Consider the following 57,671-nt stretch of genomic DNA (forward strand, 5'->3'; position numbering starts at 1 on the left):
AATATGAAGCCGAAACTAACATCACTTATACTGCTGAAGAAAGCGCAGGAATTGAATAATGTATCAGGCGCAGCAAGGAGACCTTATTTGGCTAGATTTTGACCCCTCTAAGGGGAAAGAAATTCAAAAAAGGCGACCAGGCTTAGTGATTAGCGGCAATAGTTACAATCGAGTGACCGGTTTTGCCATCATTGTACCAATTACTAGTCAAACTAGAAGTTGGAGCTCTAGATATGATTTAATTGATTATGATATTAAGGGACAGATTAATACTAATCAGTTGTATTCTTTTGACCTAAGCCAGCGAAATCCAGAATTTATTCAAAAATTAGATGATAGTGATTTTTTTCAAATTGCTCAGATGATAAATCAAAATTTTGATTTTGGTTTATAACTAGTACGTTACCAATTTATTCAATTACAAAAAGGCAGAGAAGACTCCTCAAAGTCCCCTCTGCCTTTTTATTTAACTCAAATATTCTTTTTATTTTTCTTCAAAATAATGATTGCACCAACTAGGAGGCTTGAAAATGCTAAGGTACACATGAGTGAACCCTCCATTCCAAACATACCACCGTTTAACAAAGTTTTACCAGCAACTGGATTGGAGGTGAAGACACTAAATGACGGCGTCAATCCTGATACCATTACCCCAGTGATGGTCCCTTGAGTGAAATTCCAAGCACTGTGAATACCACTAGACAACCAAATATTATTGGTTGCAAATCGCAGAATTGACATTCCTGTAGCAAAGATCAATAAATTAATAAAAGCCAATGGTGTCAATCCAGGATTGAAACTGTGAAATACGGCAAAGAACAAGACTGAAACAATGATACCGACTTTGTTACCACTAATTTTTGATATGGTACCTTGTAAGAATCCACAACAAATGATTTCCTCACTCATACCTTGCAACACGTAGCCACCCATGAAGAGTAGTAGAATACCGATTTTTGAAGCATGCCAGTTATTCGTAACATTAAAGGCATTCATCGAATTAGCAATTAACCAAATAGCCACAAAGGCCACAATTCCAACACACCAGCTAATTAAATATTTTGGCATAAAGTGATCTGCTGAAAATGGCATTACCATCTTAAAATTTTCTTTATTCCGACGAATAGCATAGTAAATCAAAAAGATACTAGGTGTGAGTACCATAGCAAACGAGCCTGCTAAATCTGCTGCAATATTCTTCTGTAGTCCAAAAGAAATCAACATATCGGTAATCGGGTCAAGAAAAATTGACCCTGAAACAGCTAATGCAAAGGACAAAATACCCATTAATATAATTAATAATACTCGTTTTAAGCGATTATTTGTGCTCATGTGCATCTCCATAACTGAGTATTCATTTATATTTTCGTAACTGTTAAGCACCAATTGATTAGAGTTTGCCTAATAAATATAGTGTGCAACAATTGACTTTATTGTCTTAATGATTAGCAATAATAAAAAACCTCAAAACTTGGTTGTATAAGCTTTAAGATTTTTATTCATATAAAGACACTTTATACTGTCGCTATTTAGAAAAATCACTTTACAAAGTGGTAAACTTTTGCTTCATAAGGCCGTAGTGTCGACTTTGCATCATCTTCATAATTACCAATCAAAATTGTTGCATTTGCTGGCACCTGATAATCTCGGGTTATTGTTTCGTTAGTAAAATTGTTAATAATCAATAACTCTTCGTCTGCACTCACACGGCGATAAGCATAAACTTGTTCATCGTTTGGATCTAATAATTGATAAGTGCCAGTTGTGATGATTGGTAGCTCATGGCGTAAGCGGATTAACTTTTGATAGTAATAAAAGACTGAGTTTGGATCAGCTAATGTATTTTTGACGTTAATGGTCAAATAATTATCGTTCATCTTCAGCCAAGGTAAACCAGTTGTAAATCCAGCATTCTTACTATCATTCCATTGCATTGGCGTTCGCGCATTATCACGGCCTTTAGCATGGACATATTTTAGCATGGTCGCTTCATCAACTAAATGATCCTTGTCAACCAGATATTTGAAGGCATTTTTGATTTCAACATCATCAAAATCATCACGCTGAAGGTTATAGGCATTTGTCATGCCAATTTCTTCACCTTGATAAATATAAGGCGTACCCTGCATAAAATGAAGTAAAGTAGCCACCATTTTAGCGGATACAACACGATATTCAGGTCGATCACTACCATAACGACTTACCGCCCGCGGCTGATCATGGTTATCCCAGTATAGTGAATTCCAAGCTTTTTCAGCCAAATGATTTTGCCATTTTGAGAGATTAGCCTTTAAGTCAACTAGGGAAACTTTTTTATCATACCATTTACCAAGGGCTGGATTAGGGTTGTTGTCAAGACCCATATGTTCAAATTGAAAAACCATATTTAACTCAGAATTATCTTGATTGGCATACTTAACAGCATTCTCGATATTCACCCCAGAAGCTTCACCAACGGTCATCATATCAGCCCGATTTAGAACCTTTTGACGCATTTCTTTCAGATATTCATGCACGTGTGGACCATTAGCGACGGCCTTATCCGAGTTGCCATATTGTGCCCCTTCTGGTACCTCCCCATCCGGCAAACCATCGGGCTTAGAGATTAATGAAATAACATCCATTCGAAAGCCATCAATTCCCTTATCGACCCAGAAGTTCATCATATTAAAGACTGACTCACGCACAGTAGGGTTTGCCCAGTTCAAATCCGGCTGGCCCTCGACAAATAAGTGTAAATAATACTGTCCAGTTTTATCGTCAAATTTCCAAGCTGGACCGGAGAAAAATGAACCCCAATTATTGGGTTCATGTCCATCCACCGGATCTCGCCAAATATAGAAATCACGTTTATCGTTATCCTTTGAACTTCGGCTTTCAACAAACCAACGATGTTGGTCCGATGTATGATTGACAACCAAATCCATCAAGACTTTGATACCCTTTTCATGTGCTTTGGCCAGCAAACTATCAAAATCAGCCATGGTACCAAATTTTGAGTTTATATCTTCATAGTCTGAAATATCGTAGCCATTATCTTTATCAGGTGAAGCATAAACTGGATTCAGCCAAATAACATCTGCACCTAATTTTTTAATGTAATCCAAGCGCTGTTCAATGCCTTTTAAATCCCCAACACCATCTCCGTTAGTGTCCTGAAAAGACCGAGGATAGACCTGATATACAACCGCTTTTTGCCACCATTTAATTGATTTTGTCATGTTGATGCTCCTTTTTTCTAATTATGATTTTCTTCTTTAACAATCCAGATTAAGCATGCCCCTACCATTAAAAAGACACCAGCAATGGCTAACATATGAGCCATAGACTTGCCAACCATTGGGAAAATTGCAAAACTTGCAACTGAAGCTACAATTTGAGGGATACAGATGAAACAATTAAACAAACCTAAGTAAACACCATCGTGTTTACCATCTAAAGCATTGGTTAAGATGGTAAATGGAATAGAAATTAAGGCAATCCAACCAATTCCAATCAAAACAAAACCAATTAGTGATGAAAGATGGGTGTGACCGTAGGCTACTACCATGAAACCAATCCCTCCAGCTAACAAACTAAGAAAAAAGGCCCCTTTCCGTGTTTTATTATTCAAACGTTGAAATAAAATACCCACTACAATAGCCACAATGGAATAAACAGCCTGTAAAATACCAAACCAATTACCAGCAGCCTGATAGCCAGCCGATGCAGGATCGGAAACATGCCAAATATTTTCTGATAAAGCCCCAGTGGAGTATGTCCACATATATGGAATGCCAAACCAAACAAAAAATTCAACTACCCCTAGGAAAATACTTTAGGTGCACTTTTTAAAATTTTTATAAATGATTCGTGCTGTTTACCCTCAGCATTATAGCCATGATAGTATGCTAGCGTTTCAGGATCATATTCCTTGACATTCATAATAGTAAAAATGGTTGATATTAATAAAATAGCAGCTGCCACGTAAAATGAAATTTTAACAGAATCGGGTACAACACCGCGAGCAGCAGTGTTAGCCATCCCAAAGGAGGTTAAGATAAATGGGAACACAAACGCAATCACACCGCCTAAGCTTCCCCAAATATTTTGTAAACTCCAAGCTTTATCAGTTTGTTGTTCATTAACCATGTCCGGGATAATCATCTTAAATGGCTGCATAGATACATTAGCAGACAAGTCCATAAACAGAACCGTTACTGCACCAAACCACAAAGCTGTCATTGAACTGTATCCGAAACCAAATGATCCAGTATTGGGCAAAAGTAATAAAACAATCAAAGAAACCAGACAGCCCCCTATCAAATAGGGTAATCTTCTGCCCAACTTGGGCAACCAAGTTTTATCAGAAAAATAACCTATCAATGGTTGGGTGACCATACCGGCCAAGGGCGGTAAAATGAAAAAAAAGCCCAATTTTGTTGGATCCGAACCCAATGTCTGAAATATTCGGCCCATATTACCAGTTTGTACTGAGAAAGCTACCTGAACGCCAGCATAGCCAAAGGTCATTAAGAATAACTGTAAACTACTTAGTATCGGTAGCTGACCCCTTTTTTGCGTCTTACTATTTAACATGTTCACTCTCCTTCTAAGTGATTTTTGTTAAAACTTTAGATTAAAATATTCGCTTACTTTTACGGACAGCATATTACGTTACCTTTAAGTTTTGCGAATACTTCTATGTGCAGTTTTTTAGTATTCGATGTTTGTATTTATTCTCATAATTTTAAGACTTTCTTGTTTTTTGAGTAAACGTTTACGCAATAGTTATTGTAACCGCTTTCATTTACTGAGTCAAATCATTTTAGGTTATAATATAAATTATGACTATCACAATCAAAGATATTGCAAATAGAGCGGGTCTTTCTGCCGCTTCTGTTTCCAGAATTTTAACCAATCGTGGGCGCTTTAGCGAGAAAACAGCACAACACGTTCGACAATTAGCAGATGAGATGGGCTATTATAAAAATCAATCAGCTGCCGATCTATCGCAAAAAGAAAGTCGTGTTATCGGTGTACTAGTACCAATTACTCACACTAACTTTGCTGACGAAATCATTAAAGGGATGCAAGGCAAAGCCACAGAGCTAGGTTATGAATTATTAATTGCTTTTATTGCCTCAGACAACCAACAACAACTCAAAACTATTAAATCACTACTCTCACGACAATTATTAGCAGTAGTCATGTTGGCTATTGAAATTAAAGATAATACTTTTAAGGTTTTAGAAAATGCTGATATTCTACTCCTCAGTGTATCGAATCAACTTAATAATGTAATGCCATCAATTTCGTCCGATAACTATTCAATGATGTTCACTATTGTTGATTATTTATACCAAAAAGGACATCGACAAATAGCCCTAATCGGAGCTTCTGATCAACATTCTACGGTAGCAAATTTAAGACGCCAAGGTTTTATTGATGCATTATTAAAGCATAAAATTAACTATAATCCAGACTTTATTTACGGAGATGAGAATGCATATCAAACTGGATTAAATGCTATTCAAAAATTTGGTAAGCCTTTACCTTTCACTGCTGTCATTGGCTCAGCGGATATTATTAGTATTGGCTTACTGAATGGCGCTAAAGATGCTGGAATAAAAGTTCCCGATGACTTATCAATTATTACGATTGATGGCACCGAGTTAACTGAATTAACACGGCCAATCTTAACGGCTGCACAACAAAACTTTGCAAAAATGGGTGAATTGGCTATTACAACTCTCGCAGGTCAAAAATTGTCACCAGATACTGTTGTTTTTACCAATATCACACTTAAACAGGGTGGAACAGTTGCACAACTTGATTAACACAATAAAAAAGGCACTCAATATGAGTGCCTTTTAAAAATAAATAACCAATATCAAAAAAATTCTTACTAAGAACCATTAATGGCGGTAGTATTGTTCGCCTATCTCATATTTCGGCTATTTCCCTGCAGTTTCCAACTTAAATATTTATTAAATGACCTTTTTTATCTTTAGCAATTAAATAGTACACTGTAGCTGCAATCGACCAGGCCCACACAATGTGGCCGAAGAACTCTGAGAAGTGTTCGTCAAATGGTTGATTCCATGGTGCCGGCACTGTTCCAAAAGCTGGCATTAAGACAACATGCCACACAATCCATAAAACAATACCATAAGCAGCACCCTGCCATAAGCCAACACTAGGCCAATACTGAGATACAAAGACATATAAAATTGAAAAAGCAATGGCGAAAGAAAAATGCAAAATCAATGTGAACCAAAATACCTTTTGATCTTGTGAGAAGTAAACATATGATTCAACTAATTTCTTGGGAATGCCCATTTGCATAGCCATATGTTGTGGTGGATTAATTAAATTACGGGCAATGGTACGTGGTGGAAATATAGCTTCCCATCCAATTTTTACCATTCCTGAAATCATTCCAGCAATCAGGCCGTACCAAACACTTTTAACAATAATTTCTTTTAAGCCAGCTTCTGGCTTAGTTAAAGAAAACATAACAATCTCCTATAATGTGATTTTTTGTACAATGAAAAGTATAGTCTTTTATTCCTGAATAATCAATAGATATTAAACTATTTAAAACCAACAAAGGAACGCTTTCGATAAGTCTGTTTAGCTAATTTACCTGATACATGATAGTTACTTCCTCGCTTACTACGGGCATCAAAGCTAATCGTCTCCCCCTGTAACAGTTGTGCAACCTCTGTTGGTGTGAACTTATGACCTGAAAATTCAGCAGTAAAGGAAATTTCCTCGCCCCGCCATTGACCGGTTACTTTGTCTTTCGTCTTTGCTGGTACCTTTTTAGTTTGCTTTGGTTTACCTAACTGCCCCACCAAAAGTTGGGCATTGGCCTCCATGACCGGAATATCATGGGCAACCGTTTTAACAATTGAGTCGAGCGCCTGGTCAGCGGTCATTTCAAACTTACCAACCTGATCAAAAATATCAAAAACTCGTTTCGTTGTTTTGGGATGAGCTAACCAGGTCCCCTGGGCCATAATGGCGACCGCTTTCCCGTCCGTGGTTAAATCAATCTTTCCTTTTTTATCGATGATATAGGCATTTTTACCACTAGATAGCTCCCCATAAGTACTAGTTCGGGTAGCTCCGGTTCCAATATTATTCTTTTCAAGAAATGTTTTGAGCCATTTCCAGGTCGGTGCTGTTGGTTTAGGATTTTGCCCCTCATGAACCTGTGGCTTAGCCTGCTTACCTAATTGTTTAATCGTTTGACTGTCGTCCGATTCATTATCCTGATCTTGATAAACAGCCTTCCACCCCATTGAAATTGGTACATTCAACGTAGTTTTAAATGTTGGATATTCAGCGATTGATCCTTTAATTTGCCGGTAACGATAGTCTGGAGCAAACATAGCTAAGAAATTCTTAGCCAATACTCCATAAATTCGTTTAGCAGAAGGACCGTATTTACTTAAGGTATCCAAACTAGTTGGCACCTTAGTACCGGGCCGATTGGCTCCGTGGGCGCCCTCTTCTTTGACATGAGAAGAACGAGGCTGTCGATGGGTTAACAAACTTGTATCGGTACCTACTAGTTGCGCAATATCGTCGACTAGTGGTGCCATATCATGAAACTGTTCGGGGGTAATTGTTTTATCTTCAGTACGGGGATAAGAAACAAGCTGTGCTTCGTAGAGTTTTTGATAAGTTGATAGCACTTCTTTCGCCTTATAATCCTCTTTCGCTAAGATGGCTGATAAGGAAGACAAATCTAATAATTTCGGTGGCTTCGTTGTTTTTTCACTAATTGAGTCTTCTTGTACATTTACATGGTCGGGATATGATTCAGCCTGTTCCAAGGCCTCTTTTGTGGGATAACGAAAGGGCACTGACTCTTGCTTGGCCTCAACCGGTCGAGCATAGATGTTGCCTTGATCATCTTTAAAACGATATTCAAAAAATGGGATTTTTTTGTAATTTTTAATCGCTTCGAGTTGCTGATAAATTTTTAATAACATGGCCGATTTTAATCGACCTTGCCGCGAAACTAGGGCATAGCCCTCTTTTTTCGTCAAAGTCGTGGCCGCTCGCGTAAGCTGCATGGAGGCAAAATCCCATTTGTTACGGGTTAGTCCCTTTTGATAAGCCCCGTGCTTGTCCTTACTTTCAATCGCCACTAAGTGATTTAAGGCTTTAACAATACTTTTTTGACTTTCATCAGCAAAATTAGCTCTAAAAACCGGCCCTTGCCATTTGATAGCATCAATGGCTTCCCAAGCTAATAGATCTCCTTCCCCTGACGGGTCGGTATCAGTAGCAATCACCAACGCATCAGCCCGTTTAGCCTGAGTCTTTAATTCATCAACTAGGCTTTTAGTACTTTCTGACTTTTTACTGCGAGGATTCCAAGCTCTAATATATGTCCGTTTCCAAGCTAAATCATGTAAATCCCAGGGTAAATCTTGCAGTTTCCAGGATTTATATTTAGCTTTTAAGTCGGCTGGTACCTGATCAGCTGGCTCTTTTAGGGTCATTACATGCCCACGTAAATTAGCCAGTTCATAATCATAGTTACTAATATGTCCATTCGCACCACCCAATGCTTTTTCAAAATTACGCTTAGCACTCGGTTTTTCAGTAATAATTAGATACTTTGGCACAGCAACCTCTTTCATCGTTTAATCCGAATTTTTTACCTATTTACTATAGCATAAAAAGCTGTTGAAACCCTTGTCTATGGGCGTCCCAACGGCTTTTTGTCATTCCAAATCATTCCAGAGGCAGCCCACGCCGATGAACTATTAAAATCATTATCTAATTCAGTTCATAACCAAAACTTTTTATTTTTTCTAAATTAGATTTTTCTAAACGTAGATACACCAGATCACCTGGACGTAACACCAAATCGCCACTAGGAATCAGAACTTCATCGGCCCGTTTTACTAAAGTAATTAATGCTTTAGGTGGTAATGGCAAATTTTGAATCAGACAGTCTTCCATCAATCCGCCAGCTAATACTGGTATTTCAATCGTGACGAGGTCATTAACCGATAATTGTTGGTTATTATTTTTTAATAATCGTTGCAAAAGCGAAGTATAGATTGGCGCTCCATTTAACACGTCAACAACTAAATAAGCAATTAAACTAACCAGCGCTAGCGGTAAAATATGGGTTATACTACCGACCATTTCAACAATTAATATAATCGCTGTGAAAGGTGCCTTTCCAATACAAGCAAAGTAAGCTGCCATACCAATTACAATAAAATTCACCATGTATGTAGCTGGCATCCAACTTAATATGATAAAAATGTGACCCATTAATGCGCCGTTCAAAGCGCCTAAGGTTAAAATCGGTAAGAAAATACCACCTGGCAAACCAGATCCATAACTAATCATCGAGAAGATAAAGCGCAAAGTGACTAAACTAAATAGTAAAGGTAAACTAAATGATACTTTTTGGAGGGATAAGATAATACTATTCCCTCCACCGAGAGTAGTTGGCCAAAATATCCCAACTGGAATGATTAATATTAGAGGAATTAGGCCATACCAATATTTAGGTAATTTCAACTTACTATAGGCAGTCAGACTGAATAACAGTGTTTTTTGATAGAGAAATCCTAAACATCCTAGTATAATTCCAAACACGACTAGTAGGCCATATAACTTAACCGGTAAAATTGGCAAATACCCTAAGGCTAAAACTGGCTTTTGACCAAAGACAACCGCAGATACAAAATCAGCCACACTGGCTGCAACTAAAGCCCCTACCCAAACAAAAGGTGAAATACTGTGATAAATTTCTTCCAAGACAAACATGACACCAGCCAAAGGTGCATTGAAAGCAGCAGCTAAGCCAGCTGCTGCACCACTAGCAATAAAAACTTTAGATCGATTATGACTTAAATTCAAGGACTGAGCTAGTCCTTGTCCAATCGAAGATCCTAATTGAATGGAGGGTCCCTCCCGCCCGAGCATTAGACCACTACCAATAGCTAAAATACCAGCAATGAATTTACGCCATAAAGTTGACCACCAGTTAGCCTTGATATCCCCCATTAATTGTCCTTCAACTTGAGGAATACCGGATCCTGAAATATTCGGTTCCTTTTTTAGTAAATAAGCCACAATCAGGCCAATCAGTGGATTCAAACCTAAAACTAATAGTAGCGCTGTTAGATGACCATGGCGAATAGAAATATAAAGGATCTGAAAAAAATATAATCCTTTTTCGATGGAGAAGCGAAATAAACTGACCACTAAGCCAGTTAATAAGCCTATTATGATAGTGTAGACAACGATTGATAATTTATCGGTTTTTAATTGAAAATGTTTTTTTATCATAATTTTAGTATACAACTCCTATGAGTCAACCAAAATAAAAAGACCTCCTAAATGGAAGTCTTATAAATTATTATCTAAATTTAATTACTGACGATAAACGTATGAGTAAGGGTTCCCGTTAGCTGAAGCATAAGCATTGTAGTTATGTTCGCTAACAGCAGAGTTGGCAGCTCCACCAGTAGAATAATCAGTTGAGATTTCCTTAGCACCATTACCATTAGCATCATCGCCTTGGCTGATAACCATTACGTGACCAGCAGCTCCGGCTGATTGACCTTTTTGACCCCAGACAACCACGTCACCACGTTGAGCATTCCAACCTTGGTTTTCAGCAATCAACTTGTAGCCGTTTGAAGTAAGATAACCATGCAAACTATCCGTATTATACAGATAAGCAGGCTTAGAACCACCAGCCTCGTAGATAGCTTCAGTCATTGAACCAGAACAATCAGCAGTACCATCTGATCCGTTACGTGAACCATTCATTGAATAAGTCAACTTACCTTGGTTATTAGTAAACCAATTAACAACCTTTTCGCTGTTCACACCGCTTTGTTGTGAGCTAGGAGTTTGAACAGTAGGCTGTGGTTGAGCAGTAGCTTGACTCGTGGTCTGTGATGACTGTTGAGTTTGTCCTGGGACAGCTTGACTTTGAGTTGTTTGTGGGCGAGAAACCACTTGTTCAGAAATAGCATTAGTTTGGCTCTGGCTAGTTGAACTAGTTAGGCTAATACCATGATTTTGGCTTTCAACTTGACTAGTTGAAGCTGGTTGCACTTGCGTAGCAGCACTTTGACTCTGAACTGTTGAAGTAGCGGCTTGACTAGTAACTTGTGATACCAAGCCTTGAGTTGGTTGGTTAGTCGTGCTGACTGGGTTCATATCATGTGCAGCTACATCAACAGTTGGATAAGGAGTCTGTTCATTAGTAGGTCCTTGTTCAGGTGTTGGTACAGCTTGCATAGTTGGATCAGTACTAATAATTGGCGCACCAGCACTATAAGTTTGTGTTGCTTGAGGAGTAGGGAAAGTAGTTGCAGCAACACCCTCAATCTTCAATTCTTGACCAGCATAAATCAAGTTGGCATCTTGAATGTGGTTAGCAGCAACCAAGTCAGTTGTCTTTACATCAAAAGCCTCAGCGATTGCGTTTAAGGTGTCACCACTTTGAATTTTGTAAGTTTTTGTCGCTGCATTGAAAGTCTGACCCTTCTTAGAAGAAATCGTATCGGCACTGTTACTCTGCCAGTCAGCAGCCTGAGCACTTTGTTGTGCCGACAAACCCATCATTCCTAGCAAAAGCATCGACGACATAATCTTAGAAGTACGGTGTTTAGGTTGATTATTTACATTGTTACTTTTTGACATTGAAAACGTCTCCCAAATATTTAGTTCTGACTCAATCTTAATATACTATTTGATAATATGGACTCTAATATCTGAATCCAATTCTAACATAGGTTTATTCTAACATAATATTAAGAAATTCTTAAGCTATGCAGGTAAATTTAATCAAGTGATAAAAATTATTCCGTAAAAAAATCCTGAAATGAACAGGATTTTTAGTGAATTAAATTACAAAGCGGTGATGAAAGTCAATAATCCAAACAAAATCCCTGGCATGTTCGCAAAGGCAACTGGTAAATCTCGGGGATTTTTAAACAAACCATAAACGGTCCACAAAGTACAGTTAAGAGCCGCAACTAGCGGCTGCAGTGGTTCTGCCTTATGCCCAGCTAAGTTAGCTTGTATCTGTGGTATGTATGAAACGTACATCATGACTGCCAAAACAGTCGCCACCCAACTTAAATATTTAATAAATGTTTGTAATTTCATAATTGTTCACTCCTTTACAAAGTAAATGATACTCACTTGAGAAGTTGATAACAATACAAAATGATTACAATTATTTTAAAGTATTACATTTTATGAAATTTTAAATAGTTTGCTAAATGGATTTCAGCCTGTTGGATGCTATATTTATTCGAACTTAGTGTTACAAGCTGTCCCCGATCGTTAAAAAATTGTCCCGTTACATGCGCTAACGACTGGTCTAATGCTAAAAACCTCCCCACTGGTACCGTATTTTGCATGAGCCTTTGAGTATAAGGCATTAAATTACTCTGAATATCACCTGGGAAAAAACTATTAACTGTCGTATCATTCTTAGCCAGCATCTCACTCAATAAAATTGTCAATAAGGTTTTGTGACTTAATAACCAACTTGCCCGTTGCATTGTTGTGATTTGCTGCTCACAAATTGGTAAATTATGGATTGCCATTGGATTACCAGATACGATTAAGACTCGTCCATGCTTTAATAGTTGGCTTAACGCCATGGTAAAAGCATAATGAGACCGTAAATTAATCGAAATATTATCTGTCGCATTCTTAGGCCAAACACCAGCGCTATTAATTAGTACATCAACTTTGTTCCATAATTTTTCAATGGATTTTTTAATTTTTTGACGATCATTTTCGATACTCAAATCTCCCGCGAAAAAATGAGCATGGTGTCCCAGTCGGCTTTGAGCTTCTTGTCCCCGACGATGGTTTCGGCCAATAATAATAACGTTATTATCTTGAACTAAGTCTTTAGCAATCGCGTAACCTACGCCAGATGTGCCACCAGTAATAACAATATTTTTCATTCTCTCCCCTTATATATCTATATATAGCGATATGTGTTATAAAAAATAAAAATAAACAGCGCTATAAATCACGCTGGATATTCTTACCTAAATTTTGAATCATTGACTCATTTCGACGATAATAGGTCCACTTGCCATGTCGTTCTGTCTGTACTAAATCAACTTGCACTAATATTTTTAAATAATTTGAAATAGTTGATTGGGACAAGCCGGAACGAATAACAATCGAAGAACCACAAACACCGCCAAAATGTTGCAGCATATATCGGATATTTTCAACCGGCACATCGGTAAATTCAACTTCTGGTTTTTTTAGCCAAGCAAGTATATCAATTCGAGTTTGATTAGCTAAGGCTTTAAATATATTTTCATCTAACTTCATATTCCTATTATATCGTTATTTAGCGATATGTAAATATTTAGTATTTATCCCAGCCAGTTAAGGTTACCTTGCCCATCATTTTACCTGACTCAACATCGGCGTGAGCCTTTCGTAAATTAACGGCATTGATGGGCTGGTAGTATTTAGTCTGAATTGAAACCAGTTTTTCTTGATCATAGAGTTGGGTTAAGTGATTTAAAATCTCGTGTTGGGAAATCATGCTATCGAGTTGATAGTAAGACTTGCTGTACATCCACTCCCAAGCAAAGGTTACCCTTTTTTTAGTCAATTTCTGTAAATCAATCAACCGATGATTTTCGGTAGTGGCGGCAACATGACCATCGGGTTTAATTAACTTAGCAATCTCATTCCAATGGGCATCCAAATTATTCAAGTTCAAAATATAATCTACATATGGCATCTCTTTAGTTCGAATTTGATTAACTAAATTCTGATGGTGATCAACGACTTGGTCAGCTCCAAGCATTTGAACCCAGGCAATTGAATCTGGACGTGAGGCAGTGGCAATCACTTTAAGACCGGCTAGCTTGGCTAATTGGATTGCCATAGAACCCACACCACCAGCCCCATTAATGATTAAAATAGTCTGATTATGGTTATCCCAACCAACCTTTAGCTGTTCAAATAGTGATTCGTAAGCGGTTAGACCTACTAGCGGGATGGCCGCTGCTTGCTGGTCATTTAAAGACTGAGGTGCTGAACCAACAATCCGTTCATCAACAACTTGCTGCTGGGCATTACTACCACTTCGTTTAAAATCTCCGGCATACCATACGCGGTCACCAACTTTAAAGAGGGTCGCCTGCTCTCCGACTGCTAGCACGCGACCAACTGCATCCCATCCAATTACCTTTGGATGGACAAAACGCGTAGATCGACCACTTTTTCGGACATAGGTATCAACCGGATTGACAGACACACCATCCACTGCAACTAATAGATCATGGGGCTGTAATTTTGGTTCATTAATTAAAACATTCTGAAAACTATTTTCATTAGAAATTGGTAAATGTTGGTAAAAACCAACCGCTTTTATCTTTGTCATTTTATGGCACCCCTTTACAATTAGGTTAGACCAATCGTAGGCCAAAAAGAAGACGTAAATTTAAAAACACCAGGTGCACTTAAATTCACCCTAAAGTTTCTTCTTATGAATGATAAAATTAGGCTTAATACAAGTTGGTTGAGGTTTATATGCGTAAAATTTATGACTGTGATCGTGGTTGTCCAGTACAAAATACCCTACAATTTATTGCGGGCAAATGGAAAAGTGTTATCTTATATCATCTATTTAAGGCGGAAGTGCTACGTTTTTCCGAACTGCAACGGAGACTCCCCTATGTTTCTAAGCGCATGCTAGCTAAACAGCTAGCTGAATTGGAAGCTGACGGTCTTATTATTAAGAGGATTTATCCAGTGATTCCAGTAAAAACCGAGTACCGTTTAAGTGACTTCGGTCAAAGTTTTCAGCCCGTGATTTTTGCCATGGAAGCTTGGGGAGAAAATTACATAAAAAAGTCATATCAAGGCTCATCTCGATGAGCCTTGATATGACTTTTGCTGTTAGTATTTTAATCAGACAATTTCGAGTGTTTAATTCCATAAGCAAAGTAAACTATCAAACCAATGACTAACCAGATGGCCACTGAAATCTTAGTTGCATCCGGCAACATGATAATAAAGTAAATACTGGCTAAACCAGCACAGACTGGCAGAACAGGATACCAAGGCATTTTGAAACCTGTATTGGTAATGTCATTGCGTTTTCTTAGGGGGATAATACCAAATGACATCCCGGCAAAGGCCAATAAGGTCCCTGCATTAATCAATGAGGCTAATTGCTCCAGTGGAACCACCCCTGCAAAGAAGGCTTGAACAATCAGGGCGATTATAATAGCGTTTTTAGGTACCTTGTATTTGGGATCAATTTTCCCCATTTTACCTGATAATAATCCGTCCCGACCTAGTGCGTAGACCAAGCGTGAACCACCAAAGAACATTGTTAGCATGGCAGTAAAAATACCAAAAAGAGCACCAACAGTAATGACTTTATTCCAACCATCCAAGTGGGCCAAATGTAGCGCATACGCCGCTGGGTCATCAACATTTAAATGTGTATATGGCACCATACCAACCAATACCAGTGAAAAGACAACATATAAAATCACGGCAATAATAACGGTTCCTAAAATACCACGGATGATATTTTTCTGCGGATTGACTGTTTCAGCTGAGTTAGAAGCTAAGGCATCAAAACCAATAAAGGCAAAGAAAACCGTTGCTGCAGCCGTTGAAATACCGCCTAATCCTAGCCATGAACTATGGAACTCTGCTGGATAAAATGGCACATAGTTACTTGATTTGATATAGAAAGCACCCAAACCAATAAACAATAAAATAATAGCAACTTTAACAATGACTGCTATATTTTCAACTTTTTTAGATAACTCCGATCCACGCGCGACAATAAAGGCAATGACTAAGATAATTAACACCGCAGTAATATTAATCACACCGCCATCCATTGGACCGCTTTGTAACGCCTTTGGTAAGTGAACGCCGACAGCATCTAAAATGTTATTGTTAAAGTATGCTGCAAAGCCAGTTGCTTCGGCCGATACAGCTAAGAAATACTCTAAAATTAAAGCCCAGCCTAACATCCAGCCGATAATTTCTCCGTAAACAACGGTAGCAAAAGAATAGGCTGAACCAGCAATGGGCATGGCCGAAGAAAATTCAGCATAAGCCATCCCCACAATCCCAGACAATAACGCCGCAATAAAAAAGGCAATGGCTACGGCAGGACCTGCGTGTTGAGCAGCTTCATGTCCTGGTAAAATAAAAATTCCCGTTCCAATGACTGCGCCAATTCCAAGCCCAATTAAGTCCCATGGACCCAATGTTCTTTTTAATTGTGAATCAGCTTTCAAGTAATTATCGACTGATTCTTTACGAAATATCCTACTTATCATTTTCTTTCCCCCGTAGTCATTATTAATGCTCCTGTTCATTAGGAACTTAATAATGGTATCAATGCTAATTAGATTAGTAAAATTAATCTTTTTAATGAAAACATTAGGAATAATAATCAAATGAATCGTTTTTTCGTTTTTCAAAAAATAATTGAAACTGGCAGTTTTACCAAAACAGCCAAAGAACTAGGCTATACTCAATCGGCCATTAGCCAAACCGTCGCAAATTTAGAGAAAGAATTTGATCTGGTACTTTTAAAACGTTCTCGTAAAGGTATCCATCTAACTCCTGCTGGACACAAATTATATCCAGAATTTCAAAAAATAACACGACAATATTTGGACATGAAAGAAATGGCTGACCATCTTAAAGGTCTAGAAACTGGGACTGTGCGAATTGGTGCTAGCAATAGTATTTCCCGTTATTGGTTACCAGCTTTAATTAAGGGCTTTGAGGACCAATATCCACAAGTTCACTTTACTTTATATCAAGGTGATTACGATGAAATTAAAGATGATATTTTAGCAGGACGCGTGGACTTTGGCTTCTTAAAACAAACTTTAAATGGTGGTTTAAAAACTATTCCTCTTAAAAAAGAGCGTTTACTGGCCGTAATGGCTTCCAACCATCCCCTTGCCCAGCAAAAAATTGTTAGTTTACAAGATTTAACACAGCAGTCAAATAATATTATTTTAATTCCAGAGGGTTCTCATAGCGATGTCACCCTAGCCTTTGATCAAATTGGCGTAAATCCTCACATTAAAGATCAAATTCAAGATGATTATACCGTCATGGCCATGGTGGAAGCCGGATTAGGCGTTAGTCTCGTTTCAGAATTAATGGTTGGTAATTCAGATTTTAAAATTGCCCACGCCGCAACAGTACCTGAAATCGTTCAGTCAATTGAAATCGCCTATCTTAATCAGAGCAGCCTATCAATTACCAGTAAAAATTTCATTCACTATGTTGTTACTAAAAAAGAACAATTACCTTAACAATAAAAGACTAACTACCACAAATGTGATAATTAGTCTTTTCACTTAATTTTAAAGTAAGTCAGTAGTCACTTGAATTAGATAATCGGGATTTTCTGCTTGCAAACTAGCCACATCGTGCGCTCCCCAGGTTACTCCACAGGTATGAGCTTGGGCTGCCTTGCCCATCTGTAAGTCAAAAATGGCATCGCCAATCATAATTGATTCTTCTGGATTTAACTGCCATTTTTCTAAAATAGCCAAAACACCATCTGGTGCAGGTTTAAAGGCTGTGACCATGTCTGATCCCAGAATATCTTGAAAATATTCAGCAATTCCTAGAGTATGTAAGTTCCTCATTAAGGAATCGGATCGTTTACTAGAAACAACAAAAAGTTGTTTTCCTTCAGCAACTAGCTGCGCTAAGGTTGATTGCATACCATCAAATGAAGTAATATGCTCGCTTTCAAATTCACGATAATATTGCCGAAATACATTTAACAAAGCCTCAAACTCAGATTCTGTAAAATGATGATTTTCCGCCATCTTCTTAAAAGATACTTCGATGGGAATACCCATATAATAGTTGATTTGTGCTGTCGTTGGTGCAACTAAACCAACTTTTTGAAAGGCCGCTTTCGTCGCTAGTTGGGCTGCTTCTTCCGAATTAGCCAGCGTACCATCAAAATCGAATAAGTAATTTTTCACTATGAACTCCCAAGTTTTGATAATGCTAGTTTAAACCAAAAAATGAACATAAAAAGTGATTGCTAGAATTGTAGGTAACTTATTGGCAACTTTAATTTTTAAATTCAATAACATTTGATACGAATTAAAGGTAATTAAGGTATTCTCACTAGTAAAATACCTAAGAACCCATTCTTTAATCGCGCTATAATGTTAACGTTATTTAACTAAAACCGTAATTTAAGGAAAAGAGATTATGAATTTATACACTTATAATTTTTTAAACCAAAATCATAGCACAATGGATTACATCTTTCTATTTTTGGTAATCGGGGTTGGTTTAATTTTTGCTTTTTCAGTTTATAAATACTTAAAAAATCGAAGTGATTTAAAATTTAGAGATTTATTTATTTTACTGTCACTCGTCGTGGCTTTTATTATTGGCGTCCAAATTAATAACATCAATAGTAATAGTTTATCTAACAGTCACGAAGTTGCCCATCTTTTAAAACAAATTAGCCATGATCAAAATGTTTCTACAAATGATATCTACGCTGATTCTACCAATTTGTCTGATGGCATGCTTATTAAAGTGAAAAATCAATATTACACAGTACAATTAGACAACAAACACACCGGTTATCGACTAGCCGAAACAAAATCACTTGCATCAGAAAATATTAATTACATTACTAAGAACAGTATTTCTTTTAATCTAGCTGATAATAATTATGTCACTTTAGGACTGAAGTTATTAATTGGTTTTATTATGATTGTGGTACAAATTAACCTGTCCGGTAAATCTAACCTATCTCAATCAACCGTAATTGACCAAATGCAAAACTATGTTTTGGGAGGTATCATCGGAGGAATGATTTATAGCCAAACAATTACCATTTTAGAATTTACACTGGTCCTACTATTATGGTCAATTATTATTTTCAGTAGTCGTTTTATGTCACAGAATACTAAAATTTTCCATCATTTATTGATTGGAAATCCTTTCACGGTAATTAAGAACGGTAAAGTTGACGTGGCAGCCATCCTTAGAGCAGGAATGACAGCTGATGATTTATTGTTTAACTTGCGAACCAGTGGGATTCACAATATTCATGATATTGATGAAGCCGTATTCGAACGTAATGGTTCAATTACTGTATCTGATGACGATAGTCAGCGCGTATACTCCATAATTGTTGATGGTAATATCAATGACAACGAGCTTAAAGCTGCTCACTTAAATCAAACTGTTTTAAAAGAACATTTGCAAATTAATGGGCAACAATATGCTTCTGATCAAATTTTCTTAGGTCAGTTTCAAAATGGAGAATTTTACTTATTACCCTACCCTAATCAAGAACAGGAATAGTACCAAAAAAAGACGTCAATTGGCGTCTTTTTTCTAACTTCTAAATTAATGAAAACTTTTTAAAATGTGCTGCCAAATACTGAATTGTCAGACTTTTAGGATTTTTTACTAATGTTTCCGGTACTCCTTGGGCAACCAATTGACCACCTGCTGAACCGCCACGCGGCCCTAAATCAATCAGATAATCAGCATTAGTCATCAAGTCTAAATCGTGCGTAATAATAATGACCGTTGCTCCACGACTTTTCAGTTGATTGATAACACCTAATAAGACTTGAATATCAAGGGGATGTAGTCCAATTGAGGGTTCATCAAATACGAATAAGGTTTGCTTTTGAGATTTGTTGAGGTGATTAACCAACTTTAAACGCTGAGCTTCACCCCCTGACAAGCTGGGTGTACTTTCACCTAAATGAAGATAGTTTAAGCCAATCTCATCTAGTAATTTTAGCTGTTTCTCAATTGCTGGAACAGCTTCAAATACCGGTATTGCTTCTTTTACTGAAAGGTTTAGTAAATCCACAATACTATATCCATGCCATTTAATTTGCTGAATTTCGTCCTTATATCGACTACCATGACAGTAAGGACAGGTTTCTTCAATATCAGGCAAATATTGAATATCTAACGAAATTGTTCCTTGACCATTACAGTGCTCGCAAGCACCTTCTTTGTTGTTATAAGAAAAATAAGCAATCCCGTATTTTTTTACCTTAGCTTCGGGTAAATCGGCGAACATTCGACGCAAATTATTCATAATACTGGTATAAGTGGCCAACGTAGAACGAGTATTTTTTCCAACTGGTTTGGCATCAACGCTAACTACACTTGTTAACGATGTATGCAAATCTTTAACCTGAGACGGCAGACCTTGCCCATTATTTTGCGCTTGAATAGCCGGAATCAAGCTATTAAATATTAAGCTAGTTTTCCCTGCTCCTGAAAAGCCAGTGATAGCGGTAATTTCATTACTAGGAATCGTCGCACTGATATTCTTGATGTTAAAGTAATTTTGCACTACCAAATGAGTATCAGGAAGATCAAACTTACTCTCCACCTTAACCTTTGCATGCATAATTTGAGCAGTGCCGGCTAAAAATGGCCCAATCAAGGAGTTCGGATTTTTTGTTAGTGCCATTGGCGTTCCCTGGGCTACAACTTGGCCACCTGCTGATCCTGAACCAGGTCCGATTTCAATGACCCAATCGGCAGCGCCGACAATATCAGCATCGTGATCTACGACAACCAATGAATTTCCTTGAGCCACCAATTTGCGAAAGACATTTAGTAAACCTTTCACATTGTCAGGGTGCAATCCAATTGAAGGTTCATCTAGAACATATAAAACGCCAGTTGTTTCAGTTCGCAAGGTACGTGCTAACTGAATACGTTGCAGTTCCCCCGTTGACAGGGTGTTGCCAGCTCGATCCAATGTTAAATAATCTAATCCTAATTCTAGAACTGGGCGTAAAGTATCTAATAGATTATCAAACAACGCCTTTGCCATTGTTTGCATTTCAACAGGCAAATCAGCCATCGTTTCCTTTTGCCAATTGCTAAGCTGCCCTAGTGATAGTGCCGATACTTGAGCAATATTTTGACCAGCTACTAATTGGGTTAACACAGAAGGATCCAAGCGAGTGCCATGGCATTTAGGACAAGTCGAAAAATGGAAAAATTGATTAATTTTTTTCAGTGAACGATCACTTTTAATATTCTTTAATGATTCATAAACCGCTTCATAAGCATTCTCATATAATGTGTTATCGGTGTGGAATACCCGACCGGTTGAGGTACGAAAATCAACTGGGTATTGCTTTTTTTCACCGTGCAATACAATGTCTTTTTCGTGAGCTGCTAATTCCTTATAAGGTACGTTAATTCGGACACCCAAAGTTGCCACCACACTAGCCATGAAATTTCGGCCTGGTAAGTGCCATGAGGCTACAGCTCCATTGGCAATACTTAGATTCTCATCACTAATTAATTTACTCTCATCCAATTCTCGAACTTGGCCAGTGCCATGACATTGTTGACAGGCACCACTGGCATTAAAAGAAAAATCTTCGGCTGATTTAGCCATAAATTCAACCCCACAAGTTGGACAAGTAATAATACCCATCTTACTGTCAGGGCCAGCCGGTAAATCCATTGCTTGAGCAATCGCTAAGCTTGGTTTAATCCGATGTCCATTAGGACAAACAGCAGAGCCTAATCGAGAAAAAATGAGACGTACAACATTGAACAATTCACTCATTGAACCAACTGTTGAACGATCTGAAGGCACACCAGGTCTTTGACGAAGGGCAATAGCCGAAGGAATATGTTTAATTTCTCGAACCTGGGTTTTTTGGCTTTGCCCCAACCGACGGCGAGTATAGGTCGACAACGCTTCCAAATACCGTCGAGATCCTTCAGCATAAAGAATACCCATGGCTAATGAACTTTTTCCTGATCCAGAGGGTCCTGATATGGCTACAAACTGGTTAAGTGGAATGTCTACGTCAATATTTTTTAAATTATGGACTTGTCCCCCACGTACTTCAATTTGACTAACTGCTTCTTTTTCGGTTTGCATGGTTCACTCCCCATAGTGTTCTTGATGCCATTCCTTAATCTGTTCTAGTCGCTTTTTAAAACGACTCTCATTTCCTTGCGTGGTTGGCTTGTAATAGACATGTCCCTGCAATGAATCTGGCATAGTTTGCATGTTAGTGAGCTTATCTTGCGCATAATGCGCCAACTGATAGCCCTTCCCATAACCTAAATCTTTCATTAATTTAGTGGGTGCATTACGAATCTGCATCGGTACTGGTTCATTTTTAGACTGTTTTACATCTTTAGCTGCTGCTAGACGTGCCTTATAAATCGCATTTGATTTAGGTGCTAATGATAAATAGGTAACGGCTTCGACCAGATGGACATCACATTCTGGCATTCCAATCAACTGACAGGCTTGAAAAACATTAACAGTTAAATTAAGCGCGTTGGTATCGGCCAAACCAATATCTTCACTAGCAAATCGAACCAAACGTCGAGCAATATAAAGCGGATCCTCACCACCAGCTAACATGCGTGATAACCAGTAAATAGCCGCATCTACATCGCTATTGCGCATTGACTTATGTAAGGCAGAAATAATATTATAATGCTCTTCACCATTTTTATCATAAAGTACAAATTTTTCATTAATTAGCTGGCATAAGTCATCAATTGTAATAGTTGTCGTTTGGCTAACTACCTTACCATTCAACACCGCCATTTCCAAAGTATTCAAAGCTACCCGAGCATCACCATCGGAAAAGTTAGCAATAGCTTCAAGTTCATCCTGACCAATATTAATCTTTTGTTTACCAAATCCAGCTGGGTTACTTAAAGTGTTTTTTAATAATTCAACGAGATCATCTTGCAGTAAATGATGCAACACAAAAACTTTGCAACGTGACAATAAGGCCGAGTTAATTTCAAACGATGGATTTTCTGTTGTTGCGCCGATTAGGATAATACTTCCCTGCTCGACATAAGGTAAGAAAGCATCTTGCTGAGCTTTATTAAAGCGATGAATTTCATCAATAAAAACAATCGTCTTTTGACCGACCTTTTGATCATCTTCAGCCTGCTTCATAATTTTTTTAATCTTAGCAATACCACTGTCAACTGCACTAAAACTAAGAAAGGCGGCCTGCGTTTGTCGAGCGATAATTTCGGCCAGGGTTGTTTTCCCAACGCCTGGTGGTCCCCAGAAAATCATGGAGGAAACCTGGTCATTATCAATCATCTCACGTAGTATTTTCCCATGACCGAGTAAATCCTGTTGTCCTACGAACTGGTCTAAATTTTGAGGACGAACTCGATTCGCTAATGGCATGTTTTGAGACGTACTGGCAAAAAGAGATTCTTGTTGGGACATATAATCAACTCCCTCTTACATAAAATATTATGTTATCGTAAGTACAATTATAAACTGTATCGTAACGTTACAGTCAAGGAACTATGAAAATGTTAAAAATTAGTGAAATGGCTAAATTAGCCCAAACAACTCGCCGCACCTTAATTTTCTATGACGAACAGGGTTTATTTAAACCAATTTATAAAAATGAATCTGGCTATCGTTTTTATGACTACCAGCAATTATATGATCTATTATTTATCCTGGGGCTACGAAATTTGGATATTCCCTTAAATAAAATCAGGACAATTAAAAATGATTTACAACATCATCACTCTTCACAAGAGCTTTTAAGTGCACAACAACGTATTGATGATAAGATTACAGAACTTACGCGCATACGGGAAATTATTCAGCATAAAACAACTGAGAAAGTAGATTTAATACAGCCTACTTTATATCAACCAGTAATGGCTAAACGTGCTGAAACGATTTTCTGGTGTTCTGATAAATCTGTCAACTGTACCGAAGCTGAGGTGGCGGAGCTCTTCTCACAGTTCTATCAGCAGTTAGCACCAGTTTCGATTATGAGTATTGGCCAATCTGGCTTTTTAACTGATTTATCTGTAGCTAATCCGCGAGGCTATGACAACGCTGCCTTTCGAGTTATTAAAGAGGTGACCAATTCCAATATCCAAACCACGGCTTTACCAACTATAACTAAAGTAGCTGGCCATTATGCTTGTATCTTTGTTGAGAATACTGCACAAGGAATTCAACGAGGACTGCAATCTTTAGCAACTTTTTGTCAAACACATAATTTAAAAGCACAGACAAAATTATGGCAAATTAATACCGAAGGCGTCATCGTTGGAACGGGTGCTTCGCAGTACGGCTGGCTAGAGTTTTTGGTTGAGTAATGTCGATTACTTTAACAATTAAATTTTCACTCAAAATAAATAAAAGAGTAGCTGATTGAGTTGAGCTACTCTTTTTATTCGTTAAATTGTTATTCATCTAAGTTGTTAGCAACCGGATAAGCCGATGGAAAAATATTCAATCCAATCCAGGTAACTGTATAAATAATAAATTGCCTTTCTTCTTCGACATCTGATAAACCATCGATTACTTTTGAAAATTGGCTATGAAAATCAGCTAAGGTTAACTTCATCGAATCCTTAGCAGACAGAATAACTTCAATGGTGGCCTTAATCAACTTGCTCTTCGCTTCAGGATCACGAATCCCATAATCCCATAAGTATAGCGAAAGCGATACTGGATTTTCATTGCTATCTTCAAGTTTAATAGCCACTTCTTGCAGTGCATCAAATAGAATGCGCTCGTTAGCGGTTATATTTTTGTAGCTAGATTCATTAATACTAGTCATTTAGTAACCTATACTTAAATTTTGCTATTTTCATCGAACTGTTAAGGTTAAAAAGTACTAAAGAACACTCTACTGAGGCGCTTTATCATAGTCTTTAACCAGCTCTACTGTTCTTCCTTTTTTTCGATTGATTTCTTTAAATGTAATTTTTCGGTCACATTCGAGGATACTTTAGCAGTCACATCAACAACATGTTTAATATTTGCTTGATTCTTAGCCTTTTTTAAGGCTTTTTCTTCGGCTAATTTTTCTGCTAGTACTTGGCTAGCTTGAATCGTTTGCTCGTCAGCATAGTAAATTTTAATAAAAGTTTTTGGATCAACATTGGCGCCCCCGTGAGGAGTCATGCGCACAACATGATTGATCAGTACATCTGCGTACTTGGCATCTGGGGGTAATTTTACTAGAGAATACTTAAAATCGTAATCTTGCAAAATTGATTCAGCTTCACTAACTGGAAGAGAACGAACATCCGGTAATTTAACGTAATGACTACGTTTTTCTAGTTCTTTACTTGCCATTTTGGCCACTTCATCAATCGCAACTGATGTTAAGGCACTGGCGCCAATACCTTTAATTAACTTATCTAATTTTCCCATGTGATTGACTCCTTGATTTGTTTCCTTAAATTATACAGGATTGTGATTAAAAACATGCAAATAAAACATGGCCTATAGTGAAGACAGAAAGTCTTCAAATCTACGGTTTGCGTAAAGGAGAATAAATATGCAGAAAAAATATAAGTACCTGATAGTCGCAATTGTTAGCGTTGCCCTTACGATTTTGAGTCTAGGACTCTTAGCCGAAAATAATCACGCACTACCCTACTACCAGGATGAGGGCAATCACGTTGTGTTATCTGATAAGGTTAACCAATTGTCATCGAACAAACAAAAAGATGAAATGTTCATTTTAGCTAGAGAGGCACTAAAAAAGGCAATTAATAATGATTCCAAGATTAAATGGGAGAATTTTGAAGATAAGAATCTGTACATCGAAAAGGTTAACCAACCTCATCAATACTACTTTGGGTATACTATACAATCTACATCACCAGCAGTAGTTAGAATTCGATACAATATGCTCATTGAAATTAATAAAGATGATAGCCGCGCTGAGCAAAAGGATTTACAAGTGTTGGATATGAAAATGGGTTTGGAATAACAGTGGAGGAAAATAGCAAAATATTTGCTATTTTTTTGAATAAAAAAAGCCAACCTCAGTCAGCTTTTAAAAATCATATCAAATCAATCTTATCCAAATCCACCACGGCAATCACCGGCAGATTTCTAAAGGAATTATTATAGTCCATACCGTAACCGACCAAGAACTCATCGGGAACTTCCAGACCAGCATAATCAACTTCAAAGTCAACCACCCGAGCGGCTTTTTTATCAGCCAAAGCTACGGTTGTGACGCTAGCAGCACCCTTCAACTCAAAGTAGTCATTCAACCACTGCATGGTCCGACCCGAATCAATAATTTCATCGACAACGACGACGTCACGTCCTGTTAGATCCATGCTGACATCGTGCACGACCTTAACCTGGCCGGTGGAAGAATCACCAGAATAACTTTTAACGTCGATAAAATCAAAGTCAACATCTAAAGGCATTTTGCGTAACAAATCAGTGGCGAAAATTACCCCGCCTTTTAGCACGGCGATGAAAACTGGCCGTTGCTCTCTCTCCGCAAATTCTTCGGTCAATTCGTTGGCCACCCGTTGCACCTGAGCTTGAATATCGGTCTCAGTTGCTAACACACCCTTAATAGCCGGATGATTAATTAGTGATCTCATGCTAAGCCTACTCTCTTGAAAATATCATCGACATGGCGCAAATGGTAATGATAGTCAAAGGCGTCATCAATCTGTTCCTTGGTTAACTTTGAAGTAATGGTTGGATCGGCATCAACCAAATCCCGGAACATAATTTGCTCATCCCATGAGCGAGCTGTCAGCGGTTGCACTGTATCATAGGCGGCTTCCCGAGACATACCCGCATCAATCAAACTCAACAAAAGTCGTTGCGAATAAATCAAACCGTAAGTCCGATCCATATTTTTGCGCATTGTTTCTGGAAAAACACCCAAATTATTCAAAATGCCGGTATGACGGTGCAACATGTAATCTAACAAACTAGTCGCATCTGGTAGAATAATTCGTTCAGCCGAAGAATGGGAAATATCTCGCTCGTGCCAAAGCGTTACATCTTCTAAAGCGGTGACGGCATAGCCTCGTAGCACTCGAGCTAAACCAGTAATGTTCTCGTCACCAATTGGATTCCGTTTGTGTGGCATGGCCGAGGAGCCCTTCTGTCCCTTGGCAAAGCCTTCTTCAACTTCATGGATTTCCGAACGCTGCAAAGAACGAATTTCAGTCGCTAATTCTTCCATTTGGGTCCCAATCAGGGCAATCGTTTGGATGTAATCCGCATGTAAATCTCGAGGCAAAACTTGAGAGCCAATGGGTTGAGCCGTTAGTCCCAATTCTTGCATGGCTACCGCCTCAACTTCTGGTGGCACGTTGGCAAAAGTTCCCACGGCACCAGATAGTTTACCAGTCTCAACTTCAGCCGCAACTCGGTCAAAACGCTCAATTGCCCGGGTGGCGGAAGCATAGAAACGAGCCATCTTTAACCCAAAGGTCGTTGGTTCAGCATGAACCCCGTGAGTACGCCCCATCATGACTGTATCTTTATAAGCCAAGGCTAAACGCTTAATAGCTTCACGCCATTCCTGTAAATCAGCTTTAATGACCTGATTGGCCTGACGTAAACGTAAAGCTTGAGCTGTGTCAACCACATCAGTAGAAGTTAGACCGTAGTGAATCCACTTACGTTCCTCACCCAAGGATTCGGACACATTACGTGTAAAAGCGACCACATCATGCCGAGTTGATTGCTCAATTTCAGCAATTCGATCGATGTCAAAGCTGGCCCTGGCTCGAATCTGAGCCAAATCTTCAGCCGGAACATGTCCAATGGCTACCCAACCAGCAATTACGGCAATTTCAACGTCGAGCCAGCTCTGATATTGGTTCTCTAAGGACCAAATTTGGCGCAGTTCGGGACGAGAATAACGTTCTAGCATTGTTTACTTCCTTATCTAGTGTTCTCTTCTGTACTATAACCAGTATAACAGCTAAATTATGAATTTTATTCGTTATTTATTATCTAATTCAAAATATATTTCAATAATTACTGAAAAACACGAACATTAAAAATTAATCCAATAACATTCGTCTTGGGGTTACCACATAACGACTAATAGCCAAAGCCAACAAATACAGAACAGCAATCGCTAAAAAGACATCTTGATAAGGTAATTTCAAACCATGGACAATCAAACTGGCTAATTGATTCCCCGTTAGACCAGCTGCAGCCCAAGCAGTGAGGGCCAGACCATGAATTTTAGAGATTGCCCGCATCCCAAAGCGATCAGCCAATAGCGGTGGTAAGGCTGAAAAACCTCCACCATAACCAGCATTAATCGAGAAGAAAGCGATGACAATCACGATTGGCAAAAAATTATTGTAATTAGGAAGCGTAAACGATAGGAGGGAAACCACTAAAGACAAGATAAAAATAATTTGATAAATGGTATTGCGATCTTTTAAATTATCTGACCAAGTGGCAAAGCCAATTCGTCCGGCAGCGTTGAAGAAAGCATCAATACTGATAATCGTGGTCATTGCTGCTAGGGAAAAGACCAGAGACCCAGACGAGCTTTTGAGTTCCATTAAAATATCTTTTTCCTGAGAAATAATGGCCAAACCAGCCGTGATATTTAAATAAAACATTAACCAAATTCCAATAAAATTACGATTCTTGAAAAAGGCCCAGGGTTTAAAAGCTTGTTTAAGTGGAACTTCCACCCAACCGGCTGGTTTTTGAATCAATACCCATCCCATTAACATCAAAATGGCAAAAACAAATCCTAAAATCACAAACATCTGCCATAGGCCAAAAGTCAACTGTAAACTGACCATAATGGGTGAAAAAATCATCTTGGCTAAGCCGAATCCAGCCACTGCTAAACCAGTACCTAAGCCTTTATTTTCTTTGAACCAGAGCATCAGATTTTTCACTGGTGTTAGGTAGCCAATCCCAAGACCAATTCCCATAACCACCCCGTAAAAAAGATAAATACCAATCAGTGATTTTTGCTGAATACTAATCCCAGTGCCAATCATCCCCACCGTAAAGAAAAAAGTGGCTAGTAAGGCAGATTTTTTAATATCTTTTTCGACAAAGTGGCCTAATAAAGCCGCTGATAAGCCTAAAAATAAGATAGCCAAGGAAAAAGCCCATTCGACATTGGCAACTGAAGCACCAATTTGACTAGCAATCGCCTGTTTGAAAACACTCCAGGCATAAACAGTCCCAATACAACCATGAATTAATAAGGCAGGTAAAGCAGCGCGAATCCAACGATTTTCCATGTGAGTCACTCCCCCAATTTGGTTGGTCTAGTAGCATTTTAACTAATTAAAATAGTCCGGTTATGCGACCATTTTCGTCAATGTCAATATCTAAAGCAGCGGGATGTTTTGGTAGACCCGGCATTGTTAGAATTGAACCGGTCAATGCTACTAGGAAACCAGCTCCTAATTTCGGAATAAATTCACGAATATGGATGGTGAAGTTTTTTGGTCGGGCTAGTTGCTTAGCATCGTCAGACAAAGAATATTGCGTTTTAGCCATGATAATTGGTAGCTTATCCCAACCCCGCCGCTGAAATTCGGCTAATTGACGTTGAGCCTGAGCAGATAATTCAAAACCTGCTCCACCATAAATCGTTTGGACAATAGCGTTGATTTTATCTTCCACTGAGTCTTGAGCTTGATAAAGAGGCTTAAAATCACTTTCTTTTGCAGTAGTATCAATTACGGCTTGAGCTAATTCTTGAGCACCAGCCCCACCTTGTCCCCAAACATTGGCGACATAGGCCTGAGCACCATGCTCTTGAACATAATCTTTGATTAACTGCATCTCAGCTGGTGTATCGGCCGTAAATTGATTAATAGCAACAAGTACTGGCACTCCATAGCGTTGCATGGCGGCTAAATGTTGACCCAAATTTTCTAAGCCGGTGGCTAAGGCAGTTAAGTTTTCCTCGTTTAGATTAGCTAAAGCGACACCACCGTGATGTTTGAGGGCTCGAACGGTAGCAACAATTACAATCGTATCAGGAGTTTTACCCAACAGAGGCACTTTGACATCTAGGAACTTTTCACCACCTAGGTCGGCACCAAAGCCAGCTTCAGTCACGGCATAATCAGCTAGCTGGAGGGCGGTTTTAGTGGCTAAAATTGAATTAGTTCCTTGGGCAATGTTGGCAAAAGGACCCCCGTGAATGATGGCTGGCGTATGAGCTAAAGTTTGAACTAGATTGGGGTTAATCGCATCCTTAAGTATGACGGTTAAGGCACCGGCCACTCCTAGATCATCAACTGTTACAGGTTCTTCATCATAGGTATAAGCCACCACGATTTTTTTAATCCGAGCTTTTAAGTCCATTAAACTAGTGGACAGCGTCAAAATAGCCATTAGTTCGGAAGCAACCGTGATATCAAATCCATCAGTGCGAGGGACTCCTGACTTAGGACCACCCATACCAATTACGGTATTGCGCAAGGCTCGATCATTAATGTCGAGGACTCGTTTCCAAATAATCCGTCGCGGATCAATGTTCAGCGGATTCCCCTGTTGCAAACTGTTATCCAACAAGGCAGCCAAAGTATCATGGGCCGAAGTTAGGGCATGAAAATCTCCCGTAAAATGTAGATTAATATCAGCCATGGGTACAACTTGGGACTGACCGCCACCGGTGGCACCACCCTTTAACCCCATAACAGGACCTAGGGAAGGTTCCCGTAAAGCAATCATCGTTTTTTTACCGGCCATGGCCAAGGCATCAGCTAAACCAACTGTTACCGTGGACTTTCCTTCTCCAGCTGGGGTAGGATTAATCGAAGTCACTAAGATTAATTTACCTAAATCTGGGGAACGTTTAACCTGAGAATCTAAATTAATTTTAGCTTTATCGTAGCCATATGGTGCCAATTCATGTTCTTCTATGCCAGCTGCTTGGGCAATTTTTTGAATTGGCCAAACTTCTGCCGCTTGCGCAATTTCAATATCTGTTTGCATAACTTCCCCTTTTTTAAATCAAAGATGATTAATGTTGGCTTGATAGCCAATATCACGGCGATAGGCTAACGCTGTATCGATTACATTTAGTTTACGATAAACCTCTGCTTGTGCCAAACTGGTCCTTTGAGCATGAGCAACAACAGTTGCGATCCGGCCACCGGCTGCTTGGCCGTCTTTAACTCCGGCATAATTAATTGTTAAGGGAGCTACTTGCGCTACTGTTGGTACTACTGCACCCGCCTGGGGAGATTCAGGATAGCCGGGTGCAACTAAAACAACGCCCAAATAAATATCCTGACTTTGCCAGTCTGACTGCCCTACTTTTCCATCAAGCAAATTCATAATTAACGTATAAAAATCACCCTGGTACTGTGGTAAAACGACCTGGGCTTCTGGATCACCAAAACGCACATTATATTCAATAACCTTGGGTCCAGTTTTGGTCCACATCACCCCAGTGTACAAAACTCCAACAAAGGGCGTATTTTCACTTTGCATAGCCGATAAAATGGGCGTTACTAATTGATCAATTGCCATTTGCTTTTGAGCGGAGCTCACCCAGGTCAGTGGACTATAAGCCCCCATCCCCCCGGTGTTCGGCCCTAAATCATGATCAAAACGGCGTTTGTGGTCTTGTGCTAAGGGGGTATGAACCACCGTTCCATCTTTACCAACTAGAGAAAAAATTGAAAATTCAACGCCCTTTAAAAATTCCTCGATGACCAAGGTAGCTTGCGGATCTTTTGTAAAGATATTTTGAAGGTAATCCTGATACTGTTGCTCATCTACAATGATGCTAACCCCCTTACCTAAAGCCAGACCATCTAATTTAGCTACTAAGGGGTAACCAAATATATCTGGGAGAACAGCGGCTGCGCTCAATGAGTGGACCGTTTTTGACCGAGCAGTAGGGATATTGTATTTAGTTAATAAGTCTTTAGCAAAAGATTTGGAACCTTCTAATTGGGCAGCGGCTTGGCTAGGCCCAAAAATGGCTAAGCCAACTTGTTGAAATGCGTCAACAATTCCTAAGGTCAGGGGGTCTTCACTGCCGACAAAGGTTAAATCAATTTGTTGATCTAAGGCCAATTGCCGAAGTGCTACTAAATCTGTGACCGGAATGGGCACTATTTTTAAACCAGTATCCGTCATCCCATCGTTGCCAGGAGCAACGATAACTTGGTCAACCTGTGAACTTTTTAGAAAGGTTTGAGCTAAAGCATGTTCCCGTGCTCCTGATCCAACTATCAATACTTTTTTCATGTTTTCCCCATTGAATTAGTGCTTAAAGTGGCGATTACCAGTGAAGACTAAGGCCACGCCAAGCTCATTGGCTTTATCAATTGAATCTTGGTCCTTGATTGACCCACCCGGCTCGACAATCGCCTGAATACCATGTTGGGCAGCATATTCAACTGAATCAGCCATTGGGAAGAACGCATCCGAAGCCAAAACTGCATGCTCAAAGCCAGCTTTATCTTGGGCCTTATTAATGGCGTAGACAACTGAATCAATTCGATTGGGCTGACCGGCGCCAATGCCTAATGTTTGCCCATTTTGAGCGACCAAAATAGCATTTGACTTAACATGTTTCACCGCTTTTTGGGCAAAGAGCATGCTTGCTAACTGCTCGGAAGTTGGTTGCACCTTGGAAACGACCTGCCAATTTTCCGGTAATTCCTCGACCAAATCACGTTCTTGAACCAACATCCCACCTAAGACCGAAGTCACCTCGAGTTCTTGCGGAATTTGGTTAGTAAATGGCAGCGTTAGTAAACGCAAATTTTTCTTAGCAGCCAAGATTTCATAAGCTTCCGGAGTATAACTGGGTGCGATAATGATTTCTAGAAAAATACTGTGCATTTTAGTCGCCGTTTGCGCATCGACCTCACGATTCAAAGCGACAATTCCACCAAAAATGGAAACATCATCGGCAGCAAAGGCCTTATCCCAAGCCTCTTCAATGGTTTTCCCCTGAGCAATTCCAGCAGGATTCATATGTTTTACGGTCACTACAGTTGTATCGGGATATTCGGCAATAATGCGTAGGGCCGCATCTGCATCACGAATATTGTTATAAGACAGCTGCTTCCCATGCAAAATATCAGCCTGTAAAATTGAGTAACTTTCAGGCAAAGCATCAGTATAAGCAGCCGCCTTTTGTTGGGCATTCTCACCATAACGAAGGTCGCCAAACTTATCATAGGGTAAGGTTAAGCTAGCTGGAAACTCACTATCTATCAGATAATCAGCAATCAAAGCATCATAAGCGGCAGTGTGTTGAAATACCTTAGCTGCTAATTTTTGGCGGAAATTTTGGTCCGCTGTTCCCGCACTAAGTTTTTCAATAACGGTGTCATAGTCTTGGGGGTCAATAATTGGGAGTACGGCTGCAAAATTTTTAGCTGCAGATCGTAACATAGAAGGACCGCCAATGTCGATATTTTCAATCGCTTGTTCTTGGGTAACAGTCGGTTTTTGAATTGTTTCTTTAAAGGGATATAAATTTACAACCACTAAATCGATTGGTTTGATATTAAATTCGGCTAATTTCTCCATATGTTCTGGTAAGTCCCGCCGAGCTAAAATACCGGCGTGAACACGGGGATGCAAGGTCTTAACCCGCCCGTCTAACATCTCCGGGAAATTGGTCACTTCATCAATTGGGATAACTGGAATTTCAGCTTCAGTTAAAGTGCGATAGGTTCCACCTGTCGAAACTAACTCATAGCCTAAATCAACCAACTTTTGCGCAAAAGGCACCAAACCACTTTTATCAGAAACACTTAATAATGCTCGACTCATTTTGTAAACACTCCTTTTTCTAATAACTCTGCTAAAACTTGCGGATATAACTGATGCTCAACTTGATGAATTCGATTTTCTAAATCACTTAATTGGTCGTCAGGATAACGTATCACCCTTTGCTGGGCGATAATTTGCCCCGTATCAACCCCATCGTCAACAAAATGAACAGTTACCCCAGTTTGATTAACCCCAGCTTGATAGGCATCTAAAATACTTTGACGACCAGGAAAAGCTGGTAAGAGGGCTGGATGTAGATTGATGATTTTACCAGCATAGGCATGAACCATTGTAGGGGATAAAATCCGCATATAACCGGCCAGTAAAATTCCTTGAACCTGATCTTGGGCTAACTGGTCTAAAATCGCTTCTTCAGCCGCACTTTTATTAGAATATTGTCGATAATCCACTAACCTAGCTGGTAAATTCCACTTAGCAGCAATTTCGAAGGCACCGGCTTGGCGTTGATCTACAATGACCCGCACAATCTGTGCCGGTAAATCTTTTTGAACAATGGCTGTTTGTAAAGCCGCTAAATTGGTTCCCCTCCCTGAGGCAAAGACCGCCAGGCGAATTTTTTTTACCATGGCGCCACCCCATTCAAGATTACGCTTTCATGTTTTTTAGGAACCATTTCGCCGATTACATAAGCTGGCTGTTGTGATTCTGTCAGACTGTGCATCACCCCCTCCACCTGCTGTTTTTTGACAATTAATACCATACCCAAACCATTATTAAAAGTTAGGAGCATGTCTTGCAGGCTTAATTCTCCAGCAGTCTGCACGGTATTAAAAATCATTGGAATTGGCCAAGAACCCCAATTAAGCTGAGCAGTTAAATTATCGCTATAGGCTCGAGGTAAATTTTCCAATAGACCACCACCAGTAATGTGGGCAATGCCGGTAACTAAGTGCTGATTAATTAACGGCCAAACAGCGCTACTATAAAGGGCGGTTGGTTTTAGCAGTGCGTCTTGTAATGCTGGTGCTAGATTTTGAAAATCATTTTCAGTTTTAAGCTTTAAAACCGAACGCACCAAAGAATAACCATTGGAATGCAGACCAGTCGATGGCAAACCAATTAAGACATCACCAGCCCCGACATTTTGAGGCTGAAGTAAATCTTGCGTTTCAGCTACTCCGACAGCAAAAGCAGCTAAATCATAATGATACGGAGCATACAAACCTGGTAGTTCAGCACTTTCACCACCAATTAGTGCCATTCCTGTTGCCTTGGCTGCTTCGGCAATACCAGTCACAATTTCGGCTACCACTGCTGGCCGCATTTTATCAACCGCCAGGTAATCCAACATAAAGGCTGGTTTTGCTCCTTGGGCTAAAATATCGTTAGCCACCATGGCAACCAAGTCTTGGCCAATCGTGTCGTGCTTATGAGCAGCAATGGCCAAAAGTAATTTAGTACCAACCCCGTCGGCGCCGGCAACTAACACTGGATTGTGGTAACTAGAACCTAGAGAAAACATGGCGCCAAAGCCACCGAGTCCATTTAAAACGTTCGGCGTAAAAGTATCTTCTACCGCAGCTTGCATTAATTGAACGGCGGTTTGCCCTGCTTGAATATCAACTCCCGCTGCTTGATAGGCGTTTTCTTGGGTCAACTTTGGGCCTCCTTCAATTGTTTACTCACAGTCTTATGACTGGAAAACATTAGGGCTTCATTTTTCAACGAAATTACTTGTGATGGCTGATAAGTCTGACTAGGTTCCGGCGCAAAATCAACTTGTCCTGCAAGCGATGCTTGTGCTAATTCTGGCTGATAATCATAAATAGGGCTGGGGTAATGGCCATCAAAATAGGCCGTTGTTAGGCCACTACCGCTGCCAGTAAAGGGTAAATCAATTGCTTTAATCAGATACTCTACCGACAAAAATCCCAATGAATCGGCACCGATTTTGTGGCACATTTGCTCCAAAGTGTAATTAGCCCCAAGCAACTCCGCAGTAGTTTGCATATCAATTCCGTAAAAAGCCGGAAATTTTAAAATTGGGCTAGCAATGCGCACATGGACTTCTTTAGCTCCAGCGGCTTTTAACATGCGAACAATATACATTGAGGTGGTACCACGAACAATTGAATCGTCAACTAAAACAATCTTCTTACCTGTAACGACTTCCCTGACCGCACTAAGCTTCATTCTTACTGCTCGTTCTCGTTTATCCTGGGTTGGTTCAATAAAAGTACGGGCAATATATTGATTTTTTACCAATCCCATTTCATTGGGTAAGCCGGCGACTTGCGCGTACCCAGCAGCCGCTAATAAGCTTGAATTAGGAACTCCAACGACCATATCAGCTCCTGGCACTGGTTGCTCCTGAGCTAAGGCCTGTCCCATTTTTTTACGTGCCTGATAAACACTCACACCATGTATCTTTGAATCGGGTCGGGCAAAATAAATGTATTCCATGGAGTCAATATTTAAGGTTGTTTTATCGGTAAAGTGATCAATTGTCAGACCTTCGTCATTGATAGTAATCAGCTCACCCGGTTGAACATCCCGAATAAAATTGGCCCCAACGACATCTAAAGCCGCAGTTTCGGAAGTAACTACGTAAGCTCCTGTGGACATTTGGCCAATAACAAAGGGTCGAAAACCATGCGGATCTAACGCTGCATACAACCCATGGGGGGTCATTAAAATATAAGCAAAACCACCCCGTAATTGCTTGAGAGATGATTTCAGTTTATCCGTAAAATTAGTTTGAGGAGCACTTTTTAGTAAATGCAACAGGATTTCTGAATCAGAAGAAGTATTAAAGATTGCCCCTTGTGCTTTTAGAGCAGCTCGAAGCGATAAAGCATTGGTTAAATTACCATTGTGTGCTAACGCTACTAGCATTTGATCCATCCCCACGGTCATCATGAAGGGCTGAATATTTTCTAAGCCATGTGAACCAGCTGTAGCATAACGAACATGGCCAATAGCACTAGTTCCGCTTAAAACCGCCATCCGTTGAGGGTCACTAAAGACATCACTGAGTAGGCCCAAACCACGTTCACGTTTAAATTGACCGCCTTGGTTAACAACAATGCCAGCTCCTTCCTGACCACGATGTTGCAAAGCATGTAATCCATAATAAGTTTGTTGGGCCGCATCAGCTTGCTGCCAAATACCGAAAATACCACATTCTTCATTTAATCCATGAAGGCCTTCGTCACTGTAACCACTGGTTTTTCCTAGTCCTTTAGTTGCCATGTGATACTCTCCTGATAAATTTTTTGAAGCTCGGCTCGTGATAAATGCACGATTTCTTCACTGGTTTCAAGCTGTAAATCATCACTATCTACTACCGTTCCAAGGTACTGAGCTTGTTTACCGGCTAATGCCTCAAAGGCTGACTGACATGAAGCTGGTACGGTAACGATAAAACGGCTGGGTGTTTCAGAAAAGAGATATTTCGCTGGTAACTGCGTTTGAATTTTAAAACCTAAATGACCGGTAAAACTTGCTTCTAACAAGGCAACTGCCAATCCCCCCTCAGCTAGATCATGTGCACTGGCAAGATAACCAGCTTGATTAGCCTGTAAAACTAATTTTTGGGCGGCCAATTCGTCTTCGGCATTAAAGTCAAACAATTGACCAGTAATTTTACCAGTCTGCATTTTTTGAATTTCAGTCCCGGTAAAACTGTCTTTAGTTGCCCCAACCAGATAAATTAGATCACTGGCCTTTTTAAAACCAATCGTTAAAGCCTGCTCTACGTCTGCTAATAAGCCAACCATCCCAATCATTGGAGTCGGATAGATTGGCTGCCCATCAGTTTCGTTATACAGGGACACATTGCCAGAAATAACCGGCGTATTCAGCAGTTTAGCCATGCTATTAATACCAGCCACTGCCTGATTGAGTTCGTAATATACTTCTGGATTATCGGGTGACCCAAAATTTAAACAGTCCGTAATTCCAATAGGTAAAGCGCCAGTTGCCACAATGTTTCGAGCCGCTTCGGCTACGGCCATTTGTCCGCCTTTTTTCGGATCTAAATAAAGATAACGACCATTGACATCAGTAGTCATTGCCAAGGCTTTTTTAGTGCCTCGAATTCTAACCAAACTAGCATCACCACCGGGTTTAATCACTGTATCTGCCCGTACCATCGAATCAAAATGGCGAAAAAGTGAGGCCTTGGAAGCAATGGTAGTTTGACCAATTAATTGTTTAATCGTTGCCGTCAAATCACTAACATCGGGTTGATACTGACTTTTAATGAAATTTTCCAAACGTTTTGGCTTTTGCTCAGCTAACTTTGGTTCAAGTGGATGAGTCAAGAATCGCAAAGGTAAATCCGCCACGACTTTGTCTTGGAAATTCAAAACATAACGGCCATTATCAGTGACAGTACCAATCATTTGGGCATCAAGATTATTTTCTCGGAATAGGTCTAAAATTTTTGATTCTTGGCCAGCTTTCACAACTAAGAGCATTCTTTCCTGTGATTCCGAAAGCATCAGCTCGTAGGGAATCATCCCTGTTTCTCGCTGAGGGACCAAATCCAAATTTAATTCAATTCCCATGCCAGCTTTATCGGCCATTTCAGCACTGGAGGATAGTAAACCAGCCGCCCCCATATCTTGAATACCAACAATGATGTCGGCATGGTCACGAATAGCCATTAAAGTTGTATCCATAACTAACTTTTCTAAGAAAGGATCGCCAACTTGCACAGCCGCTCGGTCGGCTTTTTCCTGACTCGAAAATTCAGCCGAGGCAAAGGAGGCTCCATTCATACCATCTCGACCAGTTTTGGCTCCGACATAAATAATGGCATTGCCTACCCCTTTTGCTTGACCAACCTGCATCGTGGCTTGATCCATCAAACCTACGGCCATGACATTTACCAAAGGATTACCGGCGTAGACATCATCAAAGGCCATTTCCCCACCTACGGTAGGAATACCAATTGCATTGCCGTAGCCCGCAATCCCAGCCACAACACCATCGACCAAGTGTTTCGTATGAGCATTATTCAGTTCACCAAAACGCAGTGAATCTAAGACGGCAATTGGCTGAGCTCCCATGGAAAAAATATCACGTAAAATCCCACCAACACCAGTTGCTGCCCCTTCATAGGGTTCCACAAAACTAGGATGATTATGACTTTCAGCCTTAAACACAACTGCCTGATGATCCCCAATGTCTAAAATGCCAGCCCCTTCACCCGGTCCTTGTAGCACGCGCTCATTTTGTGACCAAAATTTACGTAAAACAGCCTTTGATTTCTTATAGGACACATGTTCCGACCACATTCCTGAAAAAATACCAGTCTCGGTAAAATTGGGTAGGCGGTCTAGCTCAGTGACAATCAGCTGATATTCCTCTTCGGTCAATCCCCATTGTAAGTATAATTTTGAATCAAGAATTTGCTGTGGCGTTAGCTCTTTAAGCCTACTGGTCGTCATCTTATTTCCTTCCTACTGCCATACCCAACGTCTGTAATATACTTTTGAAAAACGGATGTCCGTCCGTATTGCCCGTAATGGCATCCACTGCCCGCTCTGGATGGGGCATCATGCCAAAAACATTACCAGCTAGATTCATCACCCCAGCAATATTGGCCACCGACCCATTGGGGTTGTCGGCGTAGCGGAAAACAATTTGATGATTGGCTTCCATTTCCGCTAACGTTGCTGAATCAACATAGTAATTTCCCTCACCGTGAGCAATTGGTATTTTAATCCGTGAATCAGCATAGGCATTGGTATAGGTCGTATTAGAATTATCAATTAATAAATCGACTTCGTCACAAATGAAACCAGGTTGTTCATTGCCAAACAGTTGACCGGGTAACAGACCAGCTTCAGTCAAAATCTGAAAACCATTGCAAATACCGACCACAATTTTGCCGTCCGCCGCAGCTTGGCTAACAGCCGCCATAACTGGTGCAAAACGGGCAATAGCACCACTTCTTAAATAATCACCATAAGAAAAACCACCGGGCAAAAAAATTGCGTCATAGTTTGACAGGTCGGTGGTTTGAGCAGAAACCACCGTGGGTTCAAAGTCCAAATCAGCTAAAGCATGAAACAAATCTAAATCGCAATTGGATCCTGGAAAGGTAATCACAGCTGCTTTCATGCCTGCACCTCATCATCGGTTGAAACAAGTTCAAAACGGTAGGTTTCAGTATTTTGATTAATTAGTAAGGCGTCAGTAAAATTGGCTACCTCATTCTTAGCGGCTGCCACATTAGGCGCTGCTAAGTTGACTTCAAAGTATTTCCCTTGCGTAACACTGCTGATACCCTGATAATTCATTCGTTGTAAAGCTGCCTGTATCACTTCTCCTTGAGGATCCACGATGGATGGTTTGTAAGTCACATAAATTTTTGCCGTGTACATAAATTTCCTCCTAAATAACTTGCTCTAAACGATGCAAAACCTCGCGATAGCCAATGGTCACATCACCAGTGTGCTGACGAAAAACGTCTTTATCTAAAGAATGACCCGTTTGCTGATCAATCAAACGCATGTTATCCGGCGATAATTCATCAGCAAGGATGATTGTTCCTGCCAGATTTTTACCAAATTCCAACTTAAAATCAACTAAACGAATACCGACTTGGTCAAACAATTGCACCAGTAAATCATTAACGATTTGCGCTTGCTGCCTTAAGACTGATAAATCATCAGGACTGGCAAAGCCTAAGGCTAAAATTTGTGAATCATTAATAAAAGGATCATCTAGGGCATCCGATTTATAATAAAACTCCTGTACCAAGGGGTTTAATGGCATTTGATTCGGTACAGCAAAGCGACTAACAAAGTGACCGGCAGCAAAATTACGACTAACCACTTCAATTGGTATCATTTGTAGAGCCTGCACCAATTCGTCCGTTTGGGAAACCGTTTTTAAATAATGTTGCTCAACACCATGTTTTTGTAAGTAGGTAAAAAGTAAATGACTGATTTTGCTATTAATTTTACCCTTACCGACAATGGTTTCTTTAACCTTGCCATTTAGTGCTGTAGCCTGGTCTAGATAATGAATCCAAAGAATATCTGGTCGGTTGGTTAAGTAAACTTGCTTAGCCTTCCCCTCATACTTCAAATTTCCCTGTTCAATTACTGCATTATCATAGTTAGTGTTGCCCATGTGCTTGCCCCCATTGTTCTAAAGCCCTAATGGCTGAATCACCGATGACTGTGATATGCCCCATCTTACGTTGAGGTCGAATGGCTCCTTTGCCATAATCATGGAAATGCCACTCCGGATGATGAATTAAGTCTTGTCGGGCAGCGATTATATCCTCTCCTAAAAGATTCAGCATCATCGCCGGTTGCTCTTGAGTAATAGGTGGCAACGATAAACCAGTAATACTGCGAATATGACCTTCAAATTGCGAAATATTGCAAGCTTCAATCGTATAGTGTCCAGAATTATGAGGTCGTGGTGCCAATTCATTAACCCAAATTTCCTGATCGGTAACAAATAATTCAATTCCCAACACACCTCGCAAATTCAAGGACACGGCAATTTTGTGAGCTAGGCGTTCAATTTCTTTAGCCTGAGAATCGCTAATCGCAGCCGGGGCATAACTACGGTGCAAAATATGATCCTGGTGAAAATTTTGAGCAATCGGCCAAGTCGTCAATTTCCCTTGAGCGTCACGCGTAACCATGATGCTGAGTTCTTTATCAAAGGCGACTCTCGCTTCTAAAATCAACTCCCCTGCTGGAAAATCTGATAATAATTGCTGGGTGTCGGAAGCATCGTTGACGTTCCACTGGCCATGACCGTCGTAACCACCATGGCTAGTTTTTAAAATCGCTGGATAACCAATTTCAGCCAGTGCTACTTCAAAATCAGCCTTAGAATTTACAACTTGAAAATCAGTTACTGGCACCTGCGCAACTTCTTTAATAAAGTTCTTTTCGGCGATACGATTGCTTGTAATCTCTAGTAATTTTCTTCCTTGAGGAATTGGTTGGGAGACTGTTCGTAACGTATCAACGGATACATTTTCAAATTCGTAGGTTAAAAGGTCACTTTCTTGGGCTAAAGCTGCCACGGCTTTAGGGTCATCATAGGCAGCTACAACTTGAAAATCGGCAACCTGTCCAGCTGAACATGCTTGATCAGGATCCAAAATGCCAATTTTATATCCCATACTTTTAGCTGCTAAAGCCATCATTTGCCCTAATTGACCTCCGCCGATAATACCGATAGTTGCTGGCGGTAAAATGGGTGCCGTCATTTTAGCTCCTCCTCACTGGCCATGGCCGCTTGTCGATCTGCTTCTCGTTTAATATTTAATTTTTTTAATAAAACTGGATTTTGTAAAGCTAAAATCTGAGCCGCCAGTAAAGCTGCATTAGTGGCTCCGGCCTGGCCAATGGCGACCGTAGCAACTGGTACACCAGCAGGCATTTGTACAATTGACAAAAGTGAATCCAAGCCATTCAGGGCGCGTGATTGAATCGGCACCCCAATGACAGGTAAAGTTGTATTGGCCGCTAACATTCCTGGTAAATGGGCAGCACCACCAGCTCCAGCTATGATTACTTGCACACTTTGGCTTTGTGCGTCTTGCCCATAATTTTGTAATTCAATCGGCATTCGATGCGCTGAAATGATATGTTTTTCATAATTAATCTCAAGCGCTTCTAGTTGCTGAGCAGCAAGTTTCATCGTGGGCCAATCACTCTTAGACCCCATAATTAGGCCAACATCTGCCATATCGCCCTCCATTGTTCGGTTTTTATACAAAATAACGATTTCAAATAATTTTATGTTCGATTTACGTATTATTCTAACAGAATAATTTTGATAATGTTCGTTATTTATCTCATAAACTTCTTAAATTCCAAAAAAATAACCATAAAATCCGGATAATCATCCAAATTCCACGGTTATTAATCGTTTTAAATTCTAATTTTTAAGACAGCAAGCAAACATTTACTGTTTTTAGTTATTGCCGAACGATGTTAGTCCAACCAGAGTAGTCCAAAATGCTGACCAAGTATAATCATGGTTAGCTAGCAAACCAGCTTGGGGTAATGCAGTACTCAGCGATTGACTCTGACTATTCATCGCAGCCAATGAGTTTTCTTGTGATTGGCTTGTTGCACTATGTTGTGAAGTTGCTGAAATACTACTGTTGTCGACTGATTGATCAGTTGGATGGCTAAGTGCACTGAGCATTGATTCAAAGATTCTGTTTGGTAAAAGGTTCAGGCCAAAATCTGATTGGCTATTTTGATCCGACAGGTAGGTCGAATAGCGAGTCGGCGTTACCACCACATCCCCCTGACCCAAAACCTGATCAGTCACCATCGTGGTCGAATCACCGTCAATTTTAAGTAACAAAGACGGAGCAAAAGTTTTATGATTTAAATAGGCTGTTACCACGAATTCATTACTGTTTGGATCCTGATTAGGAATGACATAATGAGCATAGGTAAAATCTGGACTATCTTGTGGAATGTTTGACACTAGGACTAAACCATTGCCATTTAAAGGTTTATAATGCCCGTTAATACCATCCTCTGAGACAAAGCCCAACATATAAATCGGATAGTTATTCTGATCATTACCATGCACCAACAAATCAGTACTGGCCATGTGCGAGCCACGGGTATCGCTAAAGAGATACCATTTATTTTGAAAATGAACCAAATTAGGACGCTCTAATTCATCATTAGCCGCATTGGCTGTGACCAATGGATTCATGACCTCTTTAACAGTAAAATCTGGATTAAGACTCATAATGCCTATCGCAGCATTAGCCATATAGGTCTGCTGATATTCATTAGTCCCCACGCTGTCAATTAAGCGCTGCCGTTCTTTTAAGAAGGTATCCCGATCTTTCGAATAGTAAGCTTGATTATAAAAATTATCCAAACCTTGGTTGCCAGTTTGCGTGCCCGTATTACCTTCAAAAACCAGATAATACTGATTGTGATCAGCTACTAAATGTGGATCTCGTAAACAATAATCGTCCCAGACCGATCCAGCAAAACCAGCCATATTCTGCTGGTTTTGATAGAGCTTACCATCCCCAGCATATAGGGAGCGGTGGTCGGTCGTCTTACTGTGATTAATTACCAAACCGTTGGCCCAATCATTGTCCTTAGCCTCCACGGAGATTTGGGCGGTAGTTAGTACCTGACCACCCGGTGTCATTAAATGCGTATGATTGGTGTAAAAGACCCGCAATGTATCATCATTGGGATTTAACATAACGGTTGATCCAGACCACTCAGCCTGCATGTATTTCAAATAAGGATCATTAGCAACTGCGCCTTCACCAAACTGATTAAATAGATTCCCAAGATAGGTCCAAGAATTAACACCAGTTTGACTGCCATTAATGGGCTGAGAAAACAGCCCCATTTTAGCCGAAATTCCACCCTTAGGAGCTGTTAGACCAATTACCAAGTGATAGCCATGATAATTTGCTAAAGTGCCATCCGTATTTTGGACTGGCCAAGAATCCCAAACTTCCAAAGCTTCTTGACGGCCCAGTAAGGAACTACGTTGAATGGCGCCCTTAAGCTCTTGATTGAGGGTTTGGTCAACTGGCCGAGGTGCCTGATATTTGGGATTATTAACATTTTCCGCAATGCTGGACATATCATCACGGGTAAAGTGAGTCCAGTTAAAATCATCATCATAAACTTGTCTAGACCTAGTTGTGGCTTGCTCATTTACCCAGCCAATATTGTTAGCGTATTGAAAAGGAATCCGCCCATTTTGCTTGGCACCAATGCTGGTAATGGCTACATTATAATCATCAATTTTACCCAAAATAGCATCTGAACTTGAGTCTACATAGACCGGCGTATTTTTTTGTACGTAACCGCGCGAATAGAGAAGATTACCCATCGGACGAGCATCATCGACAATTTTAGTATTGACCTCAGTCAGCGACATAATCGATTGGGTACCTTGATTAACAATATTGTCAATAATCGTCGGAATAAGCTGAAAAAATGTATCCTTAACCGGAATTGCTGGACTTTGGTCGCTAGAATCTTGTGGATTAAAGATATTTAAAGGCATCAACAAGGCCGGGGCTAATCCGCCTACTATGTTAGTAATCGCATCCCACCAATTAATTTTGGTCAAACCGAGTGCCATTGAAATCATGACATCTTGTTGGGCATTCAATGTTTGAAACTGCTTTAACAGCATATCAAGGTTTTGATTGCCAGTCGGTTGACCATTCGTGTCGATAATTGTTTGTTGGATATTATCAATTGCAAACTGTAATTGATCCTCTATCCCAGCATTTTGAGCAATTGATATTACCTGGCTCTTAATGTTATCCAACATTTGCTCATCAGGCTGAGAAAAGCTAAAGGGATTATTGGCAGTAATATTATCAGTAGTACTTACCTGAAGCTTGTCGGTATTGATTAATTGCTGATTAAAATCTGAAGTTTGAGCTGAGAGTTGACTAGTAATCGTGCTAGTGGAAATAGTATCAATGTCGTCATAACTAGTGCTAGTACTGCTGTCATTGAAATTAACACTCTGACTTTGCGGATTAATAGCCTCACTAGTAATAGTTTGAGAATCCGTAATACCGCTGCTCGCAGATGTGTTGGTATTCCCCAATGAATCATTCCCATTCAGTAAACAGACATCCGGTTGATATGCCATTGTTTGACCAGCATCTTGCTGATTTTGTGAGGGCACACTTTCGTTAGCTGCTGCTTTAACATTTTGGCCGAATAATTGTACGCCTAAAATCGTGCTACAAATTAAGGTTGTTACTAGCCAGTGACCATCAGTTTGAGTTGATTGAGTTTGTAATTTTTTTTGAGCCATAAATAAATATTCCATATATATGAAAGTTAACAGTATAATCCGTTTATTATAGCAGAAAAGACAGCGTTTAATGGCAAAAAACATTCAATTAACGATGACGGATTGGTTAATATTACAGTTCAGATTACTCTCCTTTGTTTTCTGAAGATTTAATAATAACCACAGTAACTATCCAGAATATTACTAAGAAAATGGCCAACAGACCAGCCAGAATATTTTTCCCAGGTTTCGTTTCCGTTAAGTAAGAACCCACTACTGGTAATCTGGTAAGAATCCCCAATAAAGTTAATTCAAGACTAAATAAGATAACAGGTCGACCCATTTTCTTATAGCCGGCAAAGTGACTATAAATAATTAATATAGCCATTAGTAACAAAATAATAATAATACCAATCCAACCCGTTAACTTAATAATGAGTGGCGTCTTGACGAACAAGATGATGAGCATTAGAGGCAGCACAAGTAAACAACTGGCTAGCCACATCAAGGCAAAGTTCAGGATTCGATTATTAATGACCTGACGCATCCCATAAATAGTTCCTGCTAAATATTTAAAGCCAAACCATATCACTAGCAACATGTACAAACTCGAAAAAATCAAAGTACCAAAGTCAATTCCTTTAGTGGGGATCACCAGCGCTGGTAACATTGAAAAAAGAATATAACCAAGAACGATAGTGCCAATCATTTTAATAGCTGTCCTACCGGAATTTGGTAGTTGTTGCAAGTATTCATCGGCCAAACGTTTAGGATCTTTACCAAAATACTTTTCGGCACTCTGTCCGTCATTTTGCGCATCCAAAATATCTTGCAAAACACTTAATAAATAGGATTCAATGGCTTGCTCGTCATGATGCCAGCTAGATAAACGCACATACATCAATAAATTTTCATAGTATCTTTTGTTGTTCTGGTTTAACTTTTCCCGTAAAAAATTATTACTTTGAATCATGTCATTAACATTCATCTTCTTATCGCTCCTCTATCAATTTGTTGACAATTTGAGCTAAAAATTGCCATTCCTGTACGAATTCCTGTCGGGCTACTTGGCCAGCCTGCGTAACATGGTAATATTTACGATCTGGACCATTTTCAGATGGCTGCATTTTTCCAACAAGATAATTCCGTTTTTCCATAGCCGTTAATAAGGGGTAGATGGTCCCCTTGGGAATGTTATCTAAACCATACTGATTTAACTGGGTGCTGATACCATAGCCATAGTCAGGCTGTTTGGCTAGAATCATCAACATAACCCCTTGCAAAATCCCCTTTAACATTTGACTGGATATATTGGGTTGCATTGTATTCACCTCTAATATGTTTAACCAACTACAAGAATAGGACATATCGACTAGTTTGTAAAACATATTAGCAGACAATTAAAAACTAGCCGCCTAAAATTTAGAACAGCTAGTTTTATATTTAGCCAAACCAGCGACCTGTCATCACATTTAATCCATCTTGGGTATAGATTTCAATCACATCGTGATCAACCATAAGGAGTAACTGGTCAACCTTCCCCTGCATTTGACGATGACCAATTTCACCGGATTCCCACTGACGACGCTCAAAATGGAGGATGGAGCCTCGCTTTTTCAATTCAGCATTTCGTCCCAATTTTAAAGTCCAGTCAGCAGACATATCAATAGTATATTGGCCTGGTTGTAAACTATCTTCAAAGTTAGTCAACGGTTTTGGATCTAAAATTTCTGCAATTGGTTGCTGGACTAACTTGTGCTCAGCATTCAAATGTAATTCCCGTGGCAAACTCAAGGTATGCACCCAATTTTGCTTAGCAATCGTCGGCACTTCAGCCTCACGCTTGGGCGGCATCATGCCCACCCAGCCCCACATAATTTTACGATTATTAGGTGCCAACATGCTCTGCGGCGCATAAAATTCAAAACCATCATCGACCTCGTAAAAATCGCCTTGTACTTCAAAATACGCCTTTTCTTCGTCAAAACGGCCGACCACGTAACCAGTGTTATGAATATTTTGAAAACGATGTTGCATTAAATCAGCGGGTAATCCTTGCGGTGAAAACATCAAAACTTGTTTTCCATCGACCTCAATCAAATCCGGACATTCTAGCATATAGCCACGAATATCACGAAGTTGATCCCCTAACAAAGAACCCCTAAAGGTCCACTCTGTCAAATCAACTGACTCATAAATAATAATGTCGCCAACTTGATCATCGTGTTGAGCCCCCAAGATTAAGAAGTAATGACCATTTTTTCCTTGCCAAACCATCGGATCACGCACATCTTTAGTAAAACCGTCCGGATGAGGAAAAAGTTGACCTAATTTTTCAAAATGAATTCCGTCATCACTGACGGCCCACATTTGTGTTGATTTAACACTTTGACCTTGAGCATTCCGCACATTCCCAGTATAAAAAAGATATAGGCGATCATCTTTTACCAAAGCTGTCCCAGAATAAATTCCAGCGCTATCTAAATCTGGCATAGATGGTCTTAAAGCAGGCTCAACTCGTTGCCAAGTCTGCAAATCATCTGAAATGAAGTGCCCCCACTCTTTGTATTTATGGGTACACCCCTTAGGATTCCACTGATAAAAAACATGATATTTACCTTTGAAGTAAACTAAGCCATTCGGATCATTTAATAGACCAACTTCTGGATACAAATGATCGTCTTCATAGGCTATCGAATCATTTTTTACTAACATAGGAAACTCCTTTTAGGACTTAGCAGCATCGTCTTTGGGGATGGCCGTTAAAATAACTTGATTAGTTGCCACCTGACGACCGTAATCTTGATCGGCAATGACCCGGTCAAATTCATTTGTATTTGTAATTATAACCATAGTTGTGACAGGATAACCAGCTTCTTGAATGATTTTAGTATCAAAAGTACCTAACAAATCACCTTGTTTAACGTGTTGTCCTTGGCTAACCTGGCTTTCAAAACCCTTACCAGCCAAGTTAACAGTATCAATCCCGACGTGAATCAAAACCTCCACGCCATCTTCTGTTTTCATGCCATAAGCATGCTTGGTATCGTAGGCGACGGTAATTTCACCATCTGCCGGTGCAATAATCTGATTACCGCTAGGCTCAATGGCAATACCAGTACCCATCATACCCGTCGAGAAAACTGGATCCTTAACGGTACTAATGTCAATCAATTCACCAGCAACCGGTGCATCAACTGAATAACCAGTTTCGATTTCTACTGAATCTTTAGTTGCATCATCAACTGGGACACTCGTAGCGCTATCAGTTGGAGCCGTTTGCCCATTAATCGCAGCCAAATGTTGACGACCGTAAACCAAGGTAATACTAAAGGCTAGGACAAAACTAACTACAACTGCTAAGAAGAAACCACCCCATTTAGTTGGCGGAATCGCAATAAAGCCAATCACGCCCGCTGGACCTAGCGACGATGACAAAACGTGGAAGAGTCCCATCACCAAACTAGCAACTCCAGAAGCACCTAGGGCAATAAAAAATGGAAACTTATACTTCAAATTAACACCAAACAACGCTGGTTCAGTAATTCCTAACATGGCTGAGGCACCGGCTGAAGATGAAAGCGCCCGTAATTTTTCATTACCCTTGCCTAAGAAGTACATGGCAAAAGTTGCAGCTCCTTGGGCCACATTAGCACAGGTTGCAATTGGAAAAATAAAATCACCACCGGTTTTTGAAATATTAGCTAATAATTGAGTTTCAATTGCTGGAAAACTTTGGTGTAAACCGGTAATAACAATCGCTGAATAAAATGATCCAAAGATGGCATAACCAATAAAGCCAAAGGTCGTAACCATCCAAGTTAAGCCGTCAGTTAGGCCATTAGAGACAATTCGCAAAATTGGGCCGACAATTGTAAAGGTAACAAAACCAGTAATTAGAATTGCTAACATCGGTGTAAAGGTAAAATCGACGGCACCCTTTAAGTGCTTATGGAAGAATTTTTCCAAGGTAGCTAAAATAAAGGCCACCCCAATCACAGGCAAGACCTGTCCTTGATAACCAGCTTGGGCAACATGTAGACCGAATAAATCCCAAGTGGGCATTTTACCACTAGCTATTACTTCAGCCACTTTGTAGCCATTAATCAAATCAGGCATTACCAGCATCATGCCGGCTGCGGCACCCAAAATTTCACTACCACCGAAACGCCGTGTGGCTGTAATTCCAATCAAAATCGGCAAAAAAGCAAATGGTGCGGCAGCCATTAAGTTGACCATCTGAGCCAATCCAGTAATTTGAGGATACATTGCTACCAAAGATTTCGTTCCAAAAATACCAGCAGCGGTTAACACGTTATTTAAGGCCATTAATAAACCACCAGCAACCAAGGCTGGAATTAATGGCACAAAGATGTCAGATAGCACCTTAATCAAGGCCATTAGAGGATTAGGCTTACCATTTTGAGCAGCAACTTTCTTCAAATCGTCAGTTGTCGCTGATTTAACTCCAGTCAACTTAACAAATTCGTCGTAAACCTTATTAACATCTCCCGGGCCCACAATAATTTGATATTGCCCATCGGCATTAAAGGTCCCCTTTAAATCAGGATCATCATCAAGGGCTTGTTGGTCGATATTTTTTACATCCTTTAGTACCAAACGTAACCGCGTGGCACAGTGAGCTGCAGCCACAACGTTCTCGGGATGGACAGCTGCGGCAATCCGCTGCGCTACCTCATTATGCTTCATATTCCTCTCCTTTGTATATCCGGTTTTCAGGAACCGGTTCTAGTTCTGCTTATAGTGTAACCGCTTACAATAAAATTCGCAAGTTTTTATTATTGTCAGGCAATATTCTGATATGATAAAGCTATTATGGAAAAGAAAGTTACAATTCAAGACATTGCCCGTCAGGCGAAAGTAGCCAAAAGTACGGTTTCTCGTTATTTAAACGGCGGCTCGGTTAGTCCCCAAACGCGACGTAAAATTGATGAGATTGTCCGTAAAAATCAATATATTCCCAATACCTTTGCCCAAGGACTCAAGCAGGAAAAAAATCGCACGATTGGTGTGATTGTGCCCCGACTGGATTCAATGGCGCAAGTAGAAATGTTACGTGGATTGGATTCAGCTAATCAAAACGATACTTTTTTGATTGCCAATATTTATCAAGACCCAATTCGTGAGTTAGCCGCAATTAAGAAGTTCATTGCCCAAAAAGTGGCTGGCCTGATTATTTTAACGGCCAATCTAACCGAAGAAATCCGTCAGACCCTCCTTGACGCCGACATACCAGTCGTTTTACAGGGACAAGATGAACCGGATTTTGCTCGCGTCATGATGGACGACCAACAGGCTGGGAAGATTGTCGGCCAATATATCCAAACCCTATCACCCAAAAACGTTTTAATTCTAAATGTTGATCAAAAACTAGATTGGGCGATTGGTTATGAACGTTTTCAAGGTGTAAAAGCTGCTTTAGCCAATATTTCTCATCACGAAGTTATTACAACTTTTAAACGGCAAACCGCTAAATTAGATGCCGCTAAAGCGATGGGTAAACAACATTATGACTTAGTAATTGGTGCTACTGATGCGATTGCCGTAGGTGCCATGCAGGCTGGTTTTGAGTTAAATCAACACCCCTACTACCTTGGTTTTGGTCAATCAGTTTATAGCGAAATTGTGTCACCAGAACTTACCAGCTTTGAATTTAATTTCTTTGAAACTGGTGAACAGATTTATGACCTCTTCCAAAAAATTCGTAACGAAGCCAATATTCGACCCGTAAAAATTGTAATTCCTGGTCAATTAATTAGACGAGCATCAACTAAAAAGTAAACAACAAAAAACTGATAGCTTTTTGCTATCAGTTTTTGTTGCTTATAGAGCTGTAAGAGCAGTAATCAGGCCTAAAACTACACCTAAGGCATTGGGAATAATCAAAATGTAATCTTTTTTGGGAGAGTTCGTTAACCCGTATAAGACCCAAATTAAACATGAAACCGCGGCAACCAAAGGCTGATAAGGTTGCGCTTTATCTCCAGCTAAGTTTGAAAAAATTTGTGGAATATAGGCTAAAAAAACAAAAATTCCAATGAAGGCCCCAATGGAACCAATGACAACGTGAAACTTATCTTTCATTTGTGTGAATTTCCAATCATGTTACGTTTTTAATATACCGTCTATTATAACAGATTTTAAGGCAATTTTATGAAAAGCTGACAAACATCGTAGTTAAAATTTGTTTACCCTAGCCTTATTCAAGCATGAGCTTGAAATGTCGATACTATTGGGAAGAAAGCGCTTTCTATTTAATTGGATTGTAACCATTCAATTTGTCCATCAACGATGGAAGGATTAGGTTCGACTGGACGTGTTGCTTTTTTAGCATTTTTCATGCCCATTCCCATGTCCCTTAACTTAACTCTGTATTCAAGCTGGTCAACGTGTGATAACCATTTCCAGCAATCATCTGAAATGGTTTGTTGTGGGTATGAAAGGTTTTCTCAAAAATCAAAGAGTGAACCAATAATTAATTTTTTATTTAGTAAATTCGTAGGTAAGCAACCGAACAACAAAATTAATGTTCAACCACGTAATCATCAACTATCTTTCCAGCTTCCCTATCTCGCACAAATATACGAACCTCATCACTGCCGTCTTCCATGGCGTAGACAACTTCTTGAGGAGCTGTCAACTGCTGAATAACATTATCCGCAATTGTACCGACTTCTTGACCAAAAACAGGCTGTGTAAGCGCATCAAATTGATCATCAAGATCTAGCGTCAGTTTTTCCTTTTCATCTTCTATATTCTTTTGATAATTTTCAGCATGACTGCGAACTTTTTTAGCCGCTTTAAATGGCAAATGACCGGCAACTTCAGTTAATTTATTGAAAGCCCCATCGGTAACATCACCGATGCTGTCAGTCTTGGTTACCATTGTTAACGCCTTATCGACAACCGGAGTACGAACTTTTTCAACATAGGTTTTAGCATTGTTTACAAAGCTCAATTCATACTGCTCTTTGAAAGCATTGACTCGCTCCTCAATTACGACAGGTTCTTCGCCACGTTTTACCATTGACGCAATAATTGTCAAACGCACTAACCACGACAACGAATCAGCATAATAGGCCACTTTAAAGAACTGCATGTATTCACTAGCAGCCACTTTTTGCATCATAGCCTTCACCCGTCCTTGGTCATTAAATCCCTTGACCTTAACTAAATCAGTTACATCACTTTGATCTAATAGAATTTTATATTGATGATAAACATTTTGGGCTTCGTTCGCCATTGTTACTAATTCGTTCAGATTAGCATCTGAAATGTTGGCCTGTTTTGTAATCGCCTTAATTCGTTCGTCGATTGTCAGCAACTGTCCCATTTTTTCAGCATGCATAATGTCGACTACAGCGTTTAATTTATCAGTAATGACATCCAATTTTTCATTAATTTCTTGGAACTGTTCTTTAACAACCATTGTGGTCATCATAATCAATGGCACTGCAGGATTACTAACAGTCCCCGCCATAGTTATCCCATTTACGGGTGTAAAACCACTATGTCCTATAATTTTACCCCCGACACTTTGAACAGCAGTTCCGACACCACCATTATTAAAATGCATAAGCGCTGAAGGATCCATAGCATTTGTAAATAATTGTTGTCCAATATCTGCAGTCATTGCCACAGATTGAGTTGAATTTGTCGAAGCAAATGCGCCTGCTACGGCTAGAGTACCATCAGACAACACTTCACGATATTTACCCTGTTCTAATTCAGCTGGTTGTGTACGCATTAAATTAAGTTCATCGCCAACCGTGTTTCGTAAAATTAAAGCATCTAATTGATTTGTTTGTGGTTGATTTTCCATAATCTTCTCCTAAAATTGTAAACAACATACCTACAATTATCACATAGAAATCAATAAATTAGCAGTTCAATTTAATATTTTCACAATTTTACTTGCTGTGCCTCAAAATCCAACAACCACTTCTTTCGTTCCAATCCACCAGCGTAACCAGTTAAAGAACCGTCAGAACCGACAATTCGATGACATGGCACAATCAATAGAATAGGATTATGGCCAACAGCGCCCCCGACTGCTTGGCTAAGATTTTTAGGCTCTGGTACATCGGCTTGCAAAGCCTGTGATATATCACCATAACTAATGTGTTTCCCGTAAGGGACTTGAGCAACCACCGCTAAGACTCGTTGACGAAAATTAGTGACTGCTAAGTCTAAAGGGACAATAACCGCATTAGGATCTTTTCCAGCAAAATATAAATCTAACCACTGAATGGTTGCTTTAATTGGTCTAGTTAACTGCTGTTTTTCGACAATTTTCTGATCTGATTTTTGATCAACAAAATATAGTGCCGTTAAATAATTACCCTTACTGGTCATGCCAGTGATTCCCAGTGGTGATTGATACTCGTAATACGCCATCTTATCTCCAAAATAAAAACTCCAGTTAAACTGGAGTTTTATTAATTAATCTTACAACTTAGTAAAGTCTACTACTTTACGACCAGTAATCTTACTGTTCTTCATGTCATCAATGGCATCGTTTAGATCAGCAAAGTCAATCGTTTCAACAATTGGCTTTACCTTACCTTCAGCACCAAACTGAAAGGCTTCCTTCAAATCCTCACGAGTTCCAACCAAAGAACCACGAACTTCAATACCATCCAAAACCGTCTTAGCAATGTTTAATGACATGTCTCCTTGAGGAAGAGCAACCGCTACCAACTTACCCTTGGTCCGCAAAACGTTAACCGCTTGTGAAAAGGCCGCATCATTAACCGCTGTAACTTGAGCGTTGTGCACCCCACCAGTCGCTTCATTAATCTTAGCCACAACATCATCAGTATGGTAATTGGCCAAAACTTCAGCTCCAGCAGCCTTGGCAGCTGCTAACTTATCAGGATTACCATCAGCTACGGCCACATGGGCATTAAAGACATTATGAGCATACTGAACAGCCAAGTTTCCCAAACCACCAGCACCGTGAACTGATACCCACTGACCAGGCTTGGTTTCCCCAACCTTCAAGGCCTTATACATAGTCACCCCAGCACAAGTAATTGAAGTAGCTTCGACTGGATCTAAGCCTTCAGGCACCTTAACGGCATATTTAGCATCAACAACGGCTTGCTGAGACATAGCTCCGTCAATGGTGTAGCCGGAGTTCAAAGCTTTACGACAGAAAGTTTCGTTACCAGTCACACAGTAATCACAAACACCACAACCAGAATAGAACCAAGCAATCGATACTCGGTCACCAATCTTCAAATACTGATCAGCGCCTTCACCCAGCTTAGAAACAATCCCGACACCTTCGTGGCCAATCACGCGGCGGAAATTCCCGTTACGTTGTCCTAGTGTATTTGGATCCCCAAAATCACCAGCAGCACAATGCAAGTCTGTGTGACACAAACCAACATATTCAAGATCAACTAACGCATCTCCAAAGCCTAAAGCTCGGGGTTGCCAGTCATCAATCAAGTCAACATAACCATCATTTTTACTTCTTACTACAGCTGCCTTCATGTCTAAATACCATTTCCTTTACATTTTTTACAAGCCCATTATAGGCTTTTTATGTGATAATGTAAACAAGATAAATTAGCGATTGTCCTGTTGAACAATTTTCATCAGAATTCCCGTCACCGCTGCAGTAACGAACGCAGCCAATACTCCTTCAGCCAACCCGTTAGTAAAGACAATTCCTAAAATAAATTGATCAATATTGTGCAAAGTTTGCCCTAGAGCTTGAGCATATTGTTGGCGGAAGAGTAATTCAATTAATCCCATCACCATAATAGTGTCCATAAAAGAGGCAATGAAACCAGTCAGGGCCAAAGATAGCGTTTGCTTTTTCTGACCGAAAGCACGTTGTAATCCTTGAAAAATATAGGCTGGCACAATGCCAATAATCACTCGGGGCACAATGGCAATAATAACCGCCAACCAGCTCCCATGATTTGTGCCAATAACTGGCACAAACGGTGAAAAAATAAAACCCAAAATTGTAGGTGCCATGGTCGAATGAATTAAACTAGCTAAACCAAAGATTAAACCCAAAAGAGCTCCTCGTTTGGGCCCTAACAAAATTCCACCAATAATAACTGGAATATGAATAGTAGTCGCATTAATTGGTCCTACGGGAACTAAGCCCAAGGGGGTAAAACTCAACAAAATAATAATCGCCGCAAAAATAGCGGTCACTACCATTGATTGAATATTTTTAGATCTTTGCATTTGATTCTCCCAAAATTTTTATCTAATAAATTCTAGAATAACAAACTAGCAATTAAGAACACAAGTTGCTAATTTTCAATAAGAAAAACCACTGAACTAGTCAGTGGTTGCTGGATATGCCAATAACGCTTCTTGTAAAACTTTTAGAGTTGATGTGTAATAAGCCACACCATAATCATAGGTAATTTTTTGAACCGGTGTCATGCCCTGTTCTTCCCAAAGTGTTAGTTGAGAAGTTAAACGGGTTAATTTAGCCTCTTTTCGTTGAATTTCTTCTTGAATAAAATCATGAATATCAGTAGCACTGAGGTATTGACTAAAGTAAAGGCGCATTAAGAAATCGGATTTAAAGGTTTCATCATCAGTTGGCGTTACAATGGCCTTTTGAAAAGCAATTTGTCCAGCGGGCGTGATAGCAAAAATATTTTTATTGGGCTTACCGGTTTGAGTAATTTGCTGGCTAGTTACCAAACCATCCTGACTTAATTTCTTCAAAGTTGGATAAATCATGCCATAACTACCATCGAAAAAATGAGCCAACTGATTTTGTAAGATTTCGTTAATTTCATAACCAGTATGTGGACCATCAGCCAAAATCCCTAAAATTATTTCGCGTCCCTTTAGTGCCATTTTTTACCCCCTGAACTTTCTAAAAATTATACACTATTTTCTTTTTAAAAAGAGAGCAACTACACCACCTAAAAGTACAAATGGCAAGGAAACCAAGTACAATTTTTCAAAAGCCTGCCGTAAATAAGCTTGCGTATGCTTTTCGATAGCAGTTATGCAATTAGCTAACGAATTGGGTAATTGGCTAGTATCACTTTTGATAAATTGCGTTGCTTCTAATCTATGCTCGACTTCACCTAATATACGTTGGCTTTCCACTTTAGGAAGCGCTAGCTGGGCCACCGATTCTTGGGCATAGTGGCGACTGTTTGCCCGAGCTATATCCAAATTTGCGTATAATCCGGTCACAAAGATTGCCACTGCTAACATAATTCCCACCTGTCTTAAAACGCCGGTAACGCTTTGAGAAGCAGTTAATAATCGACCTTGTAAATGTCCGGCCGCAATCACTAAAATTGGCCCCGTTACGATTCCATAACCCATACCAACAGTAAAATCAGCCCAAATCGACTGGCTCTGACTGGTCAAGGCCGTGTGCCCTAACCAATAAAAACCAATCGCCATCATAATAAAGCCAAACACTAAGATATATTTACCGGGCACACGATTTAAAGCAAACCCAGCAATGGGTGAAAAGATAAAAATAGCTAGTGAAATCGGTGCGACTAACAAGGCTGCATGTAAGGAATCATAGCTGGTAATATTAGTAAAATAAGTTGGCAAAATGACAGTCGTAGCTACCAAAAATAGGTTGCTCAAAATCACGACTCCCGCTGCAATTGAAAAATTACGATCCTTGAATAATGACAGCGGCACCATCGGATTACTGCTCTTACTTTCAACCAGTAAAAAGAGGGCAAAGGCCAGTAGACAAACCACAAAACACATTACTGTTGGCACTGATAACCAGCCCCAGCTACGTCCTTGCATCATCCCCAATGATAAAGTCGTTAAAGTAATAATACTCAAAATTGCCCCAGTGGCGTCTAAGGATTGACGAGTTTCTTTAGCTTGGTGCAAATTCAGATTTAAGATACCCAAAATCAGCATCACAATCGTAATGGGAACATTGATTAAGAAAATCCAACGCCACGATAGAAACTGCGTAACTAGCCCACCAACAGTTGGACCAAGAGCCGCCGCCAATCCTTGCGTAATACCTAGTAGAGCAATAATCCCAGTCCGTTGCTTCACATCAACTAACTTAATGCCTAGGGTCATAGATAAAGGAAATACTAAAGCCGCCCCCATACTTTGAATGGCTCGGCCAACTAATAAAATAGTTAGGTTATTAGCCGCAGCTGAAAGAGTTGATCCAACCCCAAACAAGCTCACACCAATGAGAAAACCACGATGCGTGCCAAAAATTTCTGCCAGACGAGTTAAAGGAATTGTCAAAGCCGCAAAAATAATAAGATAAACATTTAAAGCC

Annotated in this window: 52 protein-coding genes and 1 pseudogene (2 of these 53 only partly in view); 9 read left to right on the forward strand and 44 right to left on the reverse strand. The window is 39.8% G+C overall.

All coding sequences use genetic code 11. The features are described 5' to 3' along the window. Both mazE and M4974_RS04095 read left to right on the forward strand, forming a co-directional pair. Positions 1-59: the end of a type II toxin-antitoxin system PemI/MazE family antitoxin gene (gene mazE / locus M4974_RS04090; RefSeq protein ID WP_248706140.1), read on the forward strand. The gene continues 169 nt to the left of window position 1, outside the view; 59 of the gene's 228 nt are visible here — the last part of the coding sequence; the start codon falls outside the window, past its left edge; it ends in the stop codon at positions 57-59. Then, on the forward strand, positions 59-394 hold the full coding sequence (locus tag M4974_RS04095) for a type II toxin-antitoxin system PemK/MazF family toxin (RefSeq protein WP_248706139.1): 336 nt from the start codon (positions 59-61) through the stop codon (positions 392-394). The genes mazE and M4974_RS04095 overlap by 1 nt, the downstream gene beginning before the upstream one ends. Before the next feature lie 77 nt (positions 395-471). Here M4974_RS04095 and M4974_RS04100 read toward each other — a convergent pair whose 3' ends face one another. The 3 genes and pseudogenes from M4974_RS04100 to M4974_RS04110 form a co-directional block, all read right to left on the reverse strand. Further along, positions 472-1,332, reverse strand: coding sequence for a CPBP family intramembrane glutamic endopeptidase (locus tag M4974_RS04100; protein WP_248706138.1), 861 nt, complete (start codon positions 1,330-1,332; stop codon positions 472-474). A 206-nt stretch (positions 1,333-1,538) separates the two neighbouring features. Next, positions 1,539-3,221 (reverse strand): glycoside hydrolase family 13 protein, encoded by a 1,683-nt coding sequence (locus M4974_RS04105; protein ID WP_248715773.1) that lies wholly within the window; start codon positions 3,219-3,221, stop codon positions 1,539-1,541. A gap of 17 nt (positions 3,222-3,238) precedes the next feature. Then, a pseudogene (locus M4974_RS04110) lies at positions 3,239-4,578 on the reverse strand (MFS transporter). A 248-nt stretch (positions 4,579-4,826) separates the two neighbouring features. Between M4974_RS04110 and M4974_RS04115 the strand changes: the two are divergent. Beyond that, positions 4,827-5,819, forward strand: coding sequence for a LacI family DNA-binding transcriptional regulator (locus tag M4974_RS04115; RefSeq protein WP_248706136.1), 993 nt, complete (start codon positions 4,827-4,829; stop codon positions 5,817-5,819). Between the two features lie 139 nt (positions 5,820-5,958). Here M4974_RS04115 and M4974_RS04120 read toward each other — a convergent pair whose 3' ends face one another. From M4974_RS04120 to M4974_RS04155, 8 genes are all read right to left on the reverse strand, one after another. Next, positions 5,959-6,498 carry a YagU family protein gene (locus M4974_RS04120; protein ID WP_248706135.1) on the reverse strand — a complete coding sequence of 180 codons (540 nt, stop codon included), beginning with the start codon at positions 6,496-6,498 and terminating at the stop codon, positions 5,959-5,961. Positions 6,499-6,575: 77 nt separating this feature from the next. Beyond that, entirely contained in the window at positions 6,576-8,627 is a 2,052-nt protein-coding gene (locus M4974_RS04125; protein WP_248715787.1) for a DNA topoisomerase, read from the reverse strand. 154 nt (positions 8,628-8,781) lie between these two features. Next, positions 8,782-10,314 (reverse strand): ClC family H(+)/Cl(-) exchange transporter, encoded by a 1,533-nt coding sequence (locus M4974_RS04130; protein ID WP_248715774.1) that lies wholly within the window; start codon positions 10,312-10,314, stop codon positions 8,782-8,784. Between the two features lie 84 nt (positions 10,315-10,398). Further along, a complete protein-coding gene (locus tag M4974_RS04135; RefSeq protein WP_248715775.1) occupies positions 10,399-11,682 on the reverse strand; it encodes a C40 family peptidase in 1,284 nt (427 codons plus the stop codon). 207 nt (positions 11,683-11,889) lie between these two features. Further along, on the reverse strand, positions 11,890-12,150 hold the full coding sequence (locus M4974_RS04140) for an SWEET family sugar transporter (RefSeq protein WP_248706132.1): 261 nt from the start codon (positions 12,148-12,150) through the stop codon (positions 11,890-11,892). An 83-nt stretch (positions 12,151-12,233) separates the two neighbouring features. Beyond that, positions 12,234-12,965, reverse strand: coding sequence for an SDR family NAD(P)-dependent oxidoreductase (locus M4974_RS04145; RefSeq protein WP_248706131.1), 732 nt, complete (start codon positions 12,963-12,965; stop codon positions 12,234-12,236). Between the two features lie 61 nt (positions 12,966-13,026). Further along, positions 13,027-13,347, reverse strand: a complete 321-nt coding sequence (locus M4974_RS04150; RefSeq protein ID WP_248706130.1) for an ArsR/SmtB family transcription factor — start codon at positions 13,345-13,347, stop codon at positions 13,027-13,029. A 37-nt stretch (positions 13,348-13,384) separates the two neighbouring features. Then, the gene (locus M4974_RS04155) at positions 13,385-14,413 is read right to left on the reverse strand and encodes a zinc-binding alcohol dehydrogenase family protein (RefSeq protein ID WP_248706129.1); all 1,029 of its coding nucleotides are present in this window, start codon (positions 14,411-14,413) and stop codon (positions 13,385-13,387) included. A 149-nt stretch (positions 14,414-14,562) separates the two neighbouring features. On the opposite strand from M4974_RS04155, the gene M4974_RS04160 reads away from it, so the two are divergent. Beyond that, positions 14,563-14,910, forward strand: a complete 348-nt coding sequence (locus tag M4974_RS04160; protein ID WP_248706128.1) for a winged helix-turn-helix transcriptional regulator — start codon at positions 14,563-14,565, stop codon at positions 14,908-14,910. 29 nt (positions 14,911-14,939) lie between these two features. Here M4974_RS04160 and M4974_RS04165 read toward each other — a convergent pair whose 3' ends face one another. Further along, a complete protein-coding gene (locus M4974_RS04165; protein ID WP_248706296.1) occupies positions 14,940-16,337 on the reverse strand; it encodes an APC family permease in 1,398 nt (465 codons plus the stop codon). Between the two features lie 123 nt (positions 16,338-16,460). Here M4974_RS04165 and M4974_RS04170 point away from each other — a divergent pair, with 123 nt between their 5' ends. Beyond that, the gene (locus M4974_RS04170; protein WP_248706127.1) at positions 16,461-17,336 is read left to right on the forward strand and encodes a LysR family transcriptional regulator; all 876 of its coding nucleotides are present in this window, start codon (positions 16,461-16,463) and stop codon (positions 17,334-17,336) included. A 51-nt stretch (positions 17,337-17,387) separates the two neighbouring features. Here M4974_RS04170 and M4974_RS04175 read toward each other — a convergent pair whose 3' ends face one another. After that, the gene (locus M4974_RS04175; RefSeq protein WP_248715776.1) at positions 17,388-18,023 is read right to left on the reverse strand and encodes an HAD family hydrolase; all 636 of its coding nucleotides are present in this window, start codon (positions 18,021-18,023) and stop codon (positions 17,388-17,390) included. A gap of 235 nt (positions 18,024-18,258) precedes the next feature. Here M4974_RS04175 and M4974_RS04180 point away from each other — a divergent pair, with 235 nt between their 5' ends. Beyond that, positions 18,259-19,371 carry a DUF3290 family protein gene (locus M4974_RS04180; RefSeq protein WP_248706125.1) on the forward strand — a complete coding sequence of 371 codons (1,113 nt, stop codon included), beginning with the start codon at positions 18,259-18,261 and terminating at the stop codon, positions 19,369-19,371. A 40-nt stretch (positions 19,372-19,411) separates the two neighbouring features. Here M4974_RS04180 and M4974_RS04185 read toward each other — a convergent pair whose 3' ends face one another. Together M4974_RS04185 and M4974_RS04190 are read right to left on the reverse strand one after the other, a co-directional pair. Continuing rightward, positions 19,412-21,949: an excinuclease ABC subunit UvrA gene (locus M4974_RS04185; protein WP_248706124.1), complete on the reverse strand. Its 2,538-nt coding sequence runs from the start codon at positions 21,947-21,949 to the stop codon at positions 19,412-19,414. 3 nt (positions 21,950-21,952) lie between these two features. Continuing rightward, positions 21,953-23,281 carry a replication-associated recombination protein A gene (locus tag M4974_RS04190; RefSeq protein ID WP_248706123.1) on the reverse strand — a complete coding sequence of 443 codons (1,329 nt, stop codon included), beginning with the start codon at positions 23,279-23,281 and terminating at the stop codon, positions 21,953-21,955. 89 nt (positions 23,282-23,370) lie between these two features. On the opposite strand from M4974_RS04190, the gene M4974_RS04195 reads away from it, so the two are divergent. Continuing rightward, entirely contained in the window at positions 23,371-24,180 is an 810-nt protein-coding gene (locus M4974_RS04195) for a MerR family transcriptional regulator (protein WP_248706122.1), read from the forward strand. Positions 24,181-24,269: 89 nt separating this feature from the next. On the opposite strand, the gene M4974_RS04200 is transcribed toward M4974_RS04195, so the two are convergent. Further along, complete coding sequence (locus M4974_RS04200; RefSeq protein ID WP_248706121.1) at positions 24,270-24,647, reverse strand: hypothetical protein; 378 nt, start codon at positions 24,645-24,647, stop codon at positions 24,270-24,272. Positions 24,648-24,751: 104 nt separating this feature from the next. Then, positions 24,752-25,246 carry a PASTA domain-containing protein gene (locus tag M4974_RS04205; RefSeq protein ID WP_248706120.1) on the reverse strand — a complete coding sequence of 165 codons (495 nt, stop codon included), beginning with the start codon at positions 25,244-25,246 and terminating at the stop codon, positions 24,752-24,754. Between the two features lie 127 nt (positions 25,247-25,373). Here M4974_RS04205 and M4974_RS04210 point away from each other — a divergent pair, with 127 nt between their 5' ends. Then, on the forward strand, positions 25,374-25,811 hold the full coding sequence (locus M4974_RS04210; protein ID WP_248706119.1) for a hypothetical protein: 438 nt from the start codon (positions 25,374-25,376) through the stop codon (positions 25,809-25,811). A 73-nt stretch (positions 25,812-25,884) separates the two neighbouring features. On the opposite strand, the gene hpt is transcribed toward M4974_RS04210, so the two are convergent. The 20 genes from hpt to M4974_RS04310 form a co-directional block, all read right to left on the reverse strand. Then, positions 25,885-26,445 carry a hypoxanthine phosphoribosyltransferase gene (gene hpt / locus M4974_RS04215; protein ID WP_248706118.1) on the reverse strand — a complete coding sequence of 187 codons (561 nt, stop codon included), beginning with the start codon at positions 26,443-26,445 and terminating at the stop codon, positions 25,885-25,887. After that, positions 26,442-27,737, reverse strand: a complete 1,296-nt coding sequence (gene purB / locus M4974_RS04220; protein WP_248706117.1) for an adenylosuccinate lyase — start codon at positions 27,735-27,737, stop codon at positions 26,442-26,444. Before purB ends, hpt begins: the two co-directional genes overlap by 4 nt. A 133-nt stretch (positions 27,738-27,870) precedes the next feature. Beyond that, complete coding sequence (locus M4974_RS04225; RefSeq protein ID WP_248706116.1) at positions 27,871-29,088, reverse strand: OFA family MFS transporter; 1,218 nt, start codon at positions 29,086-29,088, stop codon at positions 27,871-27,873. 46 nt (positions 29,089-29,134) lie between these two features. Continuing rightward, positions 29,135-30,799, reverse strand: coding sequence for a formate--tetrahydrofolate ligase (locus M4974_RS04230; RefSeq protein ID WP_248706115.1), 1,665 nt, complete (start codon positions 30,797-30,799; stop codon positions 29,135-29,137). An 18-nt stretch (positions 30,800-30,817) separates the two neighbouring features. Then, a complete protein-coding gene (gene purD / locus M4974_RS04235; RefSeq protein ID WP_248706114.1) occupies positions 30,818-32,065 on the reverse strand; it encodes a phosphoribosylamine--glycine ligase in 1,248 nt (415 codons plus the stop codon). Between the two features lie 15 nt (positions 32,066-32,080). Continuing rightward, the gene (gene purH, locus M4974_RS04240) at positions 32,081-33,607 is read right to left on the reverse strand and encodes a bifunctional phosphoribosylaminoimidazolecarboxamide formyltransferase/IMP cyclohydrolase (protein WP_248706113.1); all 1,527 of its coding nucleotides are present in this window, start codon (positions 33,605-33,607) and stop codon (positions 32,081-32,083) included. Next, positions 33,604-34,194 (reverse strand): phosphoribosylglycinamide formyltransferase, encoded by a 591-nt coding sequence (gene purN / locus M4974_RS04245; RefSeq protein WP_248706112.1) that lies wholly within the window; start codon positions 34,192-34,194, stop codon positions 33,604-33,606. The genes purH and purN overlap by 4 nt, the downstream gene beginning before the upstream one ends. Further along, positions 34,188-35,225 (reverse strand): phosphoribosylformylglycinamidine cyclo-ligase, encoded by a 1,038-nt coding sequence (gene purM, locus M4974_RS04250; protein ID WP_248715777.1) that lies wholly within the window; start codon positions 35,223-35,225, stop codon positions 34,188-34,190. Before purM ends, purN begins: the two co-directional genes overlap by 7 nt. Then, positions 35,222-36,820, reverse strand: a complete 1,599-nt coding sequence (gene purF, locus M4974_RS04255) for an amidophosphoribosyltransferase (RefSeq protein WP_248715778.1) — start codon at positions 36,818-36,820, stop codon at positions 35,222-35,224. Before purF ends, purM begins: the two co-directional genes overlap by 4 nt. Further along, positions 36,802-39,024, reverse strand: a complete 2,223-nt coding sequence (purL, locus tag M4974_RS04260; protein ID WP_248706109.1) for a phosphoribosylformylglycinamidine synthase subunit PurL — start codon at positions 39,022-39,024, stop codon at positions 36,802-36,804. The genes purF and purL overlap by 19 nt, the downstream gene beginning before the upstream one ends. 1 nt (position 39,025) lies before the next feature. Further along, entirely contained in the window at positions 39,026-39,700 is a 675-nt protein-coding gene (gene purQ / locus M4974_RS04265) for a phosphoribosylformylglycinamidine synthase subunit PurQ (RefSeq protein WP_248715779.1), read from the reverse strand. Next, complete coding sequence (gene purS, locus M4974_RS04270; protein WP_248706107.1) at positions 39,697-39,963, reverse strand: phosphoribosylformylglycinamidine synthase subunit PurS; 267 nt, start codon at positions 39,961-39,963, stop codon at positions 39,697-39,699. Before purS ends, purQ begins: the two co-directional genes overlap by 4 nt. 10 nt (positions 39,964-39,973) lie before the next feature. Continuing rightward, positions 39,974-40,717, reverse strand: a complete 744-nt coding sequence (locus M4974_RS04275; protein WP_248706106.1) for a phosphoribosylaminoimidazolesuccinocarboxamide synthase — start codon at positions 40,715-40,717, stop codon at positions 39,974-39,976. Next, positions 40,704-41,819, reverse strand: a complete 1,116-nt coding sequence (gene purK / locus M4974_RS04280; RefSeq protein ID WP_248706105.1) for a 5-(carboxyamino)imidazole ribonucleotide synthase — start codon at positions 41,817-41,819, stop codon at positions 40,704-40,706. The genes M4974_RS04275 and purK overlap by 14 nt, the downstream gene beginning before the upstream one ends. Then, positions 41,816-42,301: a 5-(carboxyamino)imidazole ribonucleotide mutase gene (purE, locus tag M4974_RS04285; RefSeq protein WP_248706104.1), complete on the reverse strand. Its 486-nt coding sequence runs from the start codon at positions 42,299-42,301 to the stop codon at positions 41,816-41,818. The genes purK and purE overlap by 4 nt, the downstream gene beginning before the upstream one ends. Before the next feature lie 228 nt (positions 42,302-42,529). Next, the gene (locus M4974_RS04290; protein ID WP_248715780.1) at positions 42,530-45,412 is read right to left on the reverse strand and encodes a glycoside hydrolase family 68 protein; all 2,883 of its coding nucleotides are present in this window, start codon (positions 45,410-45,412) and stop codon (positions 42,530-42,532) included. Between the two features lie 109 nt (positions 45,413-45,521). After that, positions 45,522-46,364 carry a DUF1129 domain-containing protein gene (locus tag M4974_RS04295; RefSeq protein ID WP_248706102.1) on the reverse strand — a complete coding sequence of 281 codons (843 nt, stop codon included), beginning with the start codon at positions 46,362-46,364 and terminating at the stop codon, positions 45,522-45,524. A gap of 4 nt (positions 46,365-46,368) precedes the next feature. Beyond that, positions 46,369-46,698, reverse strand: coding sequence for a PadR family transcriptional regulator (locus M4974_RS04300; RefSeq protein ID WP_248706101.1), 330 nt, complete (start codon positions 46,696-46,698; stop codon positions 46,369-46,371). A gap of 121 nt (positions 46,699-46,819) precedes the next feature. After that, entirely contained in the window at positions 46,820-48,091 is a 1,272-nt protein-coding gene (locus M4974_RS04305; RefSeq protein ID WP_248715781.1) for a glycoside hydrolase family 32 protein, read from the reverse strand. Positions 48,092-48,103: 12 nt separating this feature from the next. Further along, positions 48,104-50,086 (reverse strand): sucrose-specific PTS transporter subunit IIBC, encoded by a 1,983-nt coding sequence (locus M4974_RS04310; RefSeq protein ID WP_248706099.1) that lies wholly within the window; start codon positions 50,084-50,086, stop codon positions 48,104-48,106. 126 nt (positions 50,087-50,212) lie between these two features. Between M4974_RS04310 and M4974_RS04315 the strand changes: the two genes are divergently transcribed. Continuing rightward, the gene (locus tag M4974_RS04315; RefSeq protein WP_248706098.1) at positions 50,213-51,178 is read left to right on the forward strand and encodes a LacI family DNA-binding transcriptional regulator; all 966 of its coding nucleotides are present in this window, start codon (positions 50,213-50,215) and stop codon (positions 51,176-51,178) included. Between the two features lie 42 nt (positions 51,179-51,220). On the opposite strand, the gene M4974_RS04320 is transcribed toward M4974_RS04315, so the two are convergent. The 7 genes from M4974_RS04320 to M4974_RS04350 all read right to left on the reverse strand — a co-directional run. Next, the gene (locus tag M4974_RS04320) at positions 51,221-51,481 is read right to left on the reverse strand and encodes an SWEET family sugar transporter (protein ID WP_248706097.1); all 261 of its coding nucleotides are present in this window, start codon (positions 51,479-51,481) and stop codon (positions 51,221-51,223) included. Positions 51,482-51,920: 439 nt separating this feature from the next. Beyond that, the gene (locus M4974_RS04325; protein WP_248706096.1) at positions 51,921-53,219 is read right to left on the reverse strand and encodes a hypothetical protein; all 1,299 of its coding nucleotides are present in this window, start codon (positions 53,217-53,219) and stop codon (positions 51,921-51,923) included. An 80-nt stretch (positions 53,220-53,299) separates the two neighbouring features. Continuing rightward, a complete protein-coding gene (locus M4974_RS04330) occupies positions 53,300-53,794 on the reverse strand; it encodes a methylated-DNA--[protein]-cysteine S-methyltransferase (RefSeq protein ID WP_248706095.1) in 495 nt (164 codons plus the stop codon). A gap of 51 nt (positions 53,795-53,845) precedes the next feature. After that, a complete protein-coding gene (adhP, locus tag M4974_RS04335) occupies positions 53,846-54,898 on the reverse strand; it encodes an alcohol dehydrogenase AdhP (protein WP_089937618.1) in 1,053 nt (350 codons plus the stop codon). Between the two features lie 75 nt (positions 54,899-54,973). Further along, on the reverse strand, positions 54,974-55,609 hold the full coding sequence (locus tag M4974_RS04340; RefSeq protein WP_248706094.1) for an ECF transporter S component: 636 nt from the start codon (positions 55,607-55,609) through the stop codon (positions 54,974-54,976). 96 nt (positions 55,610-55,705) lie between these two features. Further along, entirely contained in the window at positions 55,706-56,239 is a 534-nt protein-coding gene (locus M4974_RS04345) for a PadR family transcriptional regulator (RefSeq protein ID WP_248715782.1), read from the reverse strand. 33 nt (positions 56,240-56,272) lie between these two features. After that, positions 56,273-57,671, reverse strand: partial view of a DHA2 family efflux MFS transporter permease subunit gene (locus tag M4974_RS04350; RefSeq protein ID WP_248706092.1) — the 3' portion only. It continues 131 nt past the right edge of the window; 1,399 of the gene's 1,530 nt are visible here — the last part of the coding sequence; its start codon lies off the right edge, out of view; its stop codon occupies positions 56,273-56,275.

The sequence above is a fragment of the Convivina praedatoris genome (assembly GCF_933208495.1).
Taxonomy (GTDB): domain Bacteria; phylum Bacillota; class Bacilli; order Lactobacillales; family Lactobacillaceae; genus Convivina; species Convivina praedatoris.

Bases quoted from the DNA above. Each gene is read 5' to 3' on its own strand.
- M4974_RS04095 (WP_248706139.1), top strand. From the start codon at position 59: ATGTATCAGGCGCAGCAAGGAGACCTTATTTGGCTAGATTTTGACCCC.
- M4974_RS04100 (WP_248706138.1), bottom strand. From the start codon at position 1,332: ATGAGCACAAATAATCGCTTAAAACGAGTATTATTAATTATATTAATG.
- M4974_RS04105 (WP_248715773.1), bottom strand. From the start codon at position 3,221: ATGACAAAATCAATTAAATGGTGGCAAAAAGCGGTTGTATATCAGGTC.
- M4974_RS04115 (WP_248706136.1), top strand. From the start codon at position 4,827: ATGACTATCACAATCAAAGATATTGCAAATAGAGCGGGTCTTTCTGCC.
- M4974_RS04120 (WP_248706135.1), bottom strand. From the start codon at position 6,498: ATGTTTTCTTTAACTAAGCCAGAAGCTGGCTTAAAAGAAATTATTGTT.
- M4974_RS04130 (WP_248715774.1), bottom strand. From the start codon at position 10,314: ATGATAAAAAAACATTTTCAATTAAAAACCGATAAATTATCAATCGTT.
- M4974_RS04135 (WP_248715775.1), bottom strand. From the start codon at position 11,682: ATGTCAAAAAGTAACAATGTAAATAATCAACCTAAACACCGTACTTCT.
- M4974_RS04140 (WP_248706132.1), bottom strand. From the start codon at position 12,150: ATGAAATTACAAACATTTATTAAATATTTAAGTTGGGTGGCGACTGTT.
- M4974_RS04145 (WP_248706131.1), bottom strand. From the start codon at position 12,965: ATGAAAAATATTGTTATTACTGGTGGCACATCTGGCGTAGGTTACGCG.
- M4974_RS04150 (WP_248706130.1), bottom strand. From the start codon at position 13,347: ATGAAGTTAGATGAAAATATATTTAAAGCCTTAGCTAATCAAACTCGA.
- M4974_RS04155 (WP_248706129.1), bottom strand. From the start codon at position 14,413: ATGACAAAGATAAAAGCGGTTGGTTTTTACCAACATTTACCAATTTCT.
- M4974_RS04160 (WP_248706128.1), top strand. From the start codon at position 14,563: ATGCGTAAAATTTATGACTGTGATCGTGGTTGTCCAGTACAAAATACC.
- M4974_RS04170 (WP_248706127.1), top strand. From the start codon at position 16,461: ATGAATCGTTTTTTCGTTTTTCAAAAAATAATTGAAACTGGCAGTTTT.
- M4974_RS04180 (WP_248706125.1), top strand. From the start codon at position 18,259: ATGAATTTATACACTTATAATTTTTTAAACCAAAATCATAGCACAATG.
- M4974_RS04185 (WP_248706124.1), bottom strand. From the start codon at position 21,949: ATGCAAACCGAAAAAGAAGCAGTTAGTCAAATTGAAGTACGTGGGGGA.
- M4974_RS04190 (WP_248706123.1), bottom strand. From the start codon at position 23,281: ATGTCCCAACAAGAATCTCTTTTTGCCAGTACGTCTCAAAACATGCCA.
- M4974_RS04195 (WP_248706122.1), top strand. From the start codon at position 23,371: ATGTTAAAAATTAGTGAAATGGCTAAATTAGCCCAAACAACTCGCCGC.
- M4974_RS04200 (WP_248706121.1), bottom strand. From the start codon at position 24,647: ATGACTAGTATTAATGAATCTAGCTACAAAAATATAACCGCTAACGAG.
- M4974_RS04205 (WP_248706120.1), bottom strand. From the start codon at position 25,246: ATGGGAAAATTAGATAAGTTAATTAAAGGTATTGGCGCCAGTGCCTTA.
- M4974_RS04210 (WP_248706119.1), top strand. From the start codon at position 25,374: ATGCAGAAAAAATATAAGTACCTGATAGTCGCAATTGTTAGCGTTGCC.
- hpt (WP_248706118.1), bottom strand. From the start codon at position 26,445: ATGAGATCACTAATTAATCATCCGGCTATTAAGGGTGTGTTAGCAACT.
- purB (WP_248706117.1), bottom strand. From the start codon at position 27,737: ATGCTAGAACGTTATTCTCGTCCCGAACTGCGCCAAATTTGGTCCTTA.
- M4974_RS04225 (WP_248706116.1), bottom strand. From the start codon at position 29,088: ATGGAAAATCGTTGGATTCGCGCTGCTTTACCTGCCTTATTAATTCAT.
- M4974_RS04230 (WP_248706115.1), bottom strand. From the start codon at position 30,799: ATGCAAACAGATATTGAAATTGCGCAAGCGGCAGAAGTTTGGCCAATT.
- purD (WP_248706114.1), bottom strand. From the start codon at position 32,065: ATGAAAAAAGTATTGATAGTTGGATCAGGAGCACGGGAACATGCTTTA.
- purH (WP_248706113.1), bottom strand. From the start codon at position 33,607: ATGAGTCGAGCATTATTAAGTGTTTCTGATAAAAGTGGTTTGGTGCCT.
- purN (WP_248706112.1), bottom strand. From the start codon at position 34,194: ATGGTAAAAAAAATTCGCCTGGCGGTCTTTGCCTCAGGGAGGGGAACC.
- purF (WP_248715778.1), bottom strand. From the start codon at position 36,820: ATGGCAACTAAAGGACTAGGAAAAACCAGTGGTTACAGTGACGAAGGC.
- purL (WP_248706109.1), bottom strand. From the start codon at position 39,024: ATGACGACCAGTAGGCTTAAAGAGCTAACGCCACAGCAAATTCTTGAT.
- purQ (WP_248715779.1), bottom strand. From the start codon at position 39,700: ATGAAAGCAGCTGTGATTACCTTTCCAGGATCCAATTGCGATTTAGAT.
- purS (WP_248706107.1), bottom strand. From the start codon at position 39,963: ATGTACACGGCAAAAATTTATGTGACTTACAAACCATCCATCGTGGAT.
- M4974_RS04275 (WP_248706106.1), bottom strand. From the start codon at position 40,717: ATGGGCAACACTAACTATGATAATGCAGTAATTGAACAGGGAAATTTG.
- purK (WP_248706105.1), bottom strand. From the start codon at position 41,819: ATGACGGCACCCATTTTACCGCCAGCAACTATCGGTATTATCGGCGGA.
- purE (WP_248706104.1), bottom strand. From the start codon at position 42,301: ATGGCAGATGTTGGCCTAATTATGGGGTCTAAGAGTGATTGGCCCACG.
- M4974_RS04290 (WP_248715780.1), bottom strand. From the start codon at position 45,412: ATGGAATATTTATTTATGGCTCAAAAAAAATTACAAACTCAATCAACT.
- M4974_RS04295 (WP_248706102.1), bottom strand. From the start codon at position 46,364: ATGAATGTTAATGACATGATTCAAAGTAATAATTTTTTACGGGAAAAG.
- M4974_RS04300 (WP_248706101.1), bottom strand. From the start codon at position 46,698: ATGCAACCCAATATATCCAGTCAAATGTTAAAGGGGATTTTGCAAGGG.
- M4974_RS04305 (WP_248715781.1), bottom strand. From the start codon at position 48,091: ATGTTAGTAAAAAATGATTCGATAGCCTATGAAGACGATCATTTGTAT.
- M4974_RS04310 (WP_248706099.1), bottom strand. From the start codon at position 50,086: ATGAAGCATAATGAGGTAGCGCAGCGGATTGCCGCAGCTGTCCATCCC.
- M4974_RS04315 (WP_248706098.1), top strand. From the start codon at position 50,213: ATGGAAAAGAAAGTTACAATTCAAGACATTGCCCGTCAGGCGAAAGTA.
- M4974_RS04320 (WP_248706097.1), bottom strand. From the start codon at position 51,481: ATGAAAGATAAGTTTCACGTTGTCATTGGTTCCATTGGGGCCTTCATT.
- M4974_RS04325 (WP_248706096.1), bottom strand. From the start codon at position 53,219: ATGGAAAATCAACCACAAACAAATCAATTAGATGCTTTAATTTTACGA.
- M4974_RS04330 (WP_248706095.1), bottom strand. From the start codon at position 53,794: ATGGCGTATTACGAGTATCAATCACCACTGGGAATCACTGGCATGACC.
- adhP (WP_089937618.1), bottom strand. From the start codon at position 54,898: ATGAAGGCAGCTGTAGTAAGAAGTAAAAATGATGGTTATGTTGACTTG.
- M4974_RS04340 (WP_248706094.1), bottom strand. From the start codon at position 55,609: ATGCAAAGATCTAAAAATATTCAATCAATGGTAGTGACCGCTATTTTT.
- M4974_RS04345 (WP_248715782.1), bottom strand. From the start codon at position 56,239: ATGGCACTAAAGGGACGCGAAATAATTTTAGGGATTTTGGCTGATGGT.